The sequence below is a fragment of the Streptomyces sp. NPDC003697 genome (genome assembly GCF_053587115.1).
Window position 1 is genome coordinate 1 of the sequence record NZ_JBSFNN010000041.1, and the last position, 56,761, is coordinate 56,761.

Here is a 56,761-nt window from a genome sequence, read left to right on the forward strand (position 1 = left end):
GCCGATCACCGTTATCTCGTCTGCCATGCTGATGAGTGCTGTCCTTCCGTGCGACGCATGAGGGATGGCACGCGCCGGTCGGGCGGGAGGACAAGACTGTGATGGGACCTTTGGCCGGGCTCCTATGAGGTCACAAACGCCCGACCGGCCGCGCGCAGGGCGGCACCACCCGAGTCGGCCGACATGTCATCAACAAGACAGCCTGGGCGTCGGTCAGTCGGCGAGTCAGACCGCCTCGGGCGGCACCACCGACATCCTCACAGTCAGAAGTGGATGTCAAAGGCCCCGGACCACGATCGGTCCGGGGCCTTTGCGCTGGTGCGCCCGGCAGGATTCGAACCTGCGACACCCGCTTTACAGGTCATCTCATTTGGTTGGTTCGGTAGCCTGCCGGTGTGGGGATCGTCGAGCGGCTGGTGCCGGATGAGCTGTGGGAGTTGTTCCAGCGGGTGGTGCCAGAGGCGCCTACTCGCCCGCAAGGTGGAGGCCGGCGTCGGCACGGCGACCGGGAGGTGCTGGCCGCGATCATTTTCGTGGCGACGTCGGGCTGCACGTGGCAGCAACTGCCCTCTGCCTCATTCGGACCTTCGGGTGCCACCGCCCACCGGCGCTTCACGGAGTGGTCGAAGGCCAGGGTATGGGCGAAACTCCACCGCCTGGTCCTCGACGAGCTCGGTGCCCGCGGCCAGCTGGACTGGTCCCGCTGTGCGATCGACTCGGTGAACATGCGGGCCCAGAAAGGGGGAGCTGACAGGCCCGAATCCTGTGGACCGGGGCAAGTACGGCTCGAAGATCCACTTGATCACCGAGCGGTCCGGTCTGCCCCTGTCCGTCGGTATCTCGGGTGCCAACGTCCATGACAGTCAGGCCCTGACCCCGCTCGTGCAGGGGATACCGCCGATCCGGTCCCGGCGCGGCCGACGGCGCCGCAGGCCGGGCAAGCTCCACGGCGACAAGGGCTACGACTACGACCACCTGCGGCGCTGGTTACGCGGCCGCGGCATCACACCACGCATCGCTCGCAAGGGCACGGACTCCGGCCAGCGGCTGGGCCGGCACCGCTGGACCATCGAACGCACCATGGCCTGGGTCGCAGGATGCCGACGTCTACATCGCCGCTACGAGCGCAAAGCCAGTCACTTCCTGGCCTTCACCAGCATTGCCTGCACCCTCATCTGCTACCGCAGACTCACCAAATGAGACGACTTGTTAGGAGGGAGGCTGGGTGATCTGCGGGCTGAGCTGCGGCTTCGCTGGCCGAGGAAGCAAGCGGCTACTCGACCACGTGGCACCGATGTTGACCGTGGCTGACCCCTGCATCTGGCACGGTTGTGGCACGAACGTCAGCCGGCGACAGTCAGCCGCGACGGCGAGGGTGCCGACCGACAAGGCGCGCATGGTCTCGCTGCACCCCCACTAGCCTCCACACTCTGCCAGTGCCGCCGGCCGGAGCAAGGCACGACGGCCGGCGCTATGACGGTGCCTGTGCTCTCAGCTTGGGAAGCTGTGGGCCTTCGCGGTCGGGTTCGCAGTGACCTGGGCGGCGGCCACATCGGCTCCGCTTGCTCTCACCGTGATTCCCCGCGGTTCGTCGCTCGATTTGGTGCGTGTGGTGCGCGCCGTAGAGGGCCGACACCGAACGCAGCCATCTGATGACACATCTGTTGGTGAATCCGGGCGCCCATATGGCTCATTCTTTCGAGGCGAATCACTCATATTAGATTCCCGCAGCCGAGTCTGCGATGTGTGATCACAAACCTCAGACGTGCCGCGATCGCGGCCGCACTCCTCGTCGTGCCCCTCGCGGCACCCACCCCGGCGCATGCGCAGAATCGTTCCGCTGAGCCGAACACCCTCCCGATGACGGCTGCGGTTGACTCCCTCCCCCTCGCGGCGGAGGTGAGGGACGGCTATCAGCGCACGAGCTTCAGGCACTGGAACGCGGGCGAGAACCCTGCCGACGGCTGCAACACCCGAGCGGAGGTGCTCATCTCCGAGGCGATCGTCCCGCCCGAGGTTCTGCCGGGCTGCAAGCTGTCGGGAGGGCTCTGGTGGTCGTACTACGACGCCAGGTGGATGACTCCCGCGTCCACCTTGGACATCGACCACATGGTGCCGCTCGCAGAGGCGTGGGACTCCGGGGCATCGCAATGGACCGCGCAGCGGCGTGAGGCGTACGCGAACGACCTGGGCGCCCAGGCTTCCCTCGTCGCCGTCTCCGCGGCCTCGAACCGGAGCAAGGCCGACCAGGACCCGGCCCAGTGGCTGCCGCCGGCTGTCGACGGCACGTGCCGGTACGCCTCGGAGTGGATCGCCACCAAGCTCCGCTGGGGGCTCACCGTCGACGCCGTCGAACTCGAAGCACTCGTCCAACTCGCGGAAGCGTGCCCAGGCACCACCGTGACCTACGAACCCGCTCCATAGAACTGGCCCCCGCCATCAACAAGGCGGGGGCCCACATGGCTCGTCAGCGACTCGATGCGAACGGTTCTCTCCCTGCACGAGGACACATGCGACCTGGCCTATCGGACCAGTTCCAGCCGTAGTTGAGGATCTTGGTGGGCTGTCACCGACAAGTAGACGAGTGAGGGAAGCCGAAAGGAGTGAGCACTCACTCCTTGACGGAGTGAGTGCTCACTCCGTAGCCTGACGGCCATGACAGCACCCAAGGAGAACCAGACCACCCGCCGCCGCGCCCCCGCGATGACACCGGAGGAGCGCCGCGCGATGATCACCCAGACCGCGATCCCGCTGATCGCCGAGTACGGGGCCGCGGTGACGACCGCGAAGATCGCCCGTGCCGCGGGCATCGGCGAGGGCACGATCTTCCGGGTCTTCGCCGACAAGGACGAGCTGCTGCAAGCTTGCATCGCCGAGGCGCTCTCCCCTGAGCACGCGGTCCGCGAGCTCGACGAGATCGACGTTTCCCAGCCGCTGCCCGACCGGCTCGCGGAGGCGGCCGAGGCTTTGCAGGCGCACATGTCCAGGATGGGTGCGATCCTCGGCTCGCTGGGGCATCGCGGCGGCAAGCACCCCGGCACGGTGCGCGGCGCGGGCCGCGACGAGTCGACGACCCGTATCCGTGCGGCCCTCGCGGAGCTGCTGGAGCCCGACAAGGCCGCCCTGCGCCGGCCGCCGGAGCAGATCGCGGCCCTCTTCTTCGGGCTTCTCTTCACCCAGCCGCGTACAGAGAACGAGCCCGACCTCACCCCGCAGGAGCTGGTGGAGTTCTTCCTGCACGGTGCGCTTTCGGATGGGGCCAAGTGAGCGCACGGAGAAGGCGCCTGGGGGTTACGGCCCTGGCCGTCCTGGCCCCCGTCCTGGTGTGGCTGGTCACGGACCCACTGCTGGGGCACCGGCTGCAGATCCCCTAGCCGGAGGCCCCTCCCCCCGCTGTCGCGGATCATAGCCCCGAGCCGGTCGGCGACGGCCCGGAACTCGGCGTGGACTCTAGTGGCACGCGTGTGGCACGACCCCTGAAACGGCGAAGGGCCAGCCTGGGAGGGAACCCCTCCTGAGCTGGCCCTTCTGGCTGTGCCCCCGGCAGGATTCGAACCTGCGACACCCGCTTTAGGAGTTCGATCCGAGCCTGCTCCGGTTGCTGCCGGCGACTGGTGCAAGGGCCGAACAGAGTCACTGCTGTGTGCCCCCGTGTGGCGTCGCTGATGTCAGCCGTGGATGTCAGAAGCCTTCTGATCCGTAGCCCTAGATAGATCGATCAGTGACGGTCCATACAGGCCGCGCTTCGGGCCTACAAGGACGCTACGGGACGGGACCGGTTGCTGTGGTCGCTGTACTTCGCTCCTGTACCGCCACCTCAGGGCCTCATCCTTATCAGGTCGGTCGGGGGAGTCTTCGGCCTGTGTCAACCCGCTCTGTGCTCCTACTGGTTATCCGCCGAGGTTCGGCATCGCCCACCCTTGTTCGCCCTGTTGGTGTCAAGCGTTGAGGTCAGACATCAACCGGCAGTTTGACGGCCCCCCGGTCAGCAGTAGCGCCTGGGTGAAGGTGCGCTGCGGTCGGACCACTTCTGATCCCTGGGCCTATCGGACCGTCGTGTGCCTGGGCCCAGACGGGGGCTATGTTTCGCGTAGAGGGCTCGCCGCTATCCGTCAAGTCCCGGGATTCCGCGACGTGACGGGATTCGACTGCCGGGACCTACTTGTGAGAATGGGGTTGACGGAGAGCAAATTGCCGCCCGCATCGTCCGGAGCTATCCTGGCGGTGAGATTTACCTGACGTACCCCCCGGGGGAGGTCTGGTGAATTTGCCGGATCGCTCGACAATCCCTCCGCCCTTTCTCACTGGAGGAGAATACCTATGATCCGCACATCCCCTCTTACGATGCTGGCCGCCGCGGCCGCCCTAGCTGCCGGCGGCGCGTTGGTGCCCGCCAGCGCATTCGCCGCCCCGACGCCGTCGCACACCGTAGCCGACAACTGCAGTACCCTCAACCGTGGTTGCGGCCCGTTTGGGCCGGGAAACAACACGCCGCCAAAATCGGATTCCAATATCAATCGCCTTCCCGACTGCATGGGTACCAGCCGTGGTTGTGGCCCGTTTGGGCCGGGAAACAACACGCCGCCAAAATCGGATTCGAATATCAATCGCCTTCCCGACTGCATGGGTACCAGCCGTGGTTGTGGCCCGTTTGAGCCGGGAAACAACACGCCGCCAAAATCGGATCAGAATACCAACCGGCCCGATAGCGGATTTGGCACGACTGCCGGGGACGGCACCGAGTGACTACGCGGTCTGGCTGAGAGCCAAGCCGGCAGCCACGTCGTCGAATTTTCACGGGAGGGCAAACGCGGGCGTTGTCCCCGCCCGCTCCCCAGCTCCCATCCCGTCCGCCGTCGACCCACACACCGTGGAGCGGGCGTGGCCCAGGGCGTCCAGGTGGAGCGCGCCACTGTACGAACGACTGTGAGGATTGCTCACGGCACCGCTCCGCAGCCTGACCCGCCGAGGTTGCGTCCAGGGAAGTGGTGTACGGGTTCGACCTGATCCGGGGGTTTGCTCCGGCCATCGGGATGGCGGCGCATCCGGTACGTGAAGGTCGGCCGGCACGTACGCATCCTCGAGAGTGCCGTCCGCGATTACCTCGCTGCCCACACGGTCGAGCCGGTGAGGCTCCGTCGCGCCGGACTCCGGAGGGCTGCCTGATGGCCAACAAGAAGGGCAGGCGCCGGCGCTTCGGTGCGGTGCGGCAGTACCGGTCCGGCCAGTGGACGGCGTCGTACCTCGGGCCCGATGGCGAGCGCATCCGCTCCGACGGGACGTTCGACACCAAGAAGGATGTGGAGATCTGGCTGTCCCAGGTCGAGGCGGACCTCAGCCGCGGGGACTGGCAGGCTCCCGATATCGGTGCGGTCAACTTCCGCGTCTACGCCGAGAAGTGGGTCGAGGAACGGGAGCTGGCCGTTCGGACCGAGGACCTGTACCGGCACCTCCTGCGGCTGCGCATCCTCCCGACCTTCGGCACGCTCGACCTGGACGAGATCACCGCTCCCCATGTCCGCGAATGGCGGGCCGAGCGGCTCCGCACCACCAAGGCCAGGACCACCGTCGCCAAGGCGTACCGCCTCCTCAAAGGCATCCTTGAGACGGCCCTCACGACGACCTGATCACGCGTAACCCGTGCCGGATAAAAGGGGCGGGCAAGGAGTCGGCCGCTGAGCGGCGCATCGCCACCGTCGCTCAGGTCGGCGCCCTCGCCGAGGCGATCGGCATCTGCTGGCGCCTCATGGTCTACCTCGGCGCGTACGGCCCGATGCGGCCCGAGGAACTGGCCAGCCTGCGCCGCCGGGACGTCGACCTCGACCACATGGTGATCCGTGTCCGCGTCGCCGAACCGGAGCGCACCAACGGCAAGCGCGCTCCCGGCGAGACGAAGTCTGGTGGAGCGGCCAGGGGGGGGTCTACCTGGCCGGCGGTCCGGTCCCCGCCATTCCCCGCGGTTCCCCGCACGATCTGGCACGCGTCTGGCACGGGCGCGGCCGTCTGGCCTGTGCGCCCGCCGCGCCAGCGACCACCGATTTAGGAGTTCGATCGCCCCTCGGCACTGTCGGGTAGGCGCCCGCCCACGCCAGCCGTGCAGGATCGCCTAGGAGCGCTGGTGTCCAGGGTCGTTGATGTCACCTGTGGATGTCAGAACGGTGCAACCGCACGTGCTCGCTGGCACGATGATCCTGTGGTTGACCTGGAGCGCATCAAAGCAGAGAGCATGGCGTACTTCCGATCTCTTGATGAGGGGGCCACCGTGCGGCACCACTTTCGCCATGCCGACGAGGAGGGCGGCTTGTGGTACTTCGAGGCTGTACCCGACCGCGGTGAGTTGATCGCCATCAAGCAGGCCGAGCTGACTCCAGCCGGCCGTCCCCACCGGTACAGCTGGGAGCACCGGAGGACAAGCACGGGTTCCTGACGGACCAGGCGCTCGACCCCGAAGAGGACCCGCTGGAAGCTATCCCGGCCGAAGACTTCCAGCGGGTGTGGACTCAGTGACAGCGTTGGACACCACTTTAGGAGAGAGGCGGGGTGACCTGAGGGCTGAGCTGCGGCTTCGCTGGCCGAGGAAGTGGGCGGCTACTCGGCCGCGGGGCACCAGTGTTGACCGTGGCTGACCCCTGCATCTGGCACGGTTGTGGCACGAACCTCAGCCGACGGCGGCCAGCCACGACGGCGGGTGCGCCGACCGATCAAGCGCGTGTGCCTCGCTGCACCCCCGACCGGCCTTCGCCACGCTGCCGTGCCGTCGACCAGAGCAAGTTGCACCAGCAGAAGCGTGGCAGTGAGACTTTGGCCGACGGCCTCTTCGTCTCGAAGCAACTTGGGGGCTCTACCTCAGGACGGTATGGCGCCTCCGGCATCGACTCCGTCCTACACCGAGGTCTGTTGGCCGCAGACGAGCAGACAGTCATGTTGCATGTGAGCAGCCTCGATGGTCTCTACCCCTCAGGAATCGCAACCTGCTGGAACGTGTCGGCGACCCGGGGTCATGCGTAAACGAGGTGGCTCCAGGGGGCGCGTGGACTACCGTGTAGATATGAGTCGTTGTACAGCCCCGGTCCAGGGTCATCGGACCGCCAGCGGACGTGCGGCGTGCCCCGCCTGCAGCGGTGGAGGCTACGGGTACTCACCTTCCCGGTCTTACTACCCGCCGCCGGCTTACACGTCGCGGAGCAGTAGCCGGGGCAGCGCGACCGGTGGGGGCAGCTCCAGTAGCGGCAGGACGCGGGCGCCTTGGTCACCGAGCACCTCCTCCGTGACTTACACGCCTGCCGAGGTGAAGGGACTGAGTCCTGTTCGCGACGCCGCTGTGTTGCGCGCGCGTCAACAGCCTGACCTTCGCGATGTCTTCCTCTGCCACGCATGGGACGACAGGCGCGGTGCTGCCAAGGAGTTGTGCGACCTGCTGGAAGCAGAGGGTGTGTCGGTCTGGTTCAGCGAGAAGGACATCGTGCTCGGCCAACCGTTCATGCGGGAAATCGACAAGGGCCTGGCGAGGTCGCGTACGGGTCTCGTCCTGGTTACCCCTGCGCTACTGAAACGCCTCGAGCGCGGTGGCGTTTCTGACAAGGAGCTCTCGGAGCTCCTTGCGCGTGACCTGCTGCTCCCTGTCGTGCATGAGACGACCTACGGCGAACTCCGGGACATTAGCCCCTTGCTTGCATCCCGAAATGGGTTGGACACGGCGGATGATTCGATGACAGTAATTGCTACCAAGATCGCCGAGCTGGTCGCCGTTGATGACGACCTGATCGCACCGCCCGCACCGGCGGGCTAGGCATCTGGCGGCGTGTCTGAGCGTCGCTCCACGCCGCCGGCGCCAAGCCGAAGGCACGAGAGTCGGTGTTGCATATGATTATGTACGCGACTCTCAGCGAAGGATGCAGAGACAGTTCTGAATTTCGGTCTTTCTCTAAACTGCCCGATCCCAGGCAATTAGTTGGCCGTTGCCCCCTACGGTCGCTAAATTAAAAAGATCGTCTGGCGAGCCACATAGTATGCTCTCGACTGATTGCACGCTCAGCCGAATTGACATACTCCTGAAAATCTTCCTCGGTGACCACACGCTCTCCTTCGCTAGCGGTCAATGAGAGCTCGGAGGCTGTTAGCGAGTAAGCGCTGGCGCTGGTGCTAAATTGCTTCACCTCCATCCACGCCCCTCCTGAAGCCACTCCTGCAGCGATGATTCCGCCGATATCAAAGGAAGAGATCTTCACTAGCAGTATGAGGGATCCTGTAGCCCCGATGAATTCAAGGAGCAAAAGGAAGGTTCTCCATTGCTTAGCCTTCCGTTGGTTTTGTATCGCTTTATCTTGGTACCACTTTCGTTGGTCTTCGATGCGGCCACCCAAGTAGGCCTTCTGTCGCACTGTCAGCGGCGACGCACGGATTTCGCGCATAGACTGAGTGATCTGTATCGACTCAGTCAGGTGCGCTCCGAACATGTCAGGAGCCTCTCTGCACACCTCACGAAGCTGATCGGTTAGGTATATCTCGGCGGTATCATCCTGAGATGCTCCCTGAAAAGGGGCAGCTCGCATAGCGAACTTCCAGGCCAGCGTTTTCGTGGACTCCGCTACAGCCCTTCCCTTGTACCAGAGCTGTTCAGGTTTGGCGATTAGTAGCGCAATTTCAGCAATCAAAGTCAAAATGAACAGAAGAAGTGAAATGCCAATAAGCATCGTCTGACCGCGTGATGGCAGGAACCTAGCGGCACTGAGCGCAGCTGACATCGCCGCCAAAACCATGCATGCCAAACGAAACCTGGTGTGCCGCATGTAGGATTTCTGGCCGGCTATAGACAAACTGTTGGCTGCTCGATAGGCGCTCGGGAGGTCCTCTTCCCTCAAACCGCACTCTAGTTGCATACTGCATCCCCCTTCTGTCATGCCGGCACGATAGCCCTGGAACCCTTTCCGGGCGGCCAAGTCAGTAAACTTGAGGCCTTATTGTGATCTTGGAAGCGGCGCGCCTCGCACCTCTGCATCATGCACGACAACGGGTCGGTCTACGGCATAGCGGGGCCGTCCACCTTGCAGGAAGCCGGTCCATAGCGTGCTTCTTGAAGCTCTCCACATGCCCGAATTTGCGGCAAGCTGAGACACGAGCCCTTAACCCATGTAGGGTGCGTTATCGACGATCATCCCTAAGGCCGCACCGAGAGTTGCGGAAAGCCTGGGCTATGGAGGCGAGCTGAGATGCCGCGACCTCATTTCAATACTGATTGGTCCTTCGCCCTTCAGGGCGTTATGCGCAATTTGGTCGAAAGTAATTTTCCCAACGAACTGCACAGGTGGCCACTTCTCCAGACATTCGACGTGGAAGTGTATGGGCCGCAGCCCGGAAGTCGGGTCTTCGTCTTTCGCGACAAGGCTCCCAGCAGTGCGCCGCCATCGATTAGTTCGGGTGGCGACGCCATGGAATGGCCGATCGGGGCACCCGCTGTCGGAGCGGTTGACTTATCCACCGACTATCGCAAACTTCTTGGTGACATTCGTACCCATTTCGCATTGCGGGACAAAGATGCGGTGTTCATCATTCCCGAGATGGATGGAGTCAATATTGAGGACGATTGGGCCAACCACTGGCCCGCCCCACTGCATTCGATTTTGGATGCTCAGACGGAGTGCAATATACTGACGCACTTTCACTTCATTAAGGGGCTGAGTGGCGTGGGTAATTTTGCCTTGCCTCCAGGGTATGAGTCTCTAGCTGAGGCTTGCCAGAAGTTTTTTCATGATCATCCGTGTTACGAAAAGAACGTCTTCCTTATGACGCGTTTTGACGCGTCGAACCGATTGCTTGTGGAGCTGGATGTTGAGTTGCGCCGTGTTCTGCGAGCCGCTGGATATGATCCAGTAAGAGCAGATGACAAGGTTTACGTTGCAGATCGGAATCTATGGAACAATGTGTGCACGTACATGCTGTGTTGCAAGCAAGGCGTGGCCATTCTAGAAGATCGCGCAAAAGACGAATTCAATCCGAACGTTGCGCTTGAGTACGGATTTATGCGTGCCCTCAATCGGAACGTTCTGTTGTTTGCCGACGTCGGCTTCAGAAATCTTCGAGCCGACATTATCGGCACGCTGAGAGAGGAATTTGACATCACTGATATCGCCGGGACGGTTGAACCGTCGCTGGAGAGATGGATCCGCGACCTTTGATAAGACGGGAAACCCGTATGGCCCCGGCCGCCTGACCTGGGCCTTCGCTGCTGAGGACTGCGGCTCGCCTGTCACTGTCGGTCCCCATCGGTCGGCCTCGGGCGCCCTTGCACAGCCCAGAGACGGCCCAGGGATGAGGGCACCGCTTCCCTGGCGCGCCGGGCTACGGTGCCCTCGTGACAAGCGTGACGAGGCGCCCCCTCCTCTTCCTCGACGTGGACGGTCCGCTCATACCGTTCGGATCATCGTCCGATCACCCGCAGCCCCCTGCTGTCTCCTCCGCAGCGTCCCCCGATCAAGGGAATCCGCTGCTGACGCGGCTCGATCCGGGGATCGGATCGTGTCTCATGACCCTGGACTGCGATCTCGTGTGGGCAACGACCTGGCTGGAAGAGGCCAACGAGGTGGTCTCCCCACGCATCGGACTGCCAAGGCTGCCGGTAGTGGAGTGGCCTACCTCCTGCTCAGACGAAGGCCCGCGCGGCCTGCACTGGAAGACCCGCCCTCTCGTCGAGTGGGCAGGTGGCCGGCCGTTCATCTGGGTCGACGACGAGATCAGCGCCATGGACCACCTCTGGGTCGCTGCCCAACATCCTGGGCCCTCGCTGCTTCATCGCGTCGACCCGACCAAAGGTCTCATGGATGCCGACTTCTCCGCGCTCGCCGTTTGGCTCCGTGCCGCTGCGCCGAGCTGAGCCACAAGACCAGGCGATTAGAAGATGCGGGCACATGGTGGTGTCGCGGTGAGCCAACACGCCGCCGGCATTGTGCCGGGCTGCTGAGTGCCGCTGGCGTCCGCCGTCGTTGCCGTCACTGCCATCGGCGGTAACGGCGTCCGACCACCGCATTCACGTTCCCCGTTTGGAGTGTCAGGAGCTGCGCATTCCATCGGTACACGCGATGATCGCCGCGAGAGAGGCGCACTTCTTCGCGATCGAGGTCTTGAGACGCATGAACACGAGTGGATCGCCTTCCAGGAGCCATCAAGATTCTTCAGGTACGGGTAGGCGTTTTTGGAAGGAGTGGAATTGGCTAGAAAAGACGCTTGGATCCTTAGCTGCACTCTGCGGGGTGATTGCTGGATTCTATGCCGGAGTCCATTGGATGGTGTCTCACTTCACACAGCAAAGCCCACTGGAGAAGGAGCAATCGCTCGTTGTGCAATTGCATCCAGGGGAACGGTTTGACAGGCTCACTCAAATTATGGGAGAAGAGCCAAATTACAGCCTTCCTGTCGGTTCCGGTGCCACCGTTTATCAGTACGACCGGAAATGGGAAAGTATTCAACTGATCACTGATCGAACGAAATATGTGAAGGCGGTGGTGGTTTATGCGCACAGCGGAAAATTCCAACCCAGCTTCGATGTGGGCGGCAATAAAGTAACTCTCAATCGGACGCCTATTCAGCAACTGAGCCGCCCTGATTCCGGCTTCGGCCATCCCGGGTTCGTGTTCGGATTTTGCGCCGCGCACGCCGTCTACTACTTCGAGGGGTACCCGTTCCTTCCAAATGCGGCTGGTGGGGGTAGCTTTGCAGTTGGGGCTACGCACATATATTCCGGCGATCCAGATGTGAAGGTTTGCATGACATTGGACAAATTGAATTGCCCTGATGATTTTCAGCCTTCCTTCACTGTTCAAGGTGACCATGCAAAATGCATCGACACGCCTAAAGCTGTGCAGCTGAGGAGTGAAGTCGATGTATCGACAATCGTTCTTTCTACGGAGTCGGAACTGGACTCCGATATGTTCACATTGCCGCACATCGTCGCCCGAGGTAACTACGACTAATACCCCCATCTGTAGATCGTGATCTCGCTCGTGCGGTGTGACTGGACGCCCACATCTGTCGATAGCCCTATACTCCGGCCATGCCGATCAAGCTGCGGTCCGCAGGCTCCGCTGAGGATCAGCTGTCGATCATCGATGCCTTGATTGCTCTGCCGTTTCCCGGACAGAAAGGCCTGTGGGAGACGCAATTCGAATGGTGCGGCCCAGGTGTCACATTGCTGCTTTCCGGCGGAGTCGGGACTTCTGGGACGTTCCTGATCCGGAGACGGTCACGGCGGCCGAGGAGGAATTAGAGGCGGACCTCACCGCAATGGTCACGGTGCTGGCTGGGCGTTGGGGCAGTCCGACCGTGGTCGATCTGTGGCCCTATCTCGGGCTCGACAAACCGGACTACCCAGACATGAAGGCGCCCGAGCGCCTGGGCTCCCTATGCCACCTTGCTGGGAGCATGCAGATGTGGCAGGTGCCGTCTACTGGTCGCCGGCTCGGGCTCACCATCGGCCAAGTCGACCGAGAGCTCCCCTTCGAACTGCTCGCCGCGGTCGGCGAGGCCTTCACGCTTCCGAAGTGAGCCGCGGGACTGCCTGCCCTTGGGTCGGGCACACGGGGCACGTACAGCCCTCTATCGCTCTCCTGCAGTCCAGCTGCTGTCTGAGTCGGCGGTGAACTCCTAGGCCCTCAACGTCTGGGTGGGCGTAGTGGATCGGTCGCCGTCGCCTTGGCTGGGCGCGGACTCTGTCAGGCTTGAGGATGATCAGTCAGCCTTTGGGGTAGTTCGCCAGGGCGCACTGCAGGTCGCGCTTCCCCTAGTGGCATTTTGCGGCTACCACGGGATGCTGGTGAGCGAGGAAGACCTCGATGTCGTACGTGCGTGCGACATTCCCTACCACCCCAGCTCCCATCCCGTACGCCGTCGACCCACACACCGTGGAGCGGGCGTGGTTCCTGGCGTCCAGGTGGAGCGCGCCACTGTACGAACGACCTGGACGCCAGGGGCCGCGTCTGCTCGGCTCTGCCTGGGTCGATGGTGTGCGGGATGGGAGCCCCCAGCATCCATCACGACGGCCCCGCGGTCGGCGATGGCGCCCCCTCCATCCCGGTGCCGGCCGATCCCCCGCCGGAGGCACTGTTCTGACCGTCGCGTATGCGGTGATCGACTCATGGCAACCGGCCCTATCCACCAGTGGGCGCGTGTCGGCGCAGCGCGGGCGGAGCGGGCCGAAGGCAGGAGCGGCGCCCGCAGCGGAGCCGGGAAGCGCGCCCGGCGGAGCGGAGCGCAGCCGGGGCTTGAACCAGTAGGGAGAGTTTGAATCACGCTCGTTCTTCTGGACGTGTCTTGTCTCGGTTGATGCTGCTCTCGTCCCTGATGGCTGCTGGCTAGTGGTGTAGAACCCTGGGGTATGGGGAGTGAACGGCGGGCGCGGATGCAGACCCTTGGGGCGCGTCTTCGTGTGCTGCGTACAGAGGCCGGCCTGACGGGTGCTGTGTTGGCGCAGCGGGCCCGTGTCGGGCAGCCGACCGTGTCCAATGTTGAGACCGGGCGCATGGTTCCGAGCCTCGATGTGCTTGACCGGCTTTCGCGTGCCCTCGACCTCGATGAATCGACCGCCCGTGAGGTGCGCGACCTCCTGGCTGCGGTAGAGGCGGCTGCTGACTCCGGTCAACCGGAAGGCAACGCTCCGGCTGGTACGGCCGTTCATGATGAGGTTCGTGCCGCTCGGCTGGTGCGCTCGTTCCAGTGTGTTGTTCTGTCGGCCATGCTCCAGAGCGCGGAGTACGCCCGGCACGTCTTCGAGAGTGCGCCGGACGCAACGTCTGAGTCGGTCGGCCGGGCTGTCGCTGCCCGTGTGGAGCGACAGAGCCTGCTGTACGAACCGGAGCGGGAGTCCGTATTCGTGCTGACCGAAGCCGTGCTCCGGACGTGGCCGGGGACGCCGGCGCTGATGCTCGCTCAGCTGGACCGTTTGCTGGCTGTCGAGAGCCTGAGCACTGTGCGGTTGGGGGTCATCCCTTGGCGTCGGCCGGTGCCGGTCCTGCCTAGGCATGGGTTCACGTTGTGCGACAGGCGAGCGGTCGTGGTCGAGACGTTCGGCGCTGAGCGGGTGGCGGTCGACTCCGCGGAGGTGGCCGCGTACGAGGAGACGTTCGACCGCTTCGAGCGGGCTGCGGTCTTCGGTGGGGAAGTACGGGAGCTGCTGTTGCAGGTGATGAAGGAGTTCCGCGACTTGGGAGACAGCCTCACCCCTTAGAGGAATAATTCCTGGCAATGCCTGGCCTGTTGGTCGTCCGCAGGAATACTCTGCCGCTCGGGTGTCTAGCCCCCTAGACGACGGTGAGGAGTCTCCTATGCGGTCCAAGTGGTGCCGTGCGTTTCCCGGTGTGGCCGAGGAGGTGGCGCATGCCCGTCACTTCGTCGCTGCCCTACTCGACGGGCGCGGCCCTGTCGACGATGCCGTCCTGGTAGTGAGCGAGCTGGCGACCAATGCCGTGCGGCACTCGCTGAGCGGGTCGGCCGGCGGCTGGTTCCTCGTGATCATCTGCTTCGGCGACGGCCTCGTGCGTATCGAGGTGGTCGACCAGGGCGGCGAGCGCGTGCCGCATCTGTGTGACGTGACCAGCCAGGAAGAAAGCGGGCGCGGGCTGCTGCTGATCGCGTCCTGCGCCAAGGACTGGGGTGTGAAGAACTGGCCCGACGGGCGTTCCGTTTGGGCTGACCTGACATGGGAGGGTGCGTGACCGCGCCCTGCCTGACGGCGGTCGGTGATCACCCTGCGGGCAGTCGCAGGTGAGCCCCCGGGGCGTGCCTCGGCGGCGGTCCCGGTTCTTCGTGATCGGCGTTCATACAGGGCGGCGCCTCCCGCCCATTCCGTCTAGGGCCCTAGACTCCTGGGTACTTCTAGGAGGTGCGGTCATGTCGGACGAGCTGCAGCGGATCACGGCGATCGATGATCCGTATCTGCTCCTGCGTGAGGTCACGAAGAGGCTGGCCGACGCGCAGCAGGAGGTGACTGAGCTCGCCCGGCTCCGCCGCCGTGTCGTCCAGGACCTCCACGCGCAAGGACTGTCCTACGCGCAGATCGCCGAAAAGGCCGGTCTGAGCCGCGGGCGGATTCATCAGATCCGGCACACCGGCCCGGCGCCCGAGGGAGCCTTCCTCGGTGTGGGCGCCGTCACCGTTGTGACTCCGCTGCGGTGGGACGGCGAGAAGAAGCGCCCGGTCGTCGCCATGGCCGACATGAACTCCGGGAAGCGACTGGAGGAGCTGGCCAAGTCCTACGGGCTTGCCGCCAGCTCCGGCCACGTACAGGTGAGTGGTGAGATCGACCTCAACCATGACGGCCTGATCGTCGTCTGCGGACCGGGCATGTCCGAGGTCATGAGGGACCTCTACGCCCAGGACCCGGTACTCGGCTGGGAACATCCGGAGGGCGAACCGTGGGCGCTGGTGGACCGGCGCACCGGCGCGGTGTACCACGCGGGGGCGGACATCGAGCCGCGCCGTCCGCACGACGTCGGATACCTCGGCAGGCTGCCCCGACCGGACGGCAACGGTTCGGTGCTCGCCATCGCCGGAGTCCACACGGCAGGCTCCCTCGGCGTGGTCCACCTGCTCACGTCCGACCTCAACACGCTCTGGGGACAGGTGGGCGAGCGCCACTTCTCCACGCTGGTGAGCGTCGAATACGACCCGGAGACGGACGAGCCGCAATCCGTCGAACTGCTCTGCCCCCTCTACCTGCACGACGAGGAGGCAACGGCGTGAACGTCGCCCTCGGCTCGCAGCCGGCCGACCCGGGGCAGGAGAACGAGGACTTCGCCGCAGTTGCTTTCGGTGCGGCCGTTCTCCTCGACGGCGCCGGCGTGGCTGGTGGGGAGACCGGGTGCGTGCATGGGATCGCCTGGTTCTCCTCCACGCTGGGCGGGCTGCTGCTGGCCGGCATCGCGGCGCACCCCGCCCGGCCGCTCGCCGACTGTCTCGCCGACTCGATCCGAACGGTCCGCTCCCTGCACGAGGACACATGCGACCTGGCCTATCGGGCCAGTCCGACCAGTACGGTCGTCGCTGTCCGGGCCGAGGCGGAAGTACTGGAGTACCTCGTTCTCGGTGACTCGACCCTCCTCCTCGCCGAGACGGACGGGCGGACGACCGCCATCACCGACCAGCGCCTGGACAACGTCGGCAAGCGACTGCGGGGACCGGTCGACACGCTGCCCACCGGTTCGCCTGAACACTCCGTTGCGCTCGCGGAATACCGGGACGCTCTGACCGGCCTGCGTAACCGGCCGGGTGGCTTCTGGATCGCCGGCCCCGACCCGAGGGCGGCCGAGTATGCCCTGACGGGGACTGTCCCGCTGGATTCACTGGCCTCCGTGACGCTGCTGAGCGACGGGGCGACGCGACTCGTGGACAGCTTCGAACTCGCCGACTGGAGCGAGGCGTTGGGCGTCCTCAACTCGTCGGGTCCGGATGGGCTGATCCGCCGCGTGCGCGAAGCCGAGGCCGACGACCCCGATGGCCGGCGCTGGCCGCGGGGCAAGACCCGCGACGATGCGACCGTGCTGCACTGGGTCATGCCTTAGCGCGCCCCACCGGCTCGGGCGCCACGCTTGTATACCCCCCTAGACAGTTGACGGTGTGTCGGTTACGGTAGTCGTCAACCCCCCTAGACAGTTGGGGTGGGTTACCTCCTGGCTGTCTAGGGGGGTATTCAATTCACTCGGCGTCCGTAACGGGCGCCCGACCAAGTGAGGTACGCACACCATGCGCGTCATTCCCGTCGACACTTCGGGCGCCACTCTGCTGGTCACCAAGCTGCCCGAGGTCAAGGTCAAGGACCGGCAGACCGGTGAGGTGGCCGTGGACCCGGTGACCAACGACCGGCTCATGGTCCTGGAGCTGGTGTTCATCGCCGAGGGCGGTTCGGACATGATCAAGGTGACCGTTCCCGAGAAGGGCATCGGTGAGGGTTTGGTGATGGGTACGCCGGTCTTCCTGTCCGGCCTGGTGGCACGGCCCTGGGAAAGCGAGTTCGGCGGCCGCTCCCGGCACGGCATCGCCTACCGGGCAGACGCCGTCATGGTCGGCGCCCCGGCGGCGGCGCGGGGCTGAGCACGATGACGGATGCCCTGTGGGTTCTGGCGCTATTACTGCTGACGGTGGCCGCGCTGGCCGCGGTGCGCCGTCGGCTGCCGGTCCTGTTCTGGTGGCTGGTCGGATACCCGGTCGTGATGCTGCGGGTGCTCACCTCGTACCGGGCCACCATGGACGCCTGCGGCCTGACGGTGCCGGCCTCGGCCGTCCGCCGGGCCACCGCCCGGATGATGGGGCGGCAGGCGGCCCCTGTACCGCCGCGCCGGGGGCTGCCCCGGCCGACCGGGTCCGGGCTCGTGATGCGGCTGCGCATGGCGGCCGGGCAGGCGCCCGAGGACTTCACCGCCTCGGCCGACCGGCTGCGGCACGCCTGGGGCGCGCACGCCGTGCACGTCCGCCCGACCAAGCCGGGGCGGCTGGAACTGCGGCTGGTCGGTTGGGATGTCCTCGCCGACGTCCGGCCTGCCCGTCGGTGGCTGCAGACCGGCCCGCTGTCCCTGCCGCTGGCGCTGCGTGAGGACGGGCACTGGCACGTCCGGGACTTTCGCACCGTGCCGCACGAACTCATCCTCGGCGCCACGCAGTCGGGCAAGTCCGTGTACCTGCGCAACCTGCTGTGCGGGCTGGCCCGACAACCCGTCGCACTCGTCGGCATCGACTGCAAATGGGGCGTCGAACTGGCCCCGTTCGCTCCCCGCCTGTCGGCGCTCGCCGACACGCCGGACCGCGCGAACGACCTCCTCGACGTCCTGGTGGAAGAGATGGAAGCGCGGTTCCGCCTGATCGGCATGAAGGGCGGAACCGGTCCAGACGCCGTGCTCGCCTCGGACGTGTGGGGCCTGCCGGAGAAGGTACGACCAGTGCCGGTCGTGATCGTCGTCGACGAGATCGCCGAACTCTTCCTCGCCGCGAGCAAGGACGAGGAGAAGCGGCGGGACGCCATGGTCACCAAGCTCATCCGCCTTGCCCAACTCGGTCGCGCGGCCGGCATCTACCTGGAGGTGTGCGGGCAGCGCTTCGGCGCCGAACTCGGCAAGGGCGCCACCATGCTCCGGGCCCAGCTCACCGGCCGGGTCTGCCACCGCGTCAACGACGAGACCTCCGCCAATATGGCGCTCGGCGACATCGCACCCGAAGCGGCGCTGGCCGCAACCTCCATCCCCGCCGAACGGCCCGGCGTCGCGGTCGTCGGCGACTCCTCCGGCGGCTGGTCCCGCGTCCGCTCGCCCCACCTCACCCTCGACGACGCGGCAGCCGTCTGCCGCGACACCTGGGGCCTGGTCCCGGAACTGCCCCGCCTCGACCCCTTCCGGCCCGCCGTCACCGCGGAGCCCACCGGGCCTTCTCCTGCCGTCCCCGTGGCGCCCACCGCTCGCCCGGTGACCGAGTAACCGCGCTCCTCCCACGGCCGGCGTGGCCGTCTCGCGCCACGTCCCTACCCCTCCCATGCCCGAAACCGGAAGGAAGCCGAGCCGATGCGTGCCCACCTGGCCCGAGTGGACGCCGTGGTCGTCCAGGCCGTCATCGCCGGCGCCCTGTCCTTCTCGCATCTGCACGACCTCGCCGCGGCGGCCGGACAGGGCGGCTGGAAGGCGTGGGCCTACCCCGTGAGTGTCGACCTGCTGCTCGTCGCCGCCTGGCGCCGGATGCGCCAGCAGCAGCGAGCGGGGCAGGCGGCCGGGAGTCCGCGGCTGTGGTTCCTGGTGGCCCTGGCCGCATCCCTCGGCGCCAACGTCGCCACGGCCGGGCTCCTCGACCTTGACCACGTACCGGCATCGCTCCGCGTAGTCGTCGCGGGCTGGCCCGCCGTCGCCTTCTTCGGTGGAACGCTGCTGGCCCACACTCCGCACGACCCGCTAGCGCCGGCGGCCCCGGCCTTCTCCTCGACGACGGACACGGACGCAGAGCCGCAGCCCGCCCCGGCCGCCGTCGACGGGTCAGACCGTGACGCACTTCCGGCACCCTCCACCGGCCCCGAACCGGCTCCGGAACCCATTGCCGAACCGGTCGCCACCCCGACCTCGACCCCGGCGCCGGCTCCCGCCGCATCCCTGCCGCCCGCCCTCGTCGACCGCGTCCGGGCCTTGGCTGAGGAACACCGCACGGCCACCGGCCACCCCGCCGACCCCGACGCCGTACGCGCCCGGCTCGGCCTGCCCCCGTCCATGACCCCGTCCGTCGCCGCGCACCTCTGAGAGGAGCCCCACCGTGAACCGGCGCTTTCGCAACCTCCGCCGCATCGGCCCCGTCAACGTCGCCTCCTACATCGACCGCGGCCGCAACCGCCACCTGGCCGCCTGCACCGCACCCCGCTGCGACTTCTCCGCCGAGTACGACAGCCGCGCCGCCGCCGAACTCGCCGCCCGCACCCACCGCTGCCCGGCCTGACAGGAGACCACCGCAATGGACGTTCCGCTCTGGCTCGCCCTGCTCGTCGTCGGCGTCCTCGGCGTCAAGCTCATCCGCCCACCCTGGTGGCTCATCGCCGTCCTGCTCGTCGGCGGCTACCTCCTCGCCGACAGCCTGCTCGCCCCCGTCATCGACAACTTCCTCAAGTAACCCGCGGAAGGAGACCCGTTCATGTTCCGGCCGAAGATCCCGACCATGCCCCAGCCGACCGGCCTCGTGACCCCGCCCGCCGTCGTCGAACCGACCACCATCACACCGGGCGTCCCCACCCCGCCGCCGGCCACTGTTCCCCCGGCTCCGAGCCGACCGGCCGTCCAGCTCACCCCCGTCACCGCGCTCGCCCTCGTCGGCGGCGGCACCGCCGTGGTCCTGGTCGTCGGCGCCGTCCTGGTCTCCATGCTCCTCGCCGTCGCCATCACCGCCACGTCCGTGGCCGTGTGCGTCGTCGTCATCCGCTCCATCCTCACCCGCCGCTGACCTCGTAGCTCCGCCCGCCCGGCCTGCCCATGCTGTCTAGCCCCCTCGACAGGCCGGGCTTCCGCACCGTACGTCCACTCCCTGCAAGGAGGAACCCGCACATGCACCCTGCGGCTCCGACCGCAGCCATCCGCCAGCTGGCAGCACTTGCCCAGCACGGCGACCTCAGCGCCTACGCCCACCAGATCCAGCGCCTCGGCGGCTGCGAGCGGCCCGTCCGGATGGAGGGCCACCGGCTCGACGTCCACGCCGCCACCGGTGAGATCGTCCGCGAGATTGCCGACCGTGACCTTCCGGCCGGACAGCTCCTCATCCGCTGCAACAACCGCCGCGCCACCCGGTGCGCCTCCTGCGCCGAGATCTACCGCAAAGACACCTTCCACCTGGTCACCGCCGGACTGAGCGGCGGCAAAGGCATCGGCCCGGCCGTCGCCCAACACCCGCGCGTCTTCGCCACCTTCACCGCCCCGTCCTTCGGCCCCGTCCACAACCGCCCCGGCGGCGGCCGGTGCCGCTGCGGACGCCTCCACCCCGACGACGACCCCGCCCTCGGCACACCCCTGGACCCGGACCGCTACGACTACCGCGCAGCCGTACTGTGGAATGCACACGCCGGGACGCTCTGGGGACGCTTCACCACCTACCTGCGCCAGCACCTCGCCTCCCGCGCGGGCATCAAGCGCTCGGCACTGCGCCACTGCCTCAAGGTCTCCTACGCCAAGGTCGCCGAGTACCAGCGGCGCGGCGCCGTCCACTTCCACGCCGTCATCCGCCTCGACGGACCGGACGGCGCTGAGGACGCCCCACCGGCGTGGGCCACCACGGAACTGCTCACGGACGCGATCCGCTCCGCGGCCCGGATGGCCGAGGCACCCGGCCCGGTCCTCGACGGGCACGAATACGCCTTCCGCTTCGGCGAACAGCTCGACATCCGCCCCATCCGCTCCGCCGACTTCGCGGGCACCTCGGAACTGTCCAGCCGCGCCGTGGCCGCCTACATCGCCAAGTACGCCACCAAGGGCGCCGAGACCGCCGGCACTCTCGACCGGCCCATCCGCAACCCGATCACCGACCTGATCGGCTCGGGCGTCACCGACCACGCCCGGCGCATGATCCTCACCTGCTGGCAGCTCGGCGCGCTGCCCGAACTCGAGCCTCTGCGCCTGCGCAAGTGGGCCCACATGCTCGGCTTCCGCGGCCACTTCTCCACCAAGTCCCGCGCCTACTCCGTCACCCTCGGCGCCCTCCGCCAGGAACGCGCCGACCACAACGAAGCCCTGGCCCGCGGACGCGCGGCCGAGGCGGGCCACCCGCTGCCCGACCCGGACACCGTCCTCGTCCTCTCCCACTGGGTCTTCGCCGGCACTGGGCTGACGGCTGCAGAGACCTGGCTCGCGGCCTCTCGTCACCCCACTGTCTCAATGGAAGGAGAGTCCATCCGTGGCTGATCGCTATCTCACCGTGGCACAGGTGGCCGAACTCCTCGGCACCACAGAGCGCTTCCCGCGTCGTCTGATCGCCGAGCGACGCATCGTGTTCGTCAAGGTCGGCCGTCACGTCCGCATCCCGGAGAGCGCGCTGAACGCCTTCATCGACGCCAACACGGTGCGGCCGATCGGCCACCGGCGCGGACCTCTGCGGAGGGCTGCCTGATGGCCAACAAGAAGGGGAAGCGCCGGGACTTCGGTTCGGTCCGACAGCTTCCGTCCGGTCGTTGGCAGGTCCGTTACCGGGATCCGGAGACGGGGCAACTGCGTCCGGCGGAGACGACGTACGCGACCAAGACCGATGCCCAGGTAGCCCTGACGCACATCGAGTCGGACATCGTGCGCGGGCAGTGGTCGGACCCGGACGCCGGGGCGGTGAACTTCGCCGAGTACGCCACCGCGTGGCTGCGGGACCGGAAGCTCGCGGACCGCACCCGTGAGCGGAACGAGTCAGTGATGCGGCTGCACATCCTGCCCACCTTCGGGGCCGGGACGGTGGCCGACGTGACCACTGCCCGCGTGCGGAGCTGGCGCGGCAAGCTCCTGGCGGCCGGCGTCGGTGAGCCGTCGGTCGTCAAGGCGTACCAGTTGTTGCGTGCCCTGATGAACACGGCCGTGGACGACGAGCTGATCCGGCGCAATCCGTGCCGCATCAAGGGTGCGGATCGGTACGACGTGCCCGAGCGGCCGGTCCTCACGGTGGCGGAGGTCTTCGCCGTCGCCGACTCCATCGCGCCGCGCTACCGGTTGCTCGTGCTCTTGGCGGCCTTCACCACTTTGCGGTTCGGGGAGCTGGCGGCCCTGCGGTGCCGGGACGTCGACCTGGAGGGGCTGACGGTCACCGTGCGCCGGGCTCAGGCCGAGCTGCAGGACGGCCGGCTCTTCGACAAGGCGCCGAAGTCCGCGGCCGGGGTGCGCTCGGTCTCCTTCCCGGCCGAACTCCTCGACGAGGTGACGCGCCACTTGGAGCACTTCGCCGCTCCCGGCCGTGACGGTCATGTCTTCGTCGGGCCGCAGGGCGGGCAACTACGGCGGAGCAACTTCCGGGACGACTGGGTCAAGGCCCGGAAGGCTGCCGGGGTCACGGCCGAGCTGCACTTCCACGATCTTCGGCACACGGGCAACACGCTGGCCTCGACGGCCGGGGCCAGCACGCGGGAGCTGATGACGAGGATGGGGCACAGCAGCTCCCGGGCCGCGCTGATCTACCAGCACATGACCAGCGATCGGGACCGGGTCATCGCGGATCGGCTCGGGGCCATGATCCGCGAGGGTGAGGGGAGGGCCACCGACTAGGGGAAGTGGCATTAGCGGCACGCGTGTGGCACGGACCCGGACACGATGAAGGGCCAGCCTGAGAGGAAACCCCTCCTGAGCTGGCCCTTCCGCCTGTGCCCCCGGCCACCCCTCAACGCGAACTGTGGGCGGGAAGGTCGGCTGGCGGCCCATGGACGCGGAAGATCTCGCTGAGCGAAGAGCGTGCTGCCCGCTGAAGGGGAGGCGCGCGAGGCCGGCCAGATCCGGCGGACGCCGGTTGAGAAGACGATCACCTTCCTGGAAGGACCGCACCCATGTCGGGTGCCGCACCACCGAAAGCTGACGGGCCGACCTCGCCACAACTCATGCTGATGCAACAGCTCTGCTATTGCAAGTTCTTCGCAACAAAGTCGTAGGCTGTCCAAGGACGATCAACTCATCGAAGGAGACGCGCCAGATGAGCACCTACGCGCTTCCCGACCTGCCCTACGACTACTCAGCGCTCGCGCCGGCCATCACGCCGGAGATCCTGGAACTGCACCACGCCAAGCACCACGCCGCCTACGTCAAGGGAGCCAACGACACGCTGGAGCAGATCGCCGACGTTCGCGACAAGGACCAGATCACACCCACCGGCCTCGTCGGCCTGGAGAAGACCTTCGCCTTCAACCTCTCCGGGCACGTCCTGCACTCGATCTTCTGGCAGAACCTCTCCCCGGACGGCGGCGACCGCCCCGACGGAGCGCTGGCGACCGCGATCGACGAGCACCTGGGCGGCTTCGAAGCCTTCAAGAAGCAGCTCACAATGGCCACCACATCCGTGCAGGGCTCGGGCTGGGGTGTGCTCGCCTGGGAGCCCCTGGGCAAGCGCCTGATCGTGGAGCAGGTCTACGACCATCACGGCAATGTCGGCCAGGGCAGCACCCCGCTGCTCGTCTTCGACGCCTGGGAGCACGCCTACTACCTGCAGTACAAGAACGTCCGACCGGACTACGTCACCAAGCTCTGGGACCTGGTCAACTGGGAGGACGTCGCCACCCGCTACGCCGCGGTCGCCGGCGCCTGACCGGCGTCATCGCGTCCTGATCAAGTCCTTGGACATCCGAGTCTGATCCGCAGGGGTGAGGAGAGGGCCACCGGTTAGGGAATGTGGCGTCTGCGTGGCATTAGTGGCACGCGTGTGGCACGACCCCTGAAACGGCGAAGGGCCAGCCTGGGAGGGAACCCCTCCTGAGCTGGCCCTTCTGGCTGTGCCCCCGGCAGGATTCGAACCTGCGACACCCGCTTTAGGAGAGCGGTGCTCTATCCCCTGAGCTACGAAGGCAGGGCTTGCGGTCGGCGGGCCGGGTGCTGTGGGTGAGCGTCCGGTCTTGCCTGGGCAAGGTGGTGACCGCCACCGAGGCGGTCCCTCACAGAGTAGCGGATCAGCGCCGTGCGGTGGGCAGAGGCCCGCGGCGTCAGCAGGTCGTTGGCCGAGACGGGTGTGGTCAGGTCCGAGACGGTGCGGTCAGGTCAGGGGGACATGGGCGAAGCGGGAGGCCATGTGGAGGTCCGACTCGATGCGTGCGGCCGTCTCCCGCAGGGCCGGGAGCAGGTGCTCGACGCACTCCTCGCGCGTGTGGCGTGCCGCGTGCATCGCCAGGTTCGCCGCCGCCACCACCGTGCCCGCGCGGTCGCGGATCGGCACCGCGAGGGAGCGCAGGCCCTGCTCCAGTTCCTCGTCGACCAGGGCGTAGCCCGCGGAGTCGACCTCGGTCAGGGGGGCGGGAGGGTCCGCGGCGTCCGGCCGGTCGGCCAGGAGGACGCGGCCCAGGGCCGTGGGGTGGGCCGGCAGGCGCGTGCCCACGGTGATGTTCACGCTCATGATGCGGTTCGTGGTGGCTCGGGCGGTGTACTGGATCTCCTCTCCCGAGGGCGTCAGTACCGCCAGCGACGCCGACTCCTGGACCCGGGCGGCCAGGTCCTCCAGGTGCGGCTGCGCGATGCGGGGCAGTGAGGTGCGTGACAGGGGTGGGAAGCCGAGGGAGAGCACCCTGGGCGTGAGGGTGAACGTGCGGTTCTCCTCCTGCCGCACCAGGCCCAGGTGCTCGTGGGTGATCAGGGCCCTGCGTGCCGTCGCCCGGGCCAGTCCCGTCGCCGTGGCGACGTCGGTCAGGGTCAGGGCGGTCCTGCCCTCGCCGAAGGCGGTCAGGACCGTCAGGCCGCGGGCCAGGGACTCGATGAACTCCCGGCCCAGTTCCTGTTTTGACGCCGCCGTCCAGACCGCCAGGCCGGCGGGGGGCGGCGGGGCCTGGGGCGCCGGGGCCTCGCGCAGGTCCCGTTCCATCGCCGCGACCGTCGCCCGGAGGCGGGGGAGCAGCGTGTCGTGGAGGCTCCGGGCCGAGTGGCGGCTGGTGTGGCTGACCACGCTGGCCACGCACGCGATCCGGCGGGTACCGGGGGCGCGTACGGGGACCGAGACGGCGACCAGGCCCGGCTCGATCAGCTGGTCGTCCAGCGACCAGCCGTCCTGCCGTGCCCGCGCGGTGCGTTGTTCGAAGTCTTCGGGGAGGGGGCCGCCGGACGTCCGGTCAACGGTGACCGCCGGGGTGTCCTCGCGTCGGGGTACCGCCGGGAAGGCCCTGTCCTCCGGGTCCGCCGCGCGCCGTTCGTGCCAGTGCCGCCAGTCCTCGTCCGTCCACTCCGTCGCGAACAGCGGCCCCGGAGCGGTGCGTTCGGCCGGGAGCAGGTCGCCGATGCGGAAGCTCAGCGACATCGCGCGGCGCCGGGTCGCCTGGTGGATGAAGCGGATGCCGTCGCGGTCGCCGACCGCGAGCGAGACGGACTCGTCCAGTTCGTCGGCGAGGGCGTCGGCGCGCGCGTCGAGCAGGGTCGGCAGGCGGAGGGCGGCCAGGTAGGCGTTGCCGAGTTCCATGAGGTGGGGGGTGAGGGTGGCGTCCCGGCCGTCGAGGCGGACGTAGCCCATGCGCGCGAGGGTCGCGGTGACGCGGTCCACCGTGGAACGGGCCAGGCGGGTCGCCCGCTCCAGGCCGCTCAGGCTCAGTGTGCCGCCGGCCTCCGTCAGCTGCCGCAGCACGGCCACCCCCCGCATCAGCGGAGCGACCGCCTCGGGGGGGACGGGCGGTGCGGGCGCGACCACCTCGAGAGGAACGGGTGGCGTGGTGGGTACGGGCACGGAGGAGGCTCCGGTCACGGCTTTTCCGGCCGAGGCCCCGCCGCCGGTCTCGGCTTCTTCGGCGCCGGCGGTCTCGTCGGCCTCCGTCGTGGTGTTCGCGGGCATCGGTTCTCCGGTACGGCGGTCGCAGCAGGCCTACGGTAGTCCCGGCCTCGTTCCTCGTGGGTTCCCCCACCGGGAGAGTCCTCACCGGGAGTGCGATTCACCAGGTCACCGGGGGGAGAACGACGTACCGAGGCACCCCGGCTCAGCGCCGCGTCACCCGCACCCGGTAGTTGCCCTCCAGGTCCGCTGCGGCGACGTCGATCTGGATGCCCCGCTTCGGGTCCTTGAAGGTCTGGCCCGGTACGAAGGGCGCGTCGGAGAGCTCCGCGTGCACGTTGGGGCTGCGGGTGCAGCCGCCGCTGTTGCGGTGGGCGTCGTAGATCGTGACGGGACCGCGGCCGGTGTCTATGTTCGCGTCGACCTTGTAGATGAGGAGGCCCGGCCGGCACACCATCTCGTCGTTGCCGTCCTGGGTGCGCAGTTCGATGGCGTAGCCGGCGCGGCCGTCGACGGGGACGAAGACCAGCTTCGGTCCGCCCGCGCGGCCCAGCGGCGTCAGCTTGAACTCGGCCGTGCCCCGTTTCGCCGCGCAGCTCACCTGCGTGGCGTCCAGCCAGCCCAGCTTCCACTTGTGCCAGCCGAGGAGGTCGTTGTCGGCTCCCCAGTCCTCGCTCATGATGTCCCAGTGGCCGACGGCGCCCCCGCCCTCGGGCGTGTAGAGGTCGGGCAGGCCGAAGACGTGGCCGTTCTCGTGGGGCAGGACCCGGAAGCCGGTGCGGTCGTAGGAGCCGGAGCCGTCGTCCTGGCGGGAGTAGACGAAGGAGGCGTTCGCGACCGGGACGCCGTCGGCGACTGGGGCGTCCGGGTTGCCGGCGAACGTGACGGACAGGACCGTGTCGAGGGCGGAGGGGCCGGCGTTCGGGGTGACCAGGACGTTCAGGAGGTCGAAGTCGCGGAAGTCGACCTTCGGGTCGGCGGCGGCCACGATGTCCTGGACCAGTTTCCGGTAGCCGGGGTCGAAAGGGGCGCCGCGCCCTATGCCGTATGCCTTGAACGGCTTGGGCATCCGCAGCCACCGGGGTATAGGGGTCCCGACGCGGTAGTCGAGCCGGCCGTAGGAGGCGGAGCGGAACCAGTCCTGCGTCTGCGGGAAGAACTCGTGGAGGCGGTCGAGCGCGCTGCCCTCTCCGTGCGCGTCGGAGAAGTCGACCATCAGGGTGAGGGCGTGGACGGTGCCGGTCGACCGCGAGTAGCCGCCGAGGGTCGGTATGCCCTCCGACATCTGCACGGCCCGGTGGCCGTTGATCAGACAGGGGCTGAGGGCGGGCAGACGGGTGAAGTCGGTGGCCGCCGCGCCGGCCGCCCGGTAGCCCGCCCTGAGGTGCCCGGTCCCGGCCGAGGTGCCGACCGCCAGTATCAGCACGGACACCGAGGCGAGGGCGGTCGCACGGCGCGCGCGTATCCGGGGGCGGCGGGGCTGCGGCTGCATGCATGGACCTTTCGCTCCCAGGCAGCCGCCGGTCTCCGGCTGCACCCTTTCGATCACCCTGTGTCGTGGGTGCAGGGGACGCGCGCTGGAAGAGACCGATCGTGGGATTCCCGTCACCCGGCGGGTGGTTCAGGGAGCGCCGGAGGTGTGAGGACGGGGAGCGCGGCCGTGTTCGGGGGCGTTTCAGGGGCGCCGCGGGGCGGCCGGGCGCGGGCGGGCCTGGCGCACGGTCCGGCGTCCGACGGTGTGTCGCAGGTCACGTCAACTCGTCGCGGTCCGGGAAATAACCGGGGAACGATTCCCCGTTTACGCCTGTGTCGAGCGAAACGGGGAGTCCTTCCCCGGATGGCGGCAGCCGGGGGGACTCGGGGCGGCGTCCGGAACAACTCCGGGTCGCGGTGGCCTGCGTCGGCTGCGGTGGCCTGGGCGACTCGGGGAAACCCGAGTACTCGCGGGCGCGATCGCCGGGAGTCCTCGCGGCGGGCCGTACTCGACGACGCGCCACCCCGGTGGACACAGCACGACCAGGCCACGACCACACGACCCGACACGACCGACATCAGGAGGACGCCGTGCAGACGACCGTCACCCCCGTGCCGCGCAAGGTGACCCGGCCGCGTGCCGACGCCCTGCGCAACCGGGAGCGGATCGTCACCGCCGCCCGGGAGATGTTCGTCGAACACGGCCCCGAGGTGCCGTTCGACGAGATCGCCCGCCGGGCCGGCGTCGGCAACGCCACGGTGTACCGCAACTTCCCGGACCGCGACGCGCTGGCCCGCGAGGTCGTCTGCTCCGTCATGGACCGGACGGCTCAGGCGGCCGAGCAGGCGCTCGCGGAGACCGGTGACGCCTTCGCGGCCCTGGAGCGGTTCGTGCACACCGCCGCCGACGAGCGGATCAGCGCGCTGTGCCCCATGGTCTCCAGCTCCTTCGACCGGCACCACCCCGATCTGGAAGCCGCCCGGGAAAGGATCGAGCGCCTTGTCGCGGAGGTCATGGACCGCGCCAAGGCGGCCGGGCAGCTCCGGACCGACGTGGGCGTCGGTGACCTGATGCTGGCGGTGGCTCAGCTCAGCCGGCCCCCGGCGGGCACCTGCTGTCCCGGCGTCGACCGCTTCGCCCACCGTCATCTGCAACTGCTGCTCGACGGGCTGCGGGCTCCGGCCCGCTCCGCCCTGCCGGGCACGGCCGCGACCATGGAGGATCTTCGCCAGGCCTGAGCCGATGAGTTCCGCAGGCTTCACCCGTCAGAACACCGGACGACACTCCGGGCGGCCGCCGACGTAGCCGAGCCGCCCTCGTCGTCGACGGTCGCGTCCCGTGCGCGGCCGCTCGGCAGCCGCGGCGCCTCACGCCGGCCTCACCGCCGGCCGCCGTCTCCCGACCGCCCGTCACCCCTTTCTCTTTCCGGCTCCCCCTCCTTCCGTTCCTTCTCCCGTTCGCCACGCTTCACCACGTTCACCTCGTTCACCACGTTCACCACGCTTTTTCCGTCACGAAGTCCCGGAGTGGGTATCCCCATGTCTGAAACAGCCTCGAAGGCCCCGGCCCAGGCTCCCGGCGTCCCGGACGCCAACCGCTGGAAGGCGCTCGTGTTCATCGCGCTCGCCCAGCTGATGGTCGTCCTGGACGGCACCATCGTGAACATCGCGCTGCCCTCGGCCCAGCAGGACCTGGGCATCTCCGACGGCAACCGCCAGTGGGTCGTCACGGCCTACGCACTCGCCTTCGGCGGTCTGCTGCTCTTCGGCGGCCGCATCGCCGACCTGTGGGGCCGCAAGCGCGCCTTCGTCACCGGCCTGGCCGGCTTCGCCGCGGCCTCCGCGCTCGGCGGCGCGGCCACGAACGGGGCGATGATGTTCGGCGCCCGCGCCCTGCAGGGCGTCTTCGGCGCCGTCCTGGCGCCGGCCGCGCTGTCCCTGCTGGCCGTGATGTTCAGCGATGCCAAGGAGCGCGCCAAGGCGTTCGGCATCTACGGCGCGATCGCGGGCGGTGGCGGTGCCGTCGGCCTCATCCTCGGTGGGGTCCTCACCGAGTACCTGGACTGGCGCTGGACCTTCTTCGTCAACGCCCCCTTCGCCGTCGTGGCCGCGGCCGGTGCCTACTTCGTCGTCCGCGAGCCGGAGGGCGGCCGCAACCGCTCGCCGCTCGACATCCCCGGTGTGGTCCTGTCCACCCTCGGCCTGGTGGCGCTGGTGTACGGCTTCACGCGGGCCGAGTCCGACGGCTGGGGCGACTCGACGACGATCGGCATGTTCGTCGGGTCCGCCGTCCTGCTCCTCGCCTTCGTCCTCGTCGAGTCGAAGGTCAAGGCCCCGCTGCTGCCGCTGCGCGTGGTCACCGAGCGCAACCGCGGCGGCGTCTACCTCTCCCTGGGCCTGGCGATCATCGCCATGTTCGGCCTGTTCCTCTTCCTGACCTACTACCTGCAGGTCGTGAAGGGCTACTCGCCGGTGACGACGGGCTTCGCCTTCCTGCCCATGGTCGCGGGCATGATCACCGGCTCCACCCAGATCGGTGCCCGACTGATGACCCGGGTCGCGCCGCGGCTGCTGATGGGCCCCGGCTTCCTGGTGGCGTCCCTCGGCATGCTGCTGCTGACGCAGATGGAGACCGGCTCCTCGTACGTCGCGCTGCTGCTGCCGGCGATGCTGCTGCTCGGCCTCGGCATGGGTACCGCGTTCATGCCGGCCATGTCGCTGGCCACCCTCGGGGTCCAGCCGCGTGACGCCGGTGTCGCCTCCGCGATGGTCAACACCTCGCAGCAGGTGGGCGGCGCGATCGGCACGGCCCTGCTGAACACGATCGCCGCCTCCGCGACGACGGCGTACGTCCGGGACCACACCGGTGCCGCCGCCTCCAGGCCCCAGCAGCAGCTGGTCCAGCTGCAGGGCATGGTGCAGGGCTACACCAGCGCGATCTGGTTCGCCGTCGGCATCCTGGTCGTGGCCGCCGCCATCGCGGTGACCCTCGTCAACGCCGGGCGTCCGGGAGGTACCGCCGTGGCCGGTTCCCGCGCCGGGGCCGGTGCGGGTGCCGAGGAGGAGGTGGCGGTGCCGGTCGTCGCCCACTGAGCCGCACGGCCCACCCTCAGCGGAGCCAGGGCAGGTCCGCGCCCGCCTCGTCCGGCTGAAGTCCCTCGGCGACGATCTGCATGATCTCGCCGAGGGACTTCTGCTGTTCGGGGCTCAGCCGCTCGAACAGGGCCTGGCGCACGGCGGCCACGTGTCCCGGCGCGGTGCGCCGCAGCACCTCCTGGCCCTCCTCGGTCAGCACCGCGAACTGGCCCCGCTTGTCGGAGGGGCAGTCCTCGCGGCGGACCCAGCCGTTCCGCTCCAGCCGCGCCACGGCGTGGGACAGGCGCGAGCGGGTGATCTTGGCGTTCATGGCCAGCTCGGTCATCCGCAGCCGGCGGTCCGGTGCCTCGGCGAGCTGCACGAGGAGCGCGTAGTAGGTGTGCGGCATGCCCGCGTCACGCTGCAGCTGCCGGTCGAGGTGGTCCTCGAGGAGCGTGGTGGCGTGCAGGTACGAGCGCCAGATCCGCTGCTCGTCGGCGGTGAGCCAGCGGTGGTCCTCGGCTGCGCCGGAGTCGGTCGCGGATACGGGTGCCGTGTTCATGTGCTCCACTGTACGAGCCAATCCTTGAACCTTAAACAAACCGGGCGTAGGGTGGGCGACGAACGCTTTAGAGTTCAAGTAAAAGTGTTCACGTAGTCCGTTCACGTCATCAGGTCGAGTGGTCAGGACCTCGCGCAGGCGCTCGCACTCCCTGTCTCCCTGTGTGCCCGCGTCCGGCGGACCAGGCGAGGGCGGGGGCGCCGTCCGTGTCGTCCGCCGCCGCCGTCCGGAGGGAGCCGTCGTCATGTCCGCCGTCACCGAGGAGCCCACGCCCGTCGAGGGACGTATGCCCGCTCTCTATCTCAGTCATGGTGCCCCGCCCCTCGCGGACGACCCGGTGTGGCCCGGCGAGCTCTCCGCGTGGTCCGCGGGCCTGCCCCGCCCCCGGGCGATCCTCGTCGTCTCCGCCCACTGGGAGGAGGCCCCGCTCGCCCTCGGCGCGACGCGGACGGTCCCGCTCGTGTACGACTTCTGGGGCTTCCCGGAGCGGTACTACCAGGTGCGGTACGCGGCCCCCGGAGCCCCCGCACTGGCCGACAGCGTGCGCAAGCTGCTGCGCGGGCCCGGCATCCCGGTGCAGGACGTCCCCGACCGCGGCCTCGACCACGGCGCCTACGTCCCGCTCGTCGAGATGTTCCCCGCCGCCGACGTCCCCGTGCTGCAGATCTCCCTGCCGACCCTCGACCCGGAGAAGCTCATGGCCGTCGGCCGCCGGCTCGCGCCGCTGCGTGACGAGGGCGTACTGATCGTCGGTTCGGGCTTCTTCACCCACAACCTCGCGGCGCTGCGTCACGCCGGGCAGGGGGTGCCGAGCTGGTCGTCGGAGTTCGACGACTGGGGCCGGCGGGCCCTGGAGGCCCGGGACTGGGACGCCCTGCTGGACTTCCTGGACAAGGCCCCGGCCGGACGCTACGCCCACCCGCGCACGGAGCACTTCGCCCCGCTGTTCGTGACCATGGGCGCGGCCGAGGCGGGCGGTGAGCTCGACGCGCAGAGGTCCGTCATCGACGGGTTCTGGATGGGAATGGCCAAGCGGTCCGTGCAGTTCGGATGAGAGTCCGGTCGCGCGCCGGCGCGGCCGCGTGAGGTGTGGGCGCCGAAGGGCCGTGGAACCCATCGGGGTCCGGCGAGGCAACCCCGCGCCGGTGCGGCCCGTCCTCAAGGGTGCCGAGCGACCCGCGTGGCCCTCTTCCGGCGCGACGGGGCGACGCCGACCGTGTGACGCGGATCGGGGCCGGGCGGGCCGGGCGGGCCGGGCGGGCGGCGCGGGGCACGCGCAAGCCCTGTCTGACCTGGGCCGTGGCGGGTACTCCACCGGCTGAGGACCGAAGCAGCGGGTCAGGGTACTGCATGATCAGAAAAATGGAGGGGCGGGTTGGGAATGTTGTCCGGTTTCCAGTCGTTGTTTCCGTCGGATGCCGGGCACCCGAGAAGAGTTCCCGCAGGAGTTCTTCACAGAGTGCCGAGCGTTCCAAGGACACCCGCTGACCCACCATCGCAAGGGAGCATGCATGGCAACCCGTGCCGTCGCCCGTCGTAAGTCCGCCACCGGCGAGACTGCCGACGCGGCAAGCAGTGTTCGCGCCCATGGCGGCGAGATCGCCGATCGCGACCTGGTCGGCATGTACCTCGACGAGATCGCGCGTACACCGCTGCTCGACGCCGCCAAGGAGGTCGAGCTGTCCCAGGTCATCGAGGCGGGTGTGTTCGCACGGCAGATCCTCGACGGACACGAGGAGTCCCCGGCGGACGCCTCCCGCGAGGAGCTCGAGGCACTGGTCGCCGAAGGGGAGCGCGCCAAGGACGTGTTCATCCGTTCCAACCTCCGTCTGGTCGTCGCCGTCGCCCGCCGCTACCCGCGCAGCGGCCTGCCCCTGCTCGACCTGATCCAGGAGGGCAACGCGGGCCTGGTGCGCGCGGTCGAGAAGTTCGACTACCGCAAGGGCTTCAAGTTCTCGACGTACGCCACGTGGTGGATCCGCCAGGCGATCACCCGATCGATAGCGGACCAGTCCCGGACGATCCGTCTGCCCGTCCACCTGGTGGAGGAGCTGGGACGCATCCGCCGGGTGCAGCGCGAGTTCAACCGTGAGCACGGCCGCGAGCCGGAGCCCGCGGAGATTGCCGCCGAGCTCGGCTCGACGCCCGAGCGGGTGATCGACGTGCTCGACTGGGCCCGCGACCCGGTGTCGCTGAACATGGCGGTGGACGACGAGGGCGAGACCCAGTTCGGAGACCTGCTGGAGGACACCTCCGCGGTGTCGCCCGAGCAGTCGGTGCTCACGCTGCTGCGCAGCGAGGAGCTCGACGACCTCATCGGCCGGCTCGACCAGCGCACGGCGTCCATCATCAAGATGCGGTACGGCATCGACGACGGCCGCGAGCGCACGCTGACCGAGGTCGGCAAGGAGCACGGCCTGACGCGCGAGCGCATCCGCCAGATCGAGAAGCACGCGCTGCTGGAGCTGAAGAAGCTGGCGCGCGACACCGGCTTCGACGCGGCGGCGTGACGCCGGCGCGGCCCGGCGGCACCACCGGCATCAGCTGCCCCGCCCGCCTGTTGGGGCGGGACGCCGGATGGCGCAGGCCCGTGCGGTCGCGGTGGCGCCGGCCCCCGGGCGCCGTGGGCGGCGTCCGGCCGCCCGGAGCGCGGCGCGGGTCGTCCGGGCAGCGCGCAGAGCGGCGTCGCGGCTGTTCGGGCGAGTGGCGTGCAGCCCCGTCCGGGCGATGAGCGGCGGCGCGCCCGAGCGGTGTTCGGCCGTCCGGGGCGCCGGGCGGCGAACGGCCGTCCGGGCCCCGTACGCCGGGTGGCCGAAGTCCGCGTGAACAATGGCGCTGACGCGTCGCTTCAACCGACAGAGCTCCGGGAACAACCGTTCCGAGCCCGGGAGTCCGGGTGGCGGAAGCAACTGCCCCGGGCCTCTTGGACCACGTCCCGACGCACTCCCCCCCCGGCGTCGGGACCTCCCCAGCCGGGCTTCGGCGCCTCCCCCCGGGCGTCCGGAGCCCGGCTCACGTCTGTTCCGGGGCCGGGCACGCCTCCGGGGACACGCCTGAACGGCGGGGCACCCCGAACCTGAACACCGGGGTGGCCCGCCCAGATGGCAGATTGTGCCACAGCGGCATAGCCTGCCGATGTGAGCAGTCCCACCCCACGTCCGCCTTCCCTCACCGAGCGCCGCAAGGCGGCGACCCGCATGGAGATCGCCCGTGCGGCGGCCCGGCTCTTCGTGACGCGTGGCCTGCGGGCGACGCGGGCGGAGGACATCGCCGAGGCCGCCGGCGTCGCCCCGCGCACCTTCTACCGGTACTTCGCCACCAAGGAGGAGGCCGTCTCCCCGCTCTACGCGGCGGGCGCCGAGCGATGGCAAGAGGCGGTACGCGAGGCACCCGCCGGGCTGTCCGTGCCGCAGGCCCTGGAACACGCGGTGCGTCACACCCTCACTCCGGGCGCCGGGGTCTCGGCGGCGTCCTGGGAGTGGGTCCGCACGCTGATCCGCCTCGCGGACACGCATCCGGCGGTGCGAAAGGTGTGGGCCGAGGTGTGCCAGGCGTCGGAGCGGACGCTGGCGGACGTCCTGGCGGCACGGGCCGACAACGTTGCCGTGGGAGACGCCGCCGCGGAAGGCGGTGCCGGGCGAGGCGCCGGAAACGAGGAGGGGGCCGCCGGGGGAGAGCGCGCGGCGGTGGACTTCCGTTTCGCCGCGGCGGTGGCGAGCGCGGCGGTGCGGGTCGCGGTGGGCGCGTGGGCCGCGACGGACGCGCCGCCGGACGGGCCACAGGGGCCGGTGAGTCTGGCGCTGCGGAATCTGGCGGCGCTGAGGGACTTCCCCTGGGAGCCGCGCTGACGTCCGCCCTCGGCCGTACGAGGCGTCCTCGGCCGTACGAGGCGTCCTCGGCCGTCCGAGGCGGCGGCCGCCGCACTGGCCGGCCGCCGCCGGGCCGCCCGCGTGGACCCGCCGGTCGTGTGGGCCCCGGCACTGTGAAAGACGGCGGTCCCGTGCGCCTGTTTTCGCCTTCCTCGTCCCGGTCCTGGCCGGCTACATCGCCTACGGCATGGCCGACCGTCCCGGTCTCGTGCCCGGCTTCGCCGGCGGCTCGATCGCCTTCGCCCTCAACGCCGGCTTCCTCGGCGGTCGCGTGGCCGGTCTGCTCCCCGGCGGGGTGGTGATGGCGATCCAGAAGGTCCGCATCCCGGTCCCGCTGATCGGCAACCCCCCGCTCCTGTACCTGGTCGCCGTCGCGGCGGGCGTCTGTGTCTCGACGGCCGTGGTGGTCGTGCTCAAGACGCTGCGCAAGCCGGCTCCGGGCGCCGCGGACCAGGGCGCCGGCGAGGGCGTGCGGGCGGCGGGGGAGCGCAAGCAGCCCGTGGCCGCGTGAGCGGATCGCCCCGCCGTCGGCCCGCCGGGGTCGCGTAGGCGGATCGCCCGACCGCAGGCCCCCGTCGTGGCGGTGTGGGTGGGCCGTACCGCGCAGGCCCGTCGCGGCCGCGTGGGTGGCGGCTCCACCGTGGGGCCGCCGCCCAGGGCAGCAGCCCTGATCTCCACCTTTTCGGGGTGCTGTGAGTGGTTCACGGCACCTGCGAGATGCGTCACGATCCGGGACCGGCGTCCCGGACCGTGGTGTGTACTGGGCGGCATGCCTGAGCACGTCACGATCCTGATGTGGATGGGCGTGGCCGTCCCCGCCGCGCTGACCGTCGCCTGCGTGATCGAACTGGTCCGCATCCGCCGCCGCAGCCGTCGCGAGATCGCTCACTGGCGGGCAGCCTCCGGCCTCGCCACGGTGCCGGCTCCGTCCCGGCCGCCGGTCGGTCCTCAGCCCGCGTCCGGCCCCCGGCGGGAGTCCGTCGAACTGACCCCGGCGGAGGAGGACGCGTTCGCGGGGCTGGTGCGCCGCCTGAACGACGGTCCCTAGACCCTCAGAAGACCTGCGCGGCCCGCCGCTCCATCGCGTCCCGCGCCGCCTCCTCGGTCGCGTACACCTCGCACATGTGCCGCCTGTCCGGGGTCGCCGTGTGCTCCACCTCCCACAGGGAGACCTCGCGGCCGTCCCGCAGCAGGAAGGCGTGCTCGTAGAGCGAGAAGCACAGGGCGGCCCGCCCGGCCCGGCAGGGACGGCCGAAGGCCTGGGTGATCTGGTGCGCGGACGCCGTCGTCAGCAGGGCGGCGATGTCCGCGCCGGGACGGTCCTGGTTCTCCGCGCGTCGCAACAGCCGGCGTGCGTGGTCGGCCGAGTCGTCGGAAACGTACCTGTGCCGCGTCTCGGGGACCGGTGACAGTTGCACCGTCACCGGCAGTTCGAAGTCGGGCGCGTCCGCCGGCAGCGGCAGCCGGGCCGTGGCGGCGCGCAGCTCCTCCTCGTCGACGTACACCTCGTGGTGCGTCTCGCCGCCGGGCGTGGTGTTGTGCACCAGTTCCCACAGCGTCAGCGCCGAGCCGTCGCTGAGCAGCCACGTGTGGCGGTACGTCTCGCGGTGCAGCCCCGAGCTGTGGTGCGCGGAGTGCAGCGACCCGTCGTAGACCAGTGCGCAGTCGAGCCGCCGTATCGTCTCGTCGGGCAGCTCGAAGGAGTTCAGGGCACGGCCGAGGAGTCGCGCGAGCTGCTCCTCCGGAGACTCGGGCGACTCGCGTGGTTCGTACGCTGCTGTCTCGTACGGAACGCTCAAGGCATCTCCCGGCGTTGCTGCATGTCACCTTGTGGGTGCATACCGTAGCCCCTCGGTCGGACATCGTGCCCGGGAACCGGGAAAACGTCCTTGACCAAAACGGCCGGACGGCGCGAGATGTTCCCGCGTGGCCCGACGTTCCGTCAAAAAGCACTGCTCACCCACGGGGTGGACGCCCAGACGGAGCCGCCGCCGTCCCGCCGGGGGGGAGTTCCCGGCGGTCACGACGTCCCCGACGAGCCGGTGGTCGCGGAACCGCTCGGCGTTCCGTACAGCTCCTCGTACGCCGGCCACACCCCGCCCGGACCGTCCACCGGCTCGGCGGCGCGTACGGCGCGCACGATCGCCCGGGTCACCAGGTCCGCGCCCGCGGCGAGGACGTCGTTGAGGGCGAGCGGGTCGTCGTCCGTGCCGAGCGGGCGCGCCCCGGTGGCCAGCGCGAAGACCGTGTCCCCGTCGTTGAGCAGATGCACCGGCCGCACCGCGCGCGCGATGCCGTCGTGCGCCGTCCCGGCCAGCTTCTGCGCCTGTGCCTTGGACAGGTCCGCGTCGGTCGCGACCACCGCGAGCGTGGTGTTCAGCGGGGGCCGCCGGTGCGTCGCGGCGGCTTCGGCGAGCCGCCGCCGGGCGGCCTCGTGCACGCGTCGGTCCGGACGGTCGAGACGGCCCTGGAGCAACTCCCCGTACAGCACGCCCGTCTCCGGATCCATCGCCGATCCCGCGGCGTTGGCCACCACCAGCGCCGCCACCGTGATCCCCGAGTCGAGCACCGTGCTCGCGGTGCCCACCCCGCCCTTGAGCGCTCCCACGGTCGCTCCCGTGCCGGCGCCCACGCAGCCTTCCGGCACCCGGGCCCCCGGTGCGCTCGCGGCGGCGGCCTCCACCGCGGCGCGCCCGGTGGCCGCGTCCGGCCGGGCCCGGAAGTCACCACCCCGCCCGAGGTCGAACACGCACGCGGCGGGCACCACCGGCACGACGTGGCACGGGTCCGGGCCGACCCGCACCCCGCGGCCCCGCTCCTCCAGCCAGGCCATCACCCCGGACGCCGCGTCGAGCCCGTACGCGCTGCCACCGGTCAGGACGACGGCCTCGACCGTGCGCACCAGGTTCCGCGGGTCGAGTGCGTCGGTCTCCTTGGTGCCGGGCCCGCCGCCGCGGACGTCGACGGCGGCCACGGCGCCGCCCTCCGGGGCGAGCACCACGGTCGTGCCGGTCAGCCGGCCGTGGCCGGTGCGTGTCGCGTGCCCCACCCGCAGGCCGGGGACGTCCGTCAGAGCGTCCGCTGTCATAGCGTTCAGTCTCCCCGGGCCCGGCGGGGTTCAAGTGCCACGGATCCGCCCGCGTACGGTGGCGGTCCCACGGGCCGCCGGGCCCGCCGGCCAACCGTGCCGGGGCCGTAATCTGGACGGCATGAGTACCGCCTCCGCACCGCGCGACCCGAAGAACGTCATCGACTTCGACGATCCGCTGGACCGGCAGTCCTCGGACGACACCGACCGCGGGTGGGGCGAGCGGACGGACGGCGACAGCGCCGGAGACCTGAAGCGCTTCCTCGACGAGAAGCCGCCCCACCACCTGTGAGCGGCGTGGCCGGGCCGGGCGGCGCGCACGGTGAGCGCACGCCGCACCTCGCCCGCCCTCACCGCGCTCGCCGCACGCCGTGGGTCACCCGCTCGCCTCACCGCGCGCCGGATCTCGCCGGTCCGCACTGCGCGCCGGGGCCCGTCCCGCCTCAGCGTGCGCCCGGGCCCATGCTCCGCGCCTGTTCGCCGGGGCCGGCGGTGCGCTGTGCGACCAGGGAGTCGCGGATCTCCTTGAGCACCTCCAGCTCGGTCACCTCGACGACCTCGCGTGTGCCTTCGCGCGCCTTCCTCCGGGCTTCCTGCCGTGCCAGGAACCTGGCCATGGGCAGCACCATCAGGAAGTAGACCACCGCCGCGGTGATCACGAACTGCAGTGTGGCGCCGAGGACCGACCCCCACAGTATTCGGATGCCCTCGTCGCCCTTGCACGTCGAGCTCAGGCACGAGCTGTAGTGGTCGAGGTTCTTGGTGCCGATCGCCCCGACGACCGGATTGATCACACCCTTCACCACCGAGTTGACGATGTTGCTGAAGGCCGCGCCGACGACCACCGCAACTGCCAGATCGACGACGTTCCCGCGCATCAGGAAGGCTCTGAAGCCTTGCCAGACGCTCGGATCCTTCTTCTTGCTCACGTCGGGGTCCTCCTGGGGCGCACATTGCGGAACGAACAGCTCCGCAACCTACGGCTCATCCCAGCGTCACCGCCAGCCGGGCCGTCGCGCCGGCACCGGCCAGGCGGGCCGCGGTGGAGCGCGGCACCGACAGTACGACCAGCGCTCCGCTTCCCTCCGGGCCGTCCATGGGCTCCGGGACCTTCGTCACCCGTGCTCCGCGCGCGACCACGCGGGCCTCGCCGCCCGCCGCGGGATCCTGGGCGGCGATGACGTCGACCCGGTCGCCCGGCCGCAGCAGCCGGACGGTGGCCGCGTCGGCGATCCGCACCGGTGCGGCCACCACCGCCGCCCGGGGACGTTCCCGCTCCCTCGCCCGGTCGGCCGCCGGCGGATGTCCCCGGGAGTGCGTCCCGCCGGGGGAGCGGGCCTCGCCCCGTGGCCCCGCCGCCACGAGCGCGGCCGCGGTGACGGCGAGCCCCGCGGCCACCGCCCGCCTCCGGTGCCGTACCAGCCGGCGCAGCGGGTACCGCCCGCCGCGCACCCGCACCGGAGCGAAGTGCGGCACTTCGCAGGTCGGGGGTGCGTCGGTGCCGGGCGGGCCGGGAGGCGGCCACGAGGCGGGATACGCCCAGGGGTCGGAAGGCCCCCGTGACCAGGAGGGAGCCGAGGGCGGCAACCGCCGCGGCCAGGCCGCGGGGGAGGCCACCCGGGGCGGTGGACCGGGAGGCGCGGCCACTCGGGGCGGCGCACCGGCAGGCGCTGCCGCCCGAGGTGGGCGAGCCGAAGGCGGAGCCACCGGGGCCCGAGCCGGTGAAGCCGCTCGGGGTGGGGAGAACGGCGCGAAGACCAGGCGCCGGGAAGCGGTGGGGAACGGGGGCACGGACGACGGCGGAGAGGACGGGGAGGACGACCTCGACGGGGCAGGGGAGGACGGCGGGAAAGACGGCCCCGACGGGACGGCGGACGACGACGGAATGGAAGACGGAACGGACACGTGGACCACCACCTGGGACGTGGAATCGGCTTGCCACGCCACGATGCGCCGTTCCGCTCCGGCCCGCTTGAGCCCGTGTGCTACTCGCCGGTTGTGGACAACTCCCCCACCCGAACGTGGGCCTCCGCCCCGTGCCCACGCCTGTCGCCGCACCGCACCGGCGCCTGTTCCCGCACTGCACCAGCGCCTGGTCCTGCACTGCACCAGCGCCTGCACCTGAACCCGCGCGCCGGGACCACGCCGCCGTGCGCGACGCCGACTACGGCAGCGCGAACCCCGGATCCATCCCCCCGAGCGCGTTAGCGCACAGGCAGTCCCGCTCCGCGGTGGCCGGCAACGCGGCCACCGCGTCGAAGAGGACGCCCCGCAGCCGTTCCACATTGGCCGCGAACACCCGCAGCACCTCGTCGTGCGAGACACCCTCACCGGTCTCGGCGCCCGCGTCCAGGTCGGTGACCAGCGTCAGTGACGTGTAGCAGAGCTCCAGTTCCCGGGCGAGGGCCGCCTCCGGGTGACCGGTCATGCCCACCACCGACCAGCCCTGCGCCTGGTGCCACAGCGATTCGGCACGGGTCGAGAAGCGTGGCCCCTCCACCACGACCAACGTCCCGCCGTCGACGGCTTCCCAGTCCCGTCCGCGCGCGGCCTTCAGCGCCGCCGTACGGCCGGTCGGGCAGTAGGGGTCGGCCAGGGAGACGTGCACGACGTCGGGCACCGTGCCGTCCGGCAGCGGCAGCCCGTCGAAGAACGTCTGCACCCGGGACTTCGTGCGGTCGACGAACTGGTCGGGCACCAGCAGGGTGCCGGGCCCGTACTCCGGGCGCAGGCCGCCGACCGCGCAGGGGCCGAGGACCTGGCGCACGCCGACGGAGCGCAGCGCCCACAGGTTGGCGCGGTAGTTGATGCGGTGCGGCGGCAGGTGGTGGCCGCGGCCGTGCCGGGGCAGGAAGGCGACCCGGCGGCCGGCGATCTCACCCAGGAACAGGGAGTCGCTGGGCGCTCCGTACGGCGTGTCCACCTGGACCTCGGTCACGTCGTCGAGGAACGAGTAGAAGCCGCTGCCGCCGATTACGCCGATCTCTGCGTTCGCCATGCCCTGCACAGTAGTCGCCGGGTGGAACGCCGAGGGCCCCGCCGTCGGTGACGGCGGGGCCCCGTGGGACGAGGGTCAGGCGGCGGAGGTGCCGGCCGAGCTCGCGGACGAGGACGAACCCGAGCCCGACGAGGAGGAGCCGGCCGAGGACGAGCTCGACGACTTCGACGAGGACGACGCCGGGCTGCTGCTCGACGAGGAGCCGCGGCTGTCGTTACGGTAGAAGCCGGATCCCTTGAAGACGATGCCGACGGCGGAGAAAACCTTCTTCAGGCGGCCACCGCAGCTGGGGCAGTCGGTCAGGGCGTCGTCGGTGAACTTCTGCACCGCCTCGAGGCCCTCGCCGCACACGGTGCACTGGTACTGGTAGGTCGGCACTGTCTTCCTCCTGGCACTCTCACTCGATGAGTGCTAACGACGATCCATAGTGACGCATTCCTCGGCGTCAGTCCACTGAGACGGGAGCGCGGTGACCGATGCCACGCGCGACGGTGCGGCCGCCGGCCGCGCGGACAGCCGCGAGCGCAGCGTCACCAGGGTGACGAGAGCGAGCACCGTACCGCCCATGGGGACCAGGAACCCCGCGCCGTCCCACAGGCGGTCCTCGAACTGCCCGGCCACGGTGACGGCCGCCGCCTGGCCGAGGGCCACCGCGCCCGTCAGCCAGGTGAAGGCCTCGGTGCGGGCGCCGGCCCGGACCAGCCCCTCCACCAGCGTGTAGCCGGTGATCAGGGAGGGCGCGATGCACACGCCGGCCAGCAGGCCGAGGGCGGCGAGCAGGACCACCGAGTGGGCGGTCCACAGGGCGGAGGCGGCCACGGCGAGGGCCGTGTAGCCGATGACAAGGCGCCGCTGGGGCGCCAGGCGCCAGGCGACGGCGCCGCACACGACCCCGGAGAGCATGTTGCCGGCCGCGAAGATCCCGTAGAGGACGCCGTTGAGGCCGGGCCGGCCGATCGACTCGGTGAACGCGGCCAGCGAGACCTGCATGCCGCCGAAGACCGAGCCGATGCCCAGGAAGGTCACGATCAGCACGCGCACGCCGGGGACGCGCAGGGCGGAGGTGCGCTCCACGCGTGCCTGCCCGCCGGCGGAGACGGGCGGCTGGGTGCTCTTCCGGGCGGCGAACAGCAGGCCGCCGGCCAGGGTCAGCGCGGCCTCCGTGACCAGGCCCGCGGCCGGTGCCACGGCGGTGCACAGGACGGTCGCCAGCAGCGGTCCGACGACGAAGGTCAGCTCGTCCGTGACGGACTCGAAGGCCGCCGCGGTCGTCATCAGGGGCGAGTCCTCGAGCACGGCGCCCCAGCGGGCCCGCACCATCGGCCCGACCTGCGGGACGGAGGCGCCGGTCGGGACGGCCGCCGCGAACAGGGCCCACAGCGGGGCGTGCGCCAGGGCGAGCGCGGTCAGCGCCGTCGCCGCCACGGCGTGCACCAGGACGCCGGGGACCAGCACGGCGCGCTGCCCGTGACGGTCGGCGAGGCGCCCGCCCCAGGGCGCGAAGAGGGCCATCGAAACACCGGTGACGGCCGCGGCGGCGCCCGCGGCGCCGTAGCTGCCGGTGGTGTGCTGCACGAGCAGCACGATGGAGAGGGTGAGCATCGCGAACGGCTGGCGCGCCGCGAAGCCGGGGAGCAGGAACGTCCAGGCGCCGCGGGTGCGCAGCAGCTGTCCGTATCCCGGGCGGGAGGAGGCCGTCGAGTTCTTCGCCGCCTGGGAGGTGACCGTGGATGCCACGGCCCGTGCCTTTCTGCCGCCTGGTAGCGCGGCCCGCTGGTGTCCGGGCGGCGCCGAGAGCTGTCCTCTTGCGCGGACTGCGGTAGATGCCGGCGCCCACGCGGGGGACGACCCGGCCGCCATACGGTCGCGCCAGCTCTGCGTCAGGCAGAGTTGGTTCGATCAGGGTGCGCCTTCAGGGTACAGGGCACACCTCTCGCATCCCTGTGAAAGGCAGCACCGGCAAGGCCGTTCGCCTGTGAATGCGTGAGGGTGCGAATCGTGTGAAACGTCCACTCAACGGGCGCCGCCCGCCCCGTCGGCGTCCCCCCTGGTGCCGAGCCATCCGGCGAGCTTGCCACCGCGGCCGACGGCGCGCAGGCGTCGTTCCGCCGCGTCGCGCACCGGGTCGGTGGCGACCACGAGGAGTTCGTCGCCGCGCCGCAGCACCGTCGAGGGCAGCGGGACGAACGACTTCCCCTCCCGCACGACGAGGGTGACCGCGGACCCGGCCGGCAGCCGGAGCTCGTTGACCTCCACGCCGTGCATCCGTGATCCCTCGGGGATCGCAAGGGACAGCAGGTGGCCGCTCAGCCGCTCCAGCGGGGCCGACTCGATGCCGAGGTCGGTGGCCTCGCCGCCCTGCCCCAGGCGCAGCGTGCGGGCGAGCCAGGGCAGGGTCGGGCCCTGGATGACGGTGTAGGCGACGACCAGGACGAAGACGATGTTGAAGATGCGGTGGCTGGCGTCGACGCCGTTCACCATCGGGATCGTCGCCAGGATGATGGGGACGGCGCCGCGCAGCCCGGCCCAGGACAGCAGGGCCTGCTCCTGCCACGGCACCCGGAACGGCAGCAGGCTGACCACCACGCTCAGCGGCCGGGCCACCATGGTCAGCACCAGGCCGATGACGAGGGCGGGCCAGACGTCGTCGCCCAGCTCGTGCGGGGTGACCAGCAGGCCGAGCAGGACGAACATGCCGATCTGGGCGATCCAGCCGAGCCCCTCGGCGAAGCCGCGGGTGGCGGGCCAGTGCGGCAGCCTGGCGTTGCCCAGCACCATCGCCGCCAGGTAGACGGCCAGGAATCCGCTGCCGTGCGCCAGGGCGCCGCCCGCGTACGCCGCGACCGCGATGGCCATCACGGCGATCGGGTAGAGACCGGAGGCGGGCAGGGCCACGCGCCGCAGGCTCAGGGCGCCCAGCCAGCCCACCGCGAGGCCGACGGCGGCGCCGATGGCGAGCTCCAGCGCTATCTCACCCACCAGCAGGTACCAGTGCTCGATCGGACCGGCCTTGGAGAAGGCGACGACCAGGATGACCACCGGGGCGTCGTTGAAGCCGGACTCGGCCTCCAGCGTGCCCGTCACGCGGGCGGGCAGCGGGACCCGGCGCAGGACGGAGAAGACGGCCGCCGCGTCCGTGGACGACACCACCGCTCCGATGATGAGGGCCTGCCGCCACTCCAGCCCGCTGAGGTAGTGCGCGCCCGCCGCCGTGACGCCGACGCTCACCGCGACCCCGACCGTCGCCAGCGCGGAGGCGGCCGGCAGGACCGGCCGGATCTGTTCCCACTTCGTGCCGAGGCCGCCTTCGGTCAGGATGACCACCAGGGCGGCGTAGCCGATGACCTGGGTCAGCTGGGCGTTGTCGAAGTAGATGTGGCCGAGGCCGTCCTGCCCCATCACGACGCCCATGCCCAGGTAGACGAGCAGGCTGGGGAGCCCGCTGCGCGAGGAGATCCGGACCGCGGCGACGGCGACGAGCAGGACGAGCGAGCAGGCCAGCAGGAGCTGGTTGAGGTGGTGGACAGTCAGGGGCGGTTCCTCCTCCGGAGCATCCGGTCACTTCGTTACCTTATCTAATTCTTGACGCTTTCTTGACACTTCTCCGGGCAAGATCGAACGTCCGTCCGCGCCTGGACCCGACTCCGCGTCAAGTGGCATCGGGCCCTGCGCCTATGGTTGCTCCAGCACTCCAGTACCGCCTGCCGCTCGCGTTAGGACAGCAAGGACAGCGATGCCCCCCAACACCACCGCCTCAACGGGTGACAAGCCCGGCAAGTCCGGCAGGAAGAAGGGGCGTAAAGCCCGACTGATCGCGTTCGTGCTGGTGCTGGCCGTCGTCGGAGGCGTCGCCTACGGGGCCTACTGGTCCATCAGCACCGTCCGCGCCTCCTTCCCCCAGACCAAGGGCAGCCTCACGCTCCAGGGCCTGTCGGGTCCCGTCGACGTCAAGCGCGACGGCTACGGGATCCCGCAGGTCTACGCCTCCTCCGACGAGGACCTGTTCATGGCGCAGGGCTACGCCCAGGCGCAGGACCGGTTCTACGAGATGGACGTGCGCCGGCACATGACCTCCGGCCGTCTGTCGGAGATGTTCGGCAGCAGCCAGGTCAAGAACGACGAGTTCCTTCGCACGCTGGGCTGGGACCGGATCGCCCGGCGGGAGTACGACAAGAAGCTGTCGGCCTCCACGAAGAAGTACCTGCAGGCGTACACCAAGGGGGTCAACGCCTACCTCCAGGGCAAGGACGCCGCGGACGTCTCCGTGGAGTACGCGGCCCTGGGCTTCACCACCGACTACAAGCCCGCCGAGTGGACCCCGGTCGACTCGGTCGCCTGGCTCAAGGCGATGGCCTGGGACCTGCGCGGCAACATGCAGGACGAGATCGACCGGGCCCTGATGACCAGCCGCCTGGGCCCGAAGCAGATCGCGGACCTCTACCCGGACTACCCGTACAGCCGCAACAAGGCGATCGTGCAGGAGGGCCGGTACAAGGAGCTCTCCGGGACCTTCGAACAGGACGGCGGTTCCGGCGGCGGCACGGGCGCGCCGACGGGCACGGCCGGCTCCGCCGGCTCCGCCGGTTCCGCCGGCACGGGCTCGTCCGGCACCGGCACCGGCACCTCCGGTACCGGCACCGCGGGCGCGTCCGGTACGGCACTGCAGAGCCAGCTCGCGGGCCTCTACCAGGTCCTGGACGACGTCCCCACGGCCGTCGGTGTGAACGGCAACGGCATCGGGTCCAACTCCTGGGTCGTCGCCGGGCAGCACACCATCACCGGCAAGCCGCTGCTGGCCAACGACCCGCACCTGTCGCCGTCGCTGCCTTCCGTCTGGTACCAGATGGGCCTGCACTGCCGCGCCGTCTCCGACAAGTGCCGGTACGACGTCACCGGCTACACCTTCGCGGGCATGCCCGGCGTGGTCATCGGCCACAACCGGGACATCGCCTGGGGCATGACCAACTCCGGGGTGGACGTCTCCGACCTCTACCTGGAGAAGCTCAGCGGTGACGGCTACCTGCGCGACGGCAAGGTCGTGCCGTTCCGGACCCGGCAGGAGACCATCAAGGTCGCCGGCGGCGAGGCCAAGACGATCGTGGTCCGCCAGACCGAGGACGAGATGCCCCTGCTGTCCGACCGCGACGAGGAACTGGTGACGGTCGGCAAGAAGGCCGGCGTCGACGACGGGGCGCCCGACCGCGCCGACGGCTACGCCGTCGCCCTGAAGTGGACCGCGCTGGAGCCGGGCACGACGATGGACGCCGTCTTCGCCATCGACAAGGCGGCGGACTGGAAGGACTTCCGCGACGCGGCCGCCCTGTTCGACGTGCCCTCGCAGAACCTGGTCTACGCCGACACGAAGAACAACATCGGCTACACGCTGCCCGGCCGCATCCCCACCCGCCCCAAGGACGACGACGGCTCCGTCCCGGCGCCGGGCTGGGACTCCAAGTACGAATGGACCGGCTACGTCAAGCAGGACGAGCTGCCCTACGAGTACAACCCCGAGCGCGGCTACATCGTCACCGCCAACCAGGCCGTCGTCGCCCCCGACAAGTACCCGTACACGCTCACCACGGACTGGGGCTACGGCACCCGGAGCCAGCGGATCACCGATCTGATCAAGACGAAGATCGACGGCGGCGGCAAGATCTCCACCGACGACATGCGCCAGATGCAGATGGACAACAGCAGCGAGATCGCCAAGCTGCTCAAGCCCATGCTGCTGAAGATCGACATCGGCGACAAGGGCGTCCGCCAGGCCCAGAAGCTCCTCGAGGGCTGGGACTACACCCAGGACGCGGACTCGGCGGCGGCCGCCTACTTCAACGCGGTCTGGCGCAACATCCTCAAGCTCGCCTTCGGCAACAAGCTGCCCAAGGAGCTGCGCCCCGAGGGCCAGTGCCTGTGGGTCGAGCCGGTCGACACCACCGGCCCCGTGGACGACGACCGCAAGGTCCGCGAGTGCGGCCGGCGCGCCGCCGACCAGGCGCAGCCCGACGGCGGCGACCGCTGGTACGAGGTGGTCCGGAACCTCGTCGACGACGAGAAGAGCGACTGGTGGCAGGCCCCCGCGTCGGGCACCCGCCCCGCGGCGACCGACCGCGACTCCCTGTTCGAGCGGGCCATGATCGACGCCCGCTGGGAGCTGACCGCCAAGCTCGGCAAGGACATCGACACCTGGAGCTGGGGCCGGCTGCACCGCCTGTTCCTGAAGAACCAGACCCTCGGCACCGCCGGCCCGGGCTTCGTGCAGTACGCCCTCAACCGCGGCCCGTGGAAGCTGAGCGGCGGCGAGGCCGCGGTGAACGCCTCCGGCTGGAACGCCGCCGGTGGCTACAGCGTGATGTGGGTGCCGTCCATGCGGATGGTGGTCAACCTCGCCGACTTCGACAAGTCCCGGTGGATCAACCTCACCGGTGCCTCCGGCCACGCCTTCAGCGCCCACTACACCGACCAGACGGGCAAGTGGGCCGACGGCGACCTGCTGCCGTGGTCCTTCGCGGAGCAGGCGGTGGAGAAGAACACGAGCGACACGCTGGTGCTCAGGCCGTGACGCCCTGACCGCCCCGCCCGAACGGCCCTCCACGCACGCGTGGAGGGCCGTTTCACCTTTCGTGGCCGGTGCGCCCCCCGCCCGGGAAGCGGCGCACTCCCGAAGGGGTCACCACCGCGTGGACCGGCCGGTCGTGCGGCTCCCCGGCGACGTGCCGGACGATCTCCGGGTCGTACAGCAGGACCACGAGCGCGGGGTGCGCGCCGGCCGCCTCCAGACGCGCCAGCACCCGGTCGTAGGACCCCCCGCCGCGCCCCAGCCGCATCCCGCGCGCGTCGACGGCGAGCCCCGGCAGCAGGACCGCGTCGGCGGCCGTCACGGCGTCCGGCCCGAGACGCTCCCCGACGGGCTCGAACAGGGCCATCCGCCCGCCGTGTCGCACACGTGCGAGGGAGCCCTCGCCGGCGTACACGCCCCAGTCCAGGTCGTTGTCCGGCAGCAGCGCGGGCAGCAGGACCCGTACGCCGCGCCCGCGCAGGGCCTCCAGCAACGCGAGGGTGCCCGGTTCGGTGCCCACGGAGACGTACGCGGCCACCGTGCGCGCCCGCGCCAGTTCCGGGAGTGCGAGGGCGCGCCCGGCCAGCATCTCGGCCGCCGTGCGCACGTCGTCCGCGGTCAATCCGTTCCTCACCGCGAGGACCTCCCGCCGCAACCTTCGCTTGTCAGACTCGTGCGGACGTGCGCTGTGACTCACGGGTCGTTTCCGTGCCTTCCCAATCGACTCATTTGAGCGGCAACCAGCCGCAGACTCAGATTCTGGCCAAAGGCACCGGATAAGGTTGCCGCCATGACTCAGTCGCATCCCAGGATCAGCAAGGCTGTCATCCCCGCGGCAGGTTTGGGCACCCGGTTTCTGCCCGCCACCAAGGCCACTCCCAAGGAGATGTTGCCGGTGGTGGACAAACCGGCGATCCAGTACGTGGTCGAGGAAGCCGTCGCCGCCGGTCTCGACGACGTGCTCATGGTGACGGGCCGCAACAAGCGCCCGCTGGAGGACCACTTCGACCGGAACTACGAACTGGAGTCGGCCCTCGAGAAGAAGGGGGACGGCAACCGGCTTGCCAAGGTCCGGGAGTCCAGCGACCTCGCGATGATCCACTACGTCCGCCAGGGCGACCCCAGGGGCCTGGGGCACGCCGTGCTCTGCGCCGCCCCGCACGTCGGCGACGAGCCCTTCGCCGTCCTCCTCGGCGACGACCTGATCGACCCGCGAGACCCGCTGCTGCGGCGGATGATCGAGGTGCAGGAGCAGCACGGCGGCAGCGTCGTCGCGCTGATGGAGGTCGCCCCCGAGCAGATCCACCTCTACGGCTGCGCCGCCGTCGAGACCACCGAGGACGGCGACGTCGTGCAGGTCACCGGCCTGGTCGAGAAGCCGGACGTGGCCGACGCCCCCTCGAGCTACGCCATCATCGGCCGGTACGTCCTCGACCCCGGCGTCTTCGGTGTGCTGCGCACCACCGAGCCCGGCCGCGGCGGCGAGATCCAGCTCACCGACGCCCTGCAGCAGCTCGCCCAGGACGAGAAGACCGGCGGGCCCGTGCACGGCGTCGTCTTCAAGGGACGCCGCTACGACACCGGCGACCGTGGCGACTACCTGCGTGCCATTGTCAGACTCGCGTGCGAACGTGAAGACCTGGGACCCGACTTCAGGGCCTGGCTTCGCCGGTATGTGGCCGAGGAGATGTAACGACGTTGAGCAGCCCCGCGAGTTCCGCAGCCGACCCGGACCGCCTGTGGTCGGTGGACGAGCATCTGGAGGACGTCCTCACCACCGTCCGCCCCCTGGAACCCATCGAGCTGAACCTGCTCGACGCCCGGGGCTGCGTCCTGGTCGACGAGGTCATGGTGCCGGTGTCCCTGCCGCCGTTCGACAACAGCTCCATGGACGGGTACGCGGTGCGGGTCGCGGACGTCGCGGGCGCCACCGATGAGTTCCCGGCGGCGCTGGAGGTCGTCGGGGACGTCGCGGCGGGCGCGGCCGACCCGGTCCGCGTGGGTCCCGGGCAGGCCGCCCGCATCATGACCGGCGCCCCGCTGCCGCCCGGCGCGGAGGCGGTCGTCCCGGTCGAGTGGACCGACGGCGGCCTCGGCGGGGGCCCGGTGCGCGGCATGCGCGCCGGCAGTCTGGCCTCCGACGGCGCCCACGGGCACGTGCGGGTGTACCGGCCCGCCGAGGAAGGCGCGCACGTGCGGGCGCGGGGCAGCGACGTGCGGGCCGGGGACCGCGCCCTGGCGGCCGGCACGGTCCTGGGGCCGCCGCAGATCGCGCTGCTCGCGGCGATCGGCCGCGGCACGGTGCGGGTGCGGCCCCGCCCGCGCGTGGTGGTGCTGTCCACCGGCAGCGAACTCGTCCAGCCCGACGAGGAGCTGGGCCCGGGGCAGATCTACGACTCCAACAGCTTCGCCCTCACCGCGGCCGCGCGGGACGCCGGCGCCATCGCCTACCGGGTGGGCGCCGTCGCCGACGACGCCGACACCCTGCGGTCCACCGTCGAGGACCAACTGGTGCGCGCCGACCTGATGGTCACCACCGGCGGAGTGAGCGTCGGGGCGTACGACGTCGTCAAGGAGGCGCTGTCGCACGTCGGCGACGCGGACGAGCCGGGCGGGGGCGTCGAGTTCCGCCGGCTGGCCATGCAGCCCGGCAAACCGCAGGGTTTCGGCTCCGTCGGCCCCGACCACATCCCGCTCCTCGCCCTGCCGGGCAACCCCGTCTCCTCCTACGTCTCCTTCGAGCTGTTCGTCCGGCCCGTGATCCGCACCCTGATGGGCCTGGACGACGTCCACCGCCCCAGGACCCGCGCCACGCTGCGGGCGGACAGGGCGCTGAGCTCGCCCAAGGGGCGGCGGCAGTTCCTGCGCGGCGTCCACGCCGGCGGTGAGGTGACGCCCGTGGGCGACGCCGGATCCCATCTGATCGCCGCCCTCGCCCGGGCCGACGCCCTGATCGTCGTCCCCGAGGACGTCGAGTCGGTCGAACCCGGCACCGAGGTCGAGGTGGTCCTGCTCGGCTGACCGGGGGAGGGGTCGGCTCCGCCCGGCAATCCACCGTGGCGGTAGCGTGTCGCGCACAACGGGCCCGCGTGCCGCAGCGCGGCGGGCCAGGACCGGGAGCGCCACACGATCATGACTGTGCCTTCCCGGGGGGAGACCCCCGGACCCCCTGTGCAGGACCGACTGACGCACCTCGACGACGCGGGCGCCGCCCGCATGGTCGACGTGTCGGACAAGGACGTGACCGCGCGGACCGCCCGCGCCAGCGGCCGCGTCCTCGTCTCGCCGCGCGTGGTGGAGCTGCTCCGCGGCGAGGGGGTGCCCAAGGGCGACGCCCTCGCCACCGCGCGGATCGCCGGGATCATGGGCGCCAAGCGCACCCCGGACCTGATCCCGCTGTGCCACCCGCTGTCGGTGTCCGGTGTGAGACTGGACCTGTCGGTCGCGGACGACGCCGTGGAGATCTCGGCCACCGTGCGGACGACGGACCGCACGGGCGTCGAGATGGAGGCGCTCACGGCGGTCTCCGTCGCGGCGCTCACCGTGATCGACATGGTGAAGGCGGTCGACAAGGGAGCGGTCATCACCGACGTACGGGTGGAGGAGAAGACGGGCGGCAAGTCGGGCGAGTGGAGCCGGGCATGAGTGCCGTGACCGGAACCGGCGCGCCCTACCGGGCCCTGGTCGTCACCGCCTCCAACCGGGCCGCCGCGGGCGTCTACGAGGACCGGGGCGGCCCGCTGGTCGCGGACGGCCTGACGCGCCTCGGGTTCGCCGTCGACGGGCCGCGGGTCGTGCCCGACGGCGACCCGGTCGAGGCCGCGCTGCGCGAGGCCGTCGCCGCCGGGTACGACGTGGTCGTCACCACCGGCGGGACGGGCCTGTCGCCCACCGACCGCACGCCCGAGGCGACGCGCCGGGTCATCGGCCACGAGGTGCCCGGCATCGCTGAGGCCATCAGGGCTTTCGGACGGGAGAAGGTGCCCACCGCGGCGCTCTCCCGGGGGCTGGCCGGCGTGGCGGGACGGACGCTCGTCGTCAACCTGCCGGGCTCGACCGGCGGGGTCAAGGACGGACTGGCCGTCCTGGAGCCCCTGCTGGTGCACGCCGTCGACCAGCTGCGCGGCGGCGACCACCCGCGGCCGGGCACCGGGGCCGCCGAGCCGGGCGCCACGGATCCGGGCGCTCACGACGCCGGAGACGGCGCCTTCAGACGCTCCCCCAGTGCCTCGCAGGCCTGGGAGGCACACCCAGGGAGTGCGAGCTGAACAGCCCATCGTGGCCCGCCGTGCTGACGGAGGGAGACATCGTCCTCCGGCCGATAAAGCTGCGCGACCAGCGGGCCTGGCGCGAGGTCAACCGGCGCAACCGGGACTGGCTGCGGCCCTGGGAGGCGACCATCCCGCCGCCCACGCCCGCCGGGCCCATCACGCACCGGCCGACCTACCGCCAGATGGTCCGGCACCTGCGCGCCGAGGCCAACGCGGGCCGGATGCTGCCGTTCGTCATCGAGTACCAGGGGCGCCTGGTCGGGCAGTTGACGGTGGCCGGCATCACCTGGGGCTCCATGTGCTCGGGCCACATCGGGTACTGGGTGGACCAGGGCGTGGCCGGCCGGGGCGTGATGCCGACGGCCGTGGCGCTCGTGGTGGACCACTGTTTCCGCACCGTCGGGCTGCACCGCATCGAGGTCTGCATTCGCCCGGAGAACGGGCCGAGCCGCCGCGTGGTGGAGAAACTCGGATTCCGCGAGGAGGGGCTCCGGCCGCGTTATCTCCACATCGACGGGGGCTGGCGCGATCACCTGGTCTACGCCCTCACCGCGGAAGAGGTACCCGAAGGGCTGCTGGCCCGCTGGCGGCGCGCCCGCGCCCAGCGGGCGCGCGACGCGGGCTCCCGCGAGCCGGACGCGGTGTCCGGTGAGCGGCGCACGGCCTCCGACCGGTGGGGCGTTCCGGGGCTTCGGGGCGACCGGGGTGCCGGGTCCGGCGGCGGGCAGGGGGGCCGGCAGAACGGCGGAGGGAATCCCGCCGCGCCCGGGAATTGAATATATGTTCGAAATTGATCGGCGCCTGATCGCCCGGAGTCGTTGAATTCACTGCGTTGACGGGGCGCTGATCGGATCGGTCACAAGAAAAGTTCGAAATATCAGCCGGATCGTGCGACACACCGGCCCAATTGGCAGATGGCCTCACGCAAACCCCTCTACCGTGTGAGGCGTGAGCAGCAGCGGCCTCATCTACGCAGTCATTGTCGGGGCCTGGGCCGCCTACTTGGTGCCGATGTGGCTCCGTAGGCAGGACGAGCTGAACGAGGCCCGTCCGACGGAACGCTTCAGCACCGCCATCCGGCTGCTGTCCGGAAGGGCGGGAATGGAGCGTCGGTACGCCAGGGACCTGCGGGCGCGCTCCGCCGACGAGGGGGAGCCCGGCGCCGTGGACCCGGACGCCGTCACCGACTCGGTGGACGTCCGGGCCTTCGCCGTGCCCCCGACCCGTACACAGGAAGTGGAGCAGGAGCCCCTCCCGGACCCGGAGCGAGCCGAGACGGCACGCGACCGGTCGGGCAGACCGGCACCCCGGCCCACCCCACCGGCCGCGCGGTCCTCGGCACCGGCACCCCGGACCACCACGCCGGCGGCCTCCTCCGGCGAGGCGCCGCCCGCGCGCAACCGTGTGCCGGCCGCCCGGCGCGCGCCCGACGCCGAGGCGGCCGAGGCGCGCGCCCGGCGCACGAAGGTCCTGGCCCGTCGCCGGCGCACCACCGTCGTCCTCTTCCTCGCCTTCACCGTGGGTGCGATCGTCGCGGCCGTCGGTGGCCTGGCGTTCCTGTGGGCGCCCGGCGTGCCCGCGGCCCTGCTCAGCGCGTACATCGTGTACCTGCGGATCCAGGAGCGCCGCCGGTTCGCCTTCCACATGGACCGCCGGCGGGCCGAGGCCGCCGCGCAGCGGCTGCGCGAGCGCCCGCCGCGCCGGCGGGCGGCCGCGGACCCGGGCGCCGACCAGCCGGACACGGGCACCGAACCGGAGGCCGACCCCGGACTGTCCGCGCTCGCCGCGGACCGGCGTGCCCTGGTGGAGCAGACCGACCACGCCGAGTGGCTCGACCAGCAACGCGAGCGTCAGCATCGCCCCGGTCACGGCGAGAGCTGGGACCCGGTCCCGGTGCCGCTGCCCACGTACGTGACCGCGCCGGTCGCGCCGCGCGCCACCTCGGACGTCGACCTGGGAGCGCCCGACGCGTGGAGCTCGGCGCGGTCCAGCTCCGCCGTGCCCGAGCAGGAGGCGGTACCCGCGGCGCGGGCCGCGGCGGACGACGAGCCGCCCCAGCACGCCGAGGACAAGCCGGCCGTGGAGGAGCGCAACGACGCCCGCCGCGCCGCCTCCGCCCGCCGCTCCCGCGAGCGCGGCCGCACGCCCCTCTTCGACCAGTACGAGGACGGGGACCGTCCGCGGGCGGCCAACGAGTAGCGCCCGGGCGGCAACTGGGCCGACGGGCCGGCCGGCCCTCGACCGGGGGGCACCCACGCCCCTTCCGGAGCCCGGCCCTCTGACCAGCCCCGGAGCGGATTTCCACGCATCAGGATCGGGATGCTAGAGTTTCACTCGTTGCAAGGGCCTGTGGCGCAGTCCGGTAGCGCACCTCGTTCGCATCGAGGGGGCCAGGGGTTCGAATCCCCTCAGGTCCACGCAGGGCCGTTCGCGGGTTAGCCCGGGAACGGTTCGCGAGATCCCGATCAGACGGTCACCGTCGGGTCGGGATCTCGCCGTTTCAGTCGTGGTTAGTACGCAAGTCTGCCCACCTGCCCGCTGGGGCGACGCCCTCCGGGCGGCGGGTCCGGATCGGCGGTGGAGATGCGGGCATGCCGCGGGGACCGCGGGCGTGGGGCCGTGTGCCTGCGGTCTCGTGCTTCGTCGATCTTCAGATGTGGTCCGGGCGGCCGGTCACGGGCTGCGACCCATGACGCCGCCAGTGGGCTCGGACGCGCCCGGAACCGCCGGGTAGGGGATGAGGACCTCGTCGGTCTCCAGATCGAGGACCGTGCGGGCGCTCTCCTTGCTGGCCCTGCGGAAGCGCTCCAACTCGATGATGTTCTCGACCATCACCGTGATCGCCGCCAGGAGGCTCTGGGCGACCCTCCCGCGAGGTTGCCGCTTTTCGCGGGCGTGCAGGGCCGCGTCGACCGACTTGAGGCGTCCGTTCCCTCCTTCGATGTGGGACCGCAGCGTCTGGTAGGCCAGGGCCCAGGACGTGCTCTGCCAGGCCAGGTCCTGCCGCATGCGGGGCATCACCTGTGCCTGCACGGTGACGGAAGACTGGTCGCAGCACTTGGGCCGTTCGCCGAAGGGCACTTTCGGCACCGTGACCGTCGGCCGACCCGCGGGGTGGGCCCTGCGACTGCGTGGATCCTCCAAGTCGATGACGGCCGGCACCTGTGTGTTCTTGCGCGAGTTGTGCTGTTCCCGCTCCGTGGCCCAGGCGCAGTTGAGCTTCGTCGCGGGGCAGGAGTAGCGCTCGTTGCCCCGCTCGTCCGCCGTGGCCTTGCGGACGAGCGCGTAGGACTCGACCTCTCGGAGCTGCTCCCGCAGCGGGATGCGTTCCCGCTCGTTCTTGGCGTCCCGGATGCGTTGGTAGAGGTCGAGCAGGGGACGGGGCGTCCGGGGACAGAAGAGGCGCCCCGCTTTGGCGATGGCGTCCTGGTGGTGACCTTCGAAGCCGACCTGGTCCTTGGTGAGGTCGAGCACGGGCATGAAGCCGAGGGCGTGCAGGGGCTGGTGGAAGTCCTGGGGGTAGAGCTTGGTGTAGGCACGGTCGGCTGCGGCGAAGCCGCGCACATGGGTCAAGCGGGAGAGGATCATGCTGACGTAGTGGGCGTGACGTCCCATGTCCTTCTGCGGCGTGTGCAGGACCATGCCGAGGGTCAGCTGCGGGTAGTGCCCGGCCCGTGCGGGATCCGCGTGGGCGGCGATGGCCAGTGTGGCGCTGTAACCGAACTCCTTGTCCCCGCCGCCCTTGTAGTGCCAGTTGGCGCTCGCCTCGAGGGAGGAGCGCCTACGCGTGTGGGGACGGGCCCAACTTGGCACCGCCGTCGTGTCGACGGCGATGTCACCGTGCCAGTGGCGCATCAGTCCCTTGGCGAAGGCGATGCGGACCGGTGTGGTGACCAGCTTGTTGGCGAGCTCTTCGAGACGGCGCAGTGCGGGCTCGCCCGCGGGGCCGTTCCAGGCGGCGGCGATCCTGCGGCCCTCGGCCCGGGGCAGACGGCTGCGCCGCTCGTGCGGGACCGGGTCGAGGATCCTCACCAGGCGGCTCCACGCCCGGTGGAAGCGGTTGTACAGGGCGTTGACGGCGTCCTGGTCCTCAATGTCACAGGTGGGCGCGCCCAGTTCGGTGCGCAGGCGGTCACTGATGCCGAAGGTGATCGTTTCGAAGGCATCGTCGAGGTTGGTGCTTGCCTTCTCGTAACAGGCGCAGACGAGACCCAGCAGCACCAGGCCCACGGGGTACCCCCGAGGTCCGGGGAGGGCTGCGAAGCTCTCCTCCACCTCCTCCACGATGCCGCTGCGCCGCAGGGCGAGGTGCAGCTTCCTCACACGCCCGTCGTCCAACTTGGACGGCTCCGGTGAATGCGGGTACGGGCGTTTCGGACGTCCGTTGCCGGCCTGGTACCGGGGGTCGTCCGCCGGGGTCCTCATGCCCAGCCCCGGAGCATGCGCCTGGTGGCCTCCTCGGTGAGCTTCGGCACCCAGTTCCGGTACGGGGCGAGTCCCGCGGTCGAGTTCATGCCGGCCGCCGCGGCGACCACGTCCTCCGGAACGCGTTGCCGCAGCAGCTCGACGATCCACGAGCTGCGGAGCCGGGCCAGTTTCAGCTCGGGCAGGCCGGTGGATCCGTCCTGGGTGCGCTTCACCCAGTTCGTGATCCCATTCTTGGGCTCCGGCGTCTGGCGCTGCGGCAGGAAGAGGTAACCGTCGCCCGCGGAGCGGGCGCGGTCGGCGAGGACCTGCTCCCACATGGCGCGGCAGACGACGAGGCGGTCACTGCCGGGGACGGCGACCACGACGGTTTCGGAAGGCAGCACGGTGACGTGGGTCCCGCGGGCGGCGAGGACCTCCCGGCGCGAGAGACCGCAGCCCGCGCCCAGCGCGAGGCGGGCGAGGGCGCTGCCGCCGTGCGTGCTGAGCGGCGGCAGGCCCCGCGCCCACATCATGAAGCGAGCCAGCTCGGGGGGCGT

52 protein-coding genes, 2 tRNA genes and 4 pseudogenes (1 of these 58 cut by a window edge) are annotated in these 56,761 nt (G+C 70.1%); 42 read left to right on the plus strand and 16 right to left on the minus strand.

The features are described 5' to 3' along the window. Positions 1-401: 401 nt before the first annotated feature. From ACWDNY_RS17935 to ACWDNY_RS17970, 8 genes and pseudogenes are all read left to right on the plus strand, one after another. Positions 402-1,200, plus strand: a protein-coding gene (locus ACWDNY_RS17935; protein WP_451646767.1) for an IS5 family transposase whose coding sequence is annotated in 2 segments (ribosomal slippage) — positions 402-734 and positions 736-1,200 — 798 coding nt in all. Because the reading frame shifts where the segments join, the coding sequence is not laid out codon by codon here. Positions 1,201-1,746: 546 nt separating this feature from the next. Further along, positions 1,747-2,424: an HNH endonuclease family protein gene (locus ACWDNY_RS17940; RefSeq protein ID WP_451646717.1), complete on the plus strand. Its 678-nt coding sequence runs from the start codon at positions 1,747-1,749 to the stop codon at positions 2,422-2,424. Positions 2,425-2,655: 231 nt separating this feature from the next. Next, positions 2,656-3,267 (plus strand): TetR/AcrR family transcriptional regulator, encoded by a 612-nt coding sequence (locus tag ACWDNY_RS17945; protein WP_451646718.1) that lies wholly within the window; start codon positions 2,656-2,658, stop codon positions 3,265-3,267. A 1,053-nt stretch (positions 3,268-4,320) separates the two neighbouring features. Further along, a complete protein-coding gene (locus ACWDNY_RS17950; RefSeq protein ID WP_451646719.1) occupies positions 4,321-4,746 on the plus strand; it encodes a hypothetical protein in 426 nt (141 codons plus the stop codon). 291 nt (positions 4,747-5,037) lie between these two features. Next, positions 5,038-5,166 (plus strand): annotated as a pseudogene (locus tag ACWDNY_RS17955) (DNA-binding protein); the annotation flags it as partial. Then, positions 5,166-5,914 (plus strand): annotated as a pseudogene (locus tag ACWDNY_RS17960) (tyrosine-type recombinase/integrase); the annotation flags it as partial. The pseudogenes ACWDNY_RS17955 and ACWDNY_RS17960, both read left to right, overlap by 1 nt. 279 nt (positions 5,915-6,193) lie before the next feature. Continuing rightward, positions 6,194-6,427: a hypothetical protein gene (locus ACWDNY_RS17965; RefSeq protein WP_451646720.1), complete on the plus strand. Its 234-nt coding sequence runs from the start codon at positions 6,194-6,196 to the stop codon at positions 6,425-6,427. An 840-nt stretch (positions 6,428-7,267) separates the two neighbouring features. Beyond that, positions 7,268-7,789 carry a toll/interleukin-1 receptor domain-containing protein gene (locus ACWDNY_RS17970; protein ID WP_451646721.1) on the plus strand — a complete coding sequence of 174 codons (522 nt, stop codon included), beginning with the start codon at positions 7,268-7,270 and terminating at the stop codon, positions 7,787-7,789. Positions 7,790-7,979: 190 nt separating this feature from the next. Here ACWDNY_RS17970 and ACWDNY_RS17975 read toward each other — a convergent pair whose 3' ends face one another. Further along, on the minus strand, positions 7,980-8,900 hold the full coding sequence (locus ACWDNY_RS17975) for a DUF4231 domain-containing protein (protein ID WP_451646722.1): 921 nt from the start codon (positions 8,898-8,900) through the stop codon (positions 7,980-7,982). A gap of 309 nt (positions 8,901-9,209) precedes the next feature. Between ACWDNY_RS17975 and ACWDNY_RS17980 the strand changes: the two genes are divergently transcribed. The 18 genes from ACWDNY_RS17980 to ACWDNY_RS18065 all read left to right on the plus strand — a co-directional run bounded on the left by ACWDNY_RS17980 (position 9,210) and on the right by ACWDNY_RS18065 (position 23,754). Continuing rightward, positions 9,210-10,175, plus strand: coding sequence for a hypothetical protein (locus ACWDNY_RS17980; RefSeq protein ID WP_451646723.1), 966 nt, complete (start codon positions 9,210-9,212; stop codon positions 10,173-10,175). Between the two features lie 176 nt (positions 10,176-10,351). Further along, a complete protein-coding gene (locus ACWDNY_RS17985; protein ID WP_451646724.1) occupies positions 10,352-10,870 on the plus strand; it encodes an HAD domain-containing protein in 519 nt (172 codons plus the stop codon). A gap of 376 nt (positions 10,871-11,246) precedes the next feature. Further along, a complete protein-coding gene (locus ACWDNY_RS17990) occupies positions 11,247-11,966 on the plus strand; it encodes a hypothetical protein (protein WP_451646725.1) in 720 nt (239 codons plus the stop codon). 175 nt (positions 11,967-12,141) lie between these two features. Continuing rightward, positions 12,142-12,537, plus strand: a complete 396-nt coding sequence (locus ACWDNY_RS17995; RefSeq protein WP_451646726.1) for a hypothetical protein — start codon at positions 12,142-12,144, stop codon at positions 12,535-12,537. 829 nt (positions 12,538-13,366) lie between these two features. Further along, the gene (locus ACWDNY_RS18000) at positions 13,367-14,215 is read left to right on the plus strand and encodes a helix-turn-helix domain-containing protein (protein WP_451646727.1); all 849 of its coding nucleotides are present in this window, start codon (positions 13,367-13,369) and stop codon (positions 14,213-14,215) included. A 97-nt stretch (positions 14,216-14,312) separates the two neighbouring features. Then, a complete protein-coding gene (locus tag ACWDNY_RS18005; RefSeq protein ID WP_451646728.1) occupies positions 14,313-14,702 on the plus strand; it encodes an ATP-binding protein in 390 nt (129 codons plus the stop codon). A 175-nt stretch (positions 14,703-14,877) separates the two neighbouring features. Beyond that, positions 14,878-15,729, plus strand: coding sequence for a sigma factor-like helix-turn-helix DNA-binding protein (locus ACWDNY_RS18010; RefSeq protein WP_451646729.1), 852 nt, complete (start codon positions 14,878-14,880; stop codon positions 15,727-15,729). Further along, positions 15,726-16,547, plus strand: a complete 822-nt coding sequence (locus tag ACWDNY_RS18015; RefSeq protein WP_451646730.1) for an integrase — start codon at positions 15,726-15,728, stop codon at positions 16,545-16,547. The genes ACWDNY_RS18010 and ACWDNY_RS18015 overlap by 4 nt, the downstream gene beginning before the upstream one ends. Positions 16,548-16,728: 181 nt before the next feature. Then, positions 16,729-17,076 (plus strand): SCO3933 family regulatory protein, encoded by a 348-nt coding sequence (locus ACWDNY_RS18020; protein WP_451646731.1) that lies wholly within the window; start codon positions 16,729-16,731, stop codon positions 17,074-17,076. Between the two features lie 5 nt (positions 17,077-17,081). Further along, positions 17,082-18,449, plus strand: coding sequence for an FtsK/SpoIIIE domain-containing protein (locus ACWDNY_RS18025; protein ID WP_451646732.1), 1,368 nt, complete (start codon positions 17,082-17,084; stop codon positions 18,447-18,449). An 84-nt stretch (positions 18,450-18,533) separates the two neighbouring features. Further along, positions 18,534-19,253: a DUF2637 domain-containing protein gene (locus ACWDNY_RS18030; RefSeq protein WP_451646733.1), complete on the plus strand. Its 720-nt coding sequence runs from the start codon at positions 18,534-18,536 to the stop codon at positions 19,251-19,253. A gap of 13 nt (positions 19,254-19,266) precedes the next feature. Next, complete coding sequence (locus ACWDNY_RS18035) at positions 19,267-19,446, plus strand: mobile element transfer protein (RefSeq protein WP_451646734.1); 180 nt, start codon at positions 19,267-19,269, stop codon at positions 19,444-19,446. Between the two features lie 15 nt (positions 19,447-19,461). After that, on the plus strand, positions 19,462-19,617 hold the full coding sequence (locus tag ACWDNY_RS18040; RefSeq protein ID WP_451646735.1) for a hypothetical protein: 156 nt from the start codon (positions 19,462-19,464) through the stop codon (positions 19,615-19,617). Between the two features lie 21 nt (positions 19,618-19,638). After that, a complete protein-coding gene (locus tag ACWDNY_RS18045) occupies positions 19,639-19,944 on the plus strand; it encodes a SpdD-like protein (protein ID WP_451646736.1) in 306 nt (101 codons plus the stop codon). A 101-nt stretch (positions 19,945-20,045) separates the two neighbouring features. Then, positions 20,046-21,392, plus strand: a complete 1,347-nt coding sequence (locus ACWDNY_RS18050; protein WP_451646737.1) for a replication initiator — start codon at positions 20,046-20,048, stop codon at positions 21,390-21,392. Continuing rightward, positions 21,385-21,597 (plus strand): excisionase family DNA-binding protein, encoded by a 213-nt coding sequence (locus tag ACWDNY_RS18055; protein WP_451646738.1) that lies wholly within the window; start codon positions 21,385-21,387, stop codon positions 21,595-21,597. The genes ACWDNY_RS18050 and ACWDNY_RS18055 overlap by 8 nt, the downstream gene beginning before the upstream one ends. Beyond that, on the plus strand, positions 21,597-22,727 hold the full coding sequence (locus tag ACWDNY_RS18060) for a tyrosine-type recombinase/integrase (protein ID WP_451646739.1): 1,131 nt from the start codon (positions 21,597-21,599) through the stop codon (positions 22,725-22,727). The genes ACWDNY_RS18055 and ACWDNY_RS18060 overlap by 1 nt, the downstream gene beginning before the upstream one ends. A 418-nt stretch (positions 22,728-23,145) precedes the next feature. Beyond that, on the plus strand, positions 23,146-23,754 hold the full coding sequence (locus ACWDNY_RS18065; RefSeq protein ID WP_451646740.1) for a superoxide dismutase: 609 nt from the start codon (positions 23,146-23,148) through the stop codon (positions 23,752-23,754). Positions 23,755-23,939: 185 nt separating this feature from the next. Here the strand turns inward: ACWDNY_RS18065 and ACWDNY_RS18070 are convergent. The 3 genes from ACWDNY_RS18070 to ACWDNY_RS18080 all read right to left on the minus strand — a co-directional run bounded on the left by ACWDNY_RS18070 (position 23,940) and on the right by ACWDNY_RS18080 (position 27,397). Continuing rightward, positions 23,940-24,012: transfer RNA gene (locus ACWDNY_RS18070), tRNA-Arg, on the minus strand. A 183-nt stretch (positions 24,013-24,195) separates the two neighbouring features. Beyond that, a complete protein-coding gene (locus ACWDNY_RS18075) occupies positions 24,196-25,779 on the minus strand; it encodes an IclR family transcriptional regulator domain-containing protein (RefSeq protein ID WP_451646768.1) in 1,584 nt (527 codons plus the stop codon). Positions 25,780-26,110: 331 nt separating this feature from the next. Then, positions 26,111-27,397, minus strand: coding sequence for a M6 family metalloprotease domain-containing protein (locus tag ACWDNY_RS18080; RefSeq protein ID WP_451646741.1), 1,287 nt, complete (start codon positions 27,395-27,397; stop codon positions 26,111-26,113). A gap of 572 nt (positions 27,398-27,969) precedes the next feature. Between ACWDNY_RS18080 and ACWDNY_RS18085 the strand changes: the two genes are divergently transcribed. Together ACWDNY_RS18085 and ACWDNY_RS18090 are read left to right on the plus strand one after the other, a co-directional pair. Beyond that, complete coding sequence (locus ACWDNY_RS18085) at positions 27,970-28,617, plus strand: TetR/AcrR family transcriptional regulator (RefSeq protein WP_451646742.1); 648 nt, start codon at positions 27,970-27,972, stop codon at positions 28,615-28,617. A gap of 300 nt (positions 28,618-28,917) precedes the next feature. Next, positions 28,918-30,471 (plus strand): MFS transporter, encoded by a 1,554-nt coding sequence (locus ACWDNY_RS18090; protein ID WP_451646744.1) that lies wholly within the window; start codon positions 28,918-28,920, stop codon positions 30,469-30,471. A 16-nt stretch (positions 30,472-30,487) separates the two neighbouring features. On the opposite strand, the gene ACWDNY_RS18095 is transcribed toward ACWDNY_RS18090, so the two are convergent. Continuing rightward, the gene (locus ACWDNY_RS18095) at positions 30,488-31,015 is read right to left on the minus strand and encodes a MarR family winged helix-turn-helix transcriptional regulator (protein ID WP_451646745.1); all 528 of its coding nucleotides are present in this window, start codon (positions 31,013-31,015) and stop codon (positions 30,488-30,490) included. Positions 31,016-31,259: 244 nt separating this feature from the next. Between ACWDNY_RS18095 and ACWDNY_RS18100 the strand changes: the two genes are divergently transcribed. From ACWDNY_RS18100 to ACWDNY_RS18120, 5 genes and pseudogenes are all read left to right on the plus strand, one after another. Then, complete coding sequence (locus ACWDNY_RS18100; protein ID WP_451646746.1) at positions 31,260-32,069, plus strand: dioxygenase family protein; 810 nt, start codon at positions 31,260-31,262, stop codon at positions 32,067-32,069. Positions 32,070-32,526: 457 nt separating this feature from the next. Further along, positions 32,527-33,525 carry a sigma-70 family RNA polymerase sigma factor gene (locus ACWDNY_RS18105; RefSeq protein WP_451646747.1) on the plus strand — a complete coding sequence of 333 codons (999 nt, stop codon included), beginning with the start codon at positions 32,527-32,529 and terminating at the stop codon, positions 33,523-33,525. Positions 33,526-34,212: 687 nt separating this feature from the next. After that, positions 34,213-34,863: a TetR/AcrR family transcriptional regulator gene (locus ACWDNY_RS18110; RefSeq protein WP_451646769.1), complete on the plus strand. Its 651-nt coding sequence runs from the start codon at positions 34,213-34,215 to the stop codon at positions 34,861-34,863. 163 nt (positions 34,864-35,026) lie between these two features. After that, positions 35,027-35,222 (plus strand): annotated as a pseudogene (locus ACWDNY_RS18115) (hypothetical protein); the annotation flags it as partial. Between the two features lie 431 nt (positions 35,223-35,653). Further along, the gene (locus ACWDNY_RS18120) at positions 35,654-35,932 is read left to right on the plus strand and encodes a hypothetical protein (RefSeq protein ID WP_451646749.1); all 279 of its coding nucleotides are present in this window, start codon (positions 35,654-35,656) and stop codon (positions 35,930-35,932) included. A gap of 4 nt (positions 35,933-35,936) precedes the next feature. Here ACWDNY_RS18120 and ACWDNY_RS18125 read toward each other — a convergent pair whose 3' ends face one another. Both ACWDNY_RS18125 and ACWDNY_RS18130 read right to left on the minus strand, forming a co-directional pair. Continuing rightward, positions 35,937-36,683, minus strand: a complete 747-nt coding sequence (locus tag ACWDNY_RS18125) for a DUF6227 family protein (protein ID WP_451646750.1) — start codon at positions 36,681-36,683, stop codon at positions 35,937-35,939. Between the two features lie 221 nt (positions 36,684-36,904). Then, on the minus strand, positions 36,905-37,972 hold the full coding sequence (locus tag ACWDNY_RS18130) for a P1 family peptidase (RefSeq protein ID WP_451646751.1): 1,068 nt from the start codon (positions 37,970-37,972) through the stop codon (positions 36,905-36,907). 121 nt (positions 37,973-38,093) lie between these two features. On the opposite strand from ACWDNY_RS18130, the gene ACWDNY_RS18135 reads away from it, so the two are divergent. Next, entirely contained in the window at positions 38,094-38,264 is a 171-nt protein-coding gene (locus ACWDNY_RS18135; RefSeq protein ID WP_451646752.1) for a hypothetical protein, read from the plus strand. Positions 38,265-38,415: 151 nt separating this feature from the next. Here ACWDNY_RS18135 and mscL read toward each other — a convergent pair whose 3' ends face one another. The 6 genes and pseudogenes from mscL to ACWDNY_RS18165 all read right to left on the minus strand — a co-directional run bounded on the left by mscL (position 38,416) and on the right by ACWDNY_RS18165 (position 44,501). Beyond that, complete coding sequence (gene mscL / locus ACWDNY_RS18140) at positions 38,416-38,901, minus strand: large conductance mechanosensitive channel protein MscL (protein ID WP_451646753.1); 486 nt, start codon at positions 38,899-38,901, stop codon at positions 38,416-38,418. 55 nt (positions 38,902-38,956) lie between these two features. After that, positions 38,957-39,448, minus strand: coding sequence for a hypothetical protein (locus ACWDNY_RS18145; protein WP_451646754.1), 492 nt, complete (start codon positions 39,446-39,448; stop codon positions 38,957-38,959). A gap of 688 nt (positions 39,449-40,136) precedes the next feature. Then, positions 40,137-40,970: an S-methyl-5'-thioadenosine phosphorylase gene (locus tag ACWDNY_RS18150; RefSeq protein WP_451646755.1), complete on the minus strand. Its 834-nt coding sequence runs from the start codon at positions 40,968-40,970 to the stop codon at positions 40,137-40,139. Between the two features lie 75 nt (positions 40,971-41,045). After that, positions 41,046-41,348, minus strand: a complete 303-nt coding sequence (locus tag ACWDNY_RS18155; protein WP_451646756.1) for an FmdB family zinc ribbon protein — start codon at positions 41,346-41,348, stop codon at positions 41,046-41,048. A 67-nt stretch (positions 41,349-41,415) separates the two neighbouring features. Beyond that, positions 41,416-42,707, minus strand: a pseudogene (locus ACWDNY_RS18160) (MFS transporter). A gap of 276 nt (positions 42,708-42,983) precedes the next feature. Continuing rightward, positions 42,984-44,501: a potassium/proton antiporter gene (locus tag ACWDNY_RS18165; RefSeq protein WP_451646770.1), complete on the minus strand. Its 1,518-nt coding sequence runs from the start codon at positions 44,499-44,501 to the stop codon at positions 42,984-42,986. A gap of 202 nt (positions 44,502-44,703) precedes the next feature. On the opposite strand from ACWDNY_RS18165, the gene ACWDNY_RS18170 reads away from it, so the two are divergent. Then, on the plus strand, positions 44,704-47,529 hold the full coding sequence (locus ACWDNY_RS18170) for a penicillin acylase family protein (protein ID WP_451646757.1): 2,826 nt from the start codon (positions 44,704-44,706) through the stop codon (positions 47,527-47,529). Positions 47,530-47,581: 52 nt separating this feature from the next. On the opposite strand, the gene ACWDNY_RS18175 is transcribed toward ACWDNY_RS18170, so the two are convergent. Further along, positions 47,582-48,223 (minus strand): 5-formyltetrahydrofolate cyclo-ligase, encoded by a 642-nt coding sequence (locus tag ACWDNY_RS18175; protein ID WP_451646758.1) that lies wholly within the window; start codon positions 48,221-48,223, stop codon positions 47,582-47,584. A gap of 93 nt (positions 48,224-48,316) precedes the next feature. On the opposite strand from ACWDNY_RS18175, the gene galU reads away from it, so the two are divergent. The 7 genes from galU to ACWDNY_RS18210 all read left to right on the plus strand — a co-directional run bounded on the left by galU (position 48,317) and on the right by ACWDNY_RS18210 (position 54,214). After that, positions 48,317-49,219, plus strand: coding sequence for a UTP--glucose-1-phosphate uridylyltransferase GalU (galU, locus tag ACWDNY_RS18180; RefSeq protein ID WP_451646759.1), 903 nt, complete (start codon positions 48,317-48,319; stop codon positions 49,217-49,219). Positions 49,220-49,224: 5 nt separating this feature from the next. Beyond that, a complete protein-coding gene (gene glp, locus ACWDNY_RS18185; RefSeq protein WP_451646760.1) occupies positions 49,225-50,547 on the plus strand; it encodes a molybdotransferase-like divisome protein Glp in 1,323 nt (440 codons plus the stop codon). Between the two features lie 111 nt (positions 50,548-50,658). After that, complete coding sequence (moaC, locus tag ACWDNY_RS18190) at positions 50,659-51,171, plus strand: cyclic pyranopterin monophosphate synthase MoaC (RefSeq protein WP_451646761.1); 513 nt, start codon at positions 50,659-50,661, stop codon at positions 51,169-51,171. Continuing rightward, a complete protein-coding gene (locus tag ACWDNY_RS18195) occupies positions 51,168-51,794 on the plus strand; it encodes a MogA/MoaB family molybdenum cofactor biosynthesis protein (protein ID WP_451646762.1) in 627 nt (208 codons plus the stop codon). Before moaC ends, ACWDNY_RS18195 begins: the two co-directional genes overlap by 4 nt. Positions 51,795-51,814: 20 nt before the next feature. Beyond that, positions 51,815-52,573 carry a GNAT family N-acetyltransferase gene (locus ACWDNY_RS18200; protein ID WP_451646763.1) on the plus strand — a complete coding sequence of 253 codons (759 nt, stop codon included), beginning with the start codon at positions 51,815-51,817 and terminating at the stop codon, positions 52,571-52,573. A gap of 172 nt (positions 52,574-52,745) precedes the next feature. Continuing rightward, positions 52,746-53,996, plus strand: coding sequence for a divisome protein SepX/GlpR (gene sepX, locus ACWDNY_RS18205; protein WP_451646764.1), 1,251 nt, complete (start codon positions 52,746-52,748; stop codon positions 53,994-53,996). 144 nt (positions 53,997-54,140) lie between these two features. Then, positions 54,141-54,214 (plus strand) — tRNA-Ala (locus ACWDNY_RS18210). Positions 54,215-54,470: 256 nt separating this feature from the next. On the opposite strand, the gene ACWDNY_RS18215 is transcribed toward ACWDNY_RS18210, so the two are convergent. Both ACWDNY_RS18215 and ACWDNY_RS18220 read right to left on the minus strand, forming a co-directional pair. Further along, the gene (locus ACWDNY_RS18215) at positions 54,471-56,120 is read right to left on the minus strand and encodes a hypothetical protein (protein WP_451646765.1); all 1,650 of its coding nucleotides are present in this window, start codon (positions 56,118-56,120) and stop codon (positions 54,471-54,473) included. Between the two features lie 98 nt (positions 56,121-56,218). Beyond that, positions 56,219-56,761: the 3' portion of a hypothetical protein gene (locus tag ACWDNY_RS18220; protein ID WP_451646766.1), read on the minus strand. The gene runs 369 nt beyond the window's last position; 543 of the gene's 912 nt are visible here — the last part of the coding sequence; its start codon lies beyond the right edge, outside the window; it ends in the stop codon at positions 56,219-56,221.

Excerpts from the sequence above, each read along its gene's own strand:
- ACWDNY_RS18090 (WP_451646744.1), top strand. The coding sequence starts at position 28,918 with ATGTCTGAAACAGCCTCGAAGGCCCCGGCCCAGGCTCCCGGCGTCCCG.
- ACWDNY_RS17980 (WP_451646723.1), top strand. The coding sequence starts at position 9,210 with ATGCCGCGACCTCATTTCAATACTGATTGGTCCTTCGCCCTTCAGGGC.
- ACWDNY_RS18005 (WP_451646728.1), top strand. The coding sequence starts at position 14,313 with ATGCGGTCCAAGTGGTGCCGTGCGTTTCCCGGTGTGGCCGAGGAGGTG.
- ACWDNY_RS18100 (WP_451646746.1), top strand. The coding sequence starts at position 31,260 with ATGTCCGCCGTCACCGAGGAGCCCACGCCCGTCGAGGGACGTATGCCC.
- ACWDNY_RS18060 (WP_451646739.1), top strand. The coding sequence starts at position 21,597 with ATGGCCAACAAGAAGGGGAAGCGCCGGGACTTCGGTTCGGTCCGACAG.
- ACWDNY_RS18130 (WP_451646751.1), bottom strand. The coding sequence starts at position 37,972 with ATGACAGCGGACGCTCTGACGGACGTCCCCGGCCTGCGGGTGGGGCAC.
- ACWDNY_RS18040 (WP_451646735.1), top strand. The coding sequence starts at position 19,462 with ATGGACGTTCCGCTCTGGCTCGCCCTGCTCGTCGTCGGCGTCCTCGGC.
- galU (WP_451646759.1), top strand. The coding sequence starts at position 48,317 with ATGACTCAGTCGCATCCCAGGATCAGCAAGGCTGTCATCCCCGCGGCA.
- ACWDNY_RS18045 (WP_451646736.1), top strand. The coding sequence starts at position 19,639 with ATGTTCCGGCCGAAGATCCCGACCATGCCCCAGCCGACCGGCCTCGTG.
- ACWDNY_RS18010 (WP_451646729.1), top strand. The coding sequence starts at position 14,878 with ATGTCGGACGAGCTGCAGCGGATCACGGCGATCGATGATCCGTATCTG.
- ACWDNY_RS18095 (WP_451646745.1), bottom strand. The coding sequence starts at position 31,015 with ATGAACACGGCACCCGTATCCGCGACCGACTCCGGCGCAGCCGAGGAC.
- ACWDNY_RS18150 (WP_451646755.1), bottom strand. The coding sequence starts at position 40,970 with ATGGCGAACGCAGAGATCGGCGTAATCGGCGGCAGCGGCTTCTACTCG.
- ACWDNY_RS18080 (WP_451646741.1), bottom strand. The coding sequence starts at position 27,397 with ATGCAGCCGCAGCCCCGCCGCCCCCGGATACGCGCGCGCCGTGCGACC.
- ACWDNY_RS18065 (WP_451646740.1), top strand. The coding sequence starts at position 23,146 with ATGAGCACCTACGCGCTTCCCGACCTGCCCTACGACTACTCAGCGCTC.
- ACWDNY_RS18025 (WP_451646732.1), top strand. The coding sequence starts at position 17,082 with ATGACGGATGCCCTGTGGGTTCTGGCGCTATTACTGCTGACGGTGGCC.
- ACWDNY_RS17975 (WP_451646722.1), bottom strand. The coding sequence starts at position 8,900 with ATGACAGAAGGGGGATGCAGTATGCAACTAGAGTGCGGTTTGAGGGAA.
- ACWDNY_RS18105 (WP_451646747.1), top strand. The coding sequence starts at position 32,527 with ATGGCAACCCGTGCCGTCGCCCGTCGTAAGTCCGCCACCGGCGAGACT.
- ACWDNY_RS18110 (WP_451646769.1), top strand. The coding sequence starts at position 34,213 with ATGGAGATCGCCCGTGCGGCGGCCCGGCTCTTCGTGACGCGTGGCCTG.
- ACWDNY_RS18030 (WP_451646733.1), top strand. The coding sequence starts at position 18,534 with ATGCGTGCCCACCTGGCCCGAGTGGACGCCGTGGTCGTCCAGGCCGTC.
- ACWDNY_RS18120 (WP_451646749.1), top strand. The coding sequence starts at position 35,654 with ATGCCTGAGCACGTCACGATCCTGATGTGGATGGGCGTGGCCGTCCCC.
- moaC (WP_451646761.1), top strand. The coding sequence starts at position 50,659 with ATGACTGTGCCTTCCCGGGGGGAGACCCCCGGACCCCCTGTGCAGGAC.
- ACWDNY_RS18135 (WP_451646752.1), top strand. The coding sequence starts at position 38,094 with ATGAGTACCGCCTCCGCACCGCGCGACCCGAAGAACGTCATCGACTTC.
- ACWDNY_RS18050 (WP_451646737.1), top strand. The coding sequence starts at position 20,046 with ATGCACCCTGCGGCTCCGACCGCAGCCATCCGCCAGCTGGCAGCACTT.
- ACWDNY_RS18020 (WP_451646731.1), top strand. The coding sequence starts at position 16,729 with ATGCGCGTCATTCCCGTCGACACTTCGGGCGCCACTCTGCTGGTCACC.
- ACWDNY_RS17945 (WP_451646718.1), top strand. The coding sequence starts at position 2,656 with ATGACAGCACCCAAGGAGAACCAGACCACCCGCCGCCGCGCCCCCGCG.
- ACWDNY_RS18075 (WP_451646768.1), bottom strand. The coding sequence starts at position 25,779 with ATGCGGGGGGTGGCCGTGCTGCGGCAGCTGACGGAGGCCGGCGGCACA.
- ACWDNY_RS18000 (WP_451646727.1), top strand. The coding sequence starts at position 13,367 with ATGGGGAGTGAACGGCGGGCGCGGATGCAGACCCTTGGGGCGCGTCTT.
- ACWDNY_RS18195 (WP_451646762.1), top strand. The coding sequence starts at position 51,168 with ATGAGTGCCGTGACCGGAACCGGCGCGCCCTACCGGGCCCTGGTCGTC.
- ACWDNY_RS18170 (WP_451646757.1), top strand. The coding sequence starts at position 44,704 with ATGCCCCCCAACACCACCGCCTCAACGGGTGACAAGCCCGGCAAGTCC.
- ACWDNY_RS17950 (WP_451646719.1), top strand. The coding sequence starts at position 4,321 with ATGATCCGCACATCCCCTCTTACGATGCTGGCCGCCGCGGCCGCCCTA.